This is a genomic window from Pseudomonas aylmerensis (assembly GCF_001702265.1).
Taxonomy (GTDB): domain Bacteria; phylum Pseudomonadota; class Gammaproteobacteria; order Pseudomonadales; family Pseudomonadaceae; genus Aquipseudomonas; species Aquipseudomonas aylmerensis.
The window spans coordinates 1-52597 of sequence record NZ_MAUE01000042.1 but is presented as its reverse complement, the minus strand read 5'-3'; the positions used below and the strand labels follow the sequence as shown (position 1 = coordinate 52597).

Below are 52597 nucleotides of genomic sequence, written 5' to 3'. Positions count from 1 at the left end.
CAAGCCCGCTCGCCACATGAAGCATGCTAGCCACAACAAGCCTGCTCAGCCCATCAAGCCTGCTAGCCACAACAAGCCGGCTCACCACAAAATTGATGGGGGTGACTAAGAAGTAAAAGCAGGGGAGCGTAGTAGCTGTTGGGCTGGGATGAGCGCGCTTATTGCGCAGGCACCTTGTGGCGAGCGGGCTTGCCCCGCGTTGGGCTGCGCAGCAGCCCCAATCAGGTCACCGTAGTTTTTCAGAGATTCCGAGGTGGAGGGTTTTGGGGCTGCTTCGCAGCCCAACGCGGGACAAGCCCGCTCGCCACATGAAGCATGCTAGCCACAACAAGCCCACTCACCCCATCAAGCCTGCTAGCCACAACAAGCCTGCTCACCCCATCAAGCCTGCCAGGCACAACAAGCCGGCTCACCACAAAAAAGCCGCTCGTCGAAGCCAGCCCGGTATTCAAGCCAGGGCTTTTTCGATGGCCTGGATGATCGACGGGTCTTCCGGGGGGGTACGTGGCGAGAAACGCGCCAGGACCCGGCCGTCTTTACCAAGCAGGAATTTCTCGAAATTCCAGGTGATATCCCCAGGAAACTCGGCGCCCTCGCCCGCCAGCAGGCGGTACAGCTGGTGACGCTCAGGGCCATTCACATCGAGCTTGCTGCCCAGCGGGAACGTCACGCCATAGTTGAGGCTGCAGAACTCGCGGATTTCATCCTCGGTGCCCGGTTCCTGGCCTGCAAACTGGTTGCAAGGCAAGCCCAGCACGGTGAACCCCTGGTCCTTGTACTGCTGGTAGAGGTTCTCCAACGCCGCGTATTGCGGGGTCAAGCCACATTTGGAGGCGACGTTGACCACCAGCACGACTTGCCCCTTGAAGGGCGCCAGCGGCAGCTCTTGTCCGTCCAACGCTTTGAGTTTCAGGTCGTGGAAAGCACTCATGACGAACTCCAGATATCCCATGTTCTTCGCATTGCGACGTATCGAGATTACAACCCGCAAGCCTGCAATCATAGACGCCGATTACAAAACTCGCCTGCGGATTACTGAGCGGTCGGCCACGGCAAAATTGGAATCGCCGTGACCGCGTTCTGCGGGCTGCCTTCGATGAGGCGGTCGCTGTAGACCAGGTACACCAGGGTGTTGCGCTTCTTGTCGAGAAAGCGCACGACCTGCATGGTCTTGAACACCAACGAGGTGCGTTCCTTGAAGACCTCGTCGCCGTCCTTGAGTTCGCCCTTGAAGTGGATCGGGCCGACCTGGCGGCAGGCAATCGAAGCTTCGGCGCGGTCCTCGGCCAGGCCCAGGCCGCCCTTGACGCCGCCGGTCTTGGCACGCGACAGGTAGCAGGTCACGCCGTCGACCTTGGGGTCATCAAACGCTTCGACCACGATCCGATCGTTGGGGCCGACAAACTTGAACACCGTCGACACCTGACCGATCTCTTCAGCCGAAGCCAGCAACGGCATGGCCAGCAGCAGGCCGAGCAATCCCTTCATTAAACGCATCGTGTATTCCTTTGGTTAAACCAGGATCAGGTTATCGCGGTGCACCAGTTCCGGTTCCGCCATGTAACCCAAGAGTCCGACAATCGCATCAGACGATTGTCCGATAATTTTCTGCGCTTCCAGGGCGCTGTAGTTGGCCAGGCCACGGGCGATCTCACGACCATCCGGCGCCACGCACACCACCATTTCGCCACGGCGGAAGCTGCCCTGGACCAACTTGACGCCGACTGGCAGCAGGCTCTTGTTGCCTTGGGACAACGCCGATACCGCGCCTTCATCCAGCACCAGGGTGCCACGGGTTTGCAGATGACCGGCCAGCCACTGTTTGCGCGCCGCCAGCATGCCGCGTTCCGGCGACAGCAGCGTACCGATGCGCTCACCGGCCTTGAGGCGATCCAGCACGCGCTCCAGGCGCCCGCCGACGATGATCGTGTGGGCGCCGGAGCGTGCGGCCAAACGGGCTGCGCGCAGCTTGGTCTGCATGCCGCCACGGCCCAATGCACCGCCGACGCTGCCGGCCACGGCGTCCAGCGCCGGGTCATCGGCACGCGCTTCATAAATAAGCTGGGCATCGGGGTTGTTGCGTGGGTCGGCGTCGAACATGCCGTCGCGGTCGGTGAGGATCACCAGCAGGTCGGCTTCCACCAGGTTGGCCACCAGGGCGGCCAGGGTGTCGTTGTCGCCGAAACGGATTTCGTCGGTGACCACGGTGTCGTTTTCGTTGATCACCGGAATGACCTTGAGCTCCACCAGCGCGCGCAGGGTGCTGCGGGCATTGAGATAGCGCTTGCGGTCGGACAGGTCGTCGTGGGTCAGCAGGATCTGCGCCGTGTGGCGGCCGTGCTCGGCAAAGCTGGATTCCCAGGCTTGCACCAGGCCCATCTGGCCGATGGCGGCGGCGGCTTGCAGTTCGTGCATCGCGCTGGGTCGCGCGGTCCAGCCGAGGCGGCTCATCCCGGCGGCAACCGCCCCGGACGACACCAGCACCAACTCCACGCCCGCCTCATGCAAGGCCACCATCTGCTCGACCCAGACGCTCATGGCTGCGCGATCCAGCCCCTTGCCGTCTGCCGTCAGCAGCGCACTTCCGATCTTTACGACCCAGCGCTGCGCACCTGTCACTTTGCTCCGCATCTTCTTCAACCTTAGAGTGAGGGCTGCACGCGACCCAGCGCCGCCCATAACGTTATACCCGGATACCAAAACGCCGCTCCAGGGAGCGGCGTTCAAGTTTATCGCAACGGATCAGTCACGCACGTAAATGATTTCCGGACCGTCTTCATCATCCACGTCTTCTTCGTCCCAATCATCGTCGCCGATGTCATGGACCGACTTCACGCCACTGCGGCGCAGGGCACGCTGGTCATCCAGGGCCTGCAGCTGGGCGCGAGCTTCGTCTTCGATGCGCTGGTCGAGTTCGGCCAGTTCGGCCTTGAACACCGGATCGGCCGCCAGGCGGTCGGCACGGTCTTCGAGGTAGCGCATGATGTCGCGGGTCAGGCGCTCGGTGCCTTCTTTGGCGATGGCCGAGATCACGTAGACCGGACCTTCCCACTCCAGGCGATCGACGATTTCCTTGACGCGCTCCTCGTGTTCTTCTTCGAGGATCTGGTCGCACTTGTTCAGCACCAGCCAGCGATCACGCTCAGCCAGGGACGGGCTGAACTTGGTCAGCTCGCTGACGATCACTTCGGCGGCGTCCGGTGCGCTGGTGTCATCCAGCGGCGCCATGTCGACGAGGTGCAGCAGCAAACGGGTACGCGACAAGTGCTTGAGGAAGCGAATCCCCAGGCCAGCACCATCGGAAGCGCCTTCGATCAGGCCGGGAATGTCGGCGATCACGAAGCTTTTCCAGCGGTCGACGCTGACCACACCCAGGTTCGGCACCAGGGTAGTGAACGGGTAGTCGGCGACTTTCGGCTTGGCGGCCGAGACCGAGCGGATGAAGGTACTCTTGCCGGCATTCGGCAGGCCCAGCAGGCCCACGTCGGCGAGTACTTTCATTTCCAGCTTGAGGTCACGCTGCTCGCCTGGCTTGCCCGGCGTGGTCTGGCGCGGTGCACGGTTGGTACTGGACTTGAATCGGGTGTTACCCAGACCGTGCCAGCCGCCCTGCACTACCATCAACTTCTGGCCGGCCTTGGTCAGGTCGCCAATCACTTCCTGGGTCGCGGAGTCGATAATGGTGGTGCCGACCGGTACGCGCAGTACCAGGTCTTCGCCTTTCTTGCCGGTGCAGTCGGTGCTGCCGCCGTTGGAGCCACGCTCGGCATCGAAGTGCCGGGTGTAACGGTAGTCGACCAGGGTGTTGAGGTTTTCGTCGGCCATCATGTAGATGGAACCGCCGTCACCGCCGTCACCGCCGTTTGGACCACCGTTTTCGATGAATTTTTCGCGACGGAAACTCATGCAACCGTTACCGCCGTCGCCTGCTTTTACTCGGATGGAAACTTCATCAACGAACTTCATAACAAAACGCCTCTCGCCGCACGGACGAGCTTAAAAAACCAAGACATAAGACTCTTGCAAAAATGAGCGCAGCGACCTCAAGCAACGACCACACATCCAGCTGCTCTCGCCCATTACAAACAGCTTTGCAAGAGACTCACCCCACAAACGAAAAAGCCCCGTCGCAAGACAGGGCTTTTCCAGCGGTCTCGCAATTAAGCTGCGATAACGCTTACGTAACGACGACCGAAGGCGCCTTTTACTTCGAACTTGATCACGCCTTCGACTTTAGCGAAGAGGGTGTGATCTTTACCCATACCAACGCCGTAGCCAGCGTGGAATTGGGTGCCGCGCTGACGCACGATGATGTTGCCCGCTTTGATAGCCTGGCCGCCATACATCTTCACGCCAAGGCGTTTGGCTTCTGAGTCGCGACCGTTACGGGTACTACCACCAGCTTTTTTGTGTGCCATGAGTCAATTCTCCTAGTGAGGAATTAGGCTGAAATTAAGCCTGAATACCGGTGATTTTGATCTCGGTGTACCACTGGCGGTGGCCCATACGCTTCATGTGGTGCTTACGACGACGGAACTTGATGATGCGGACTTTATCGTGACGACCTTGGGAGATCACTTCAGCCACAACGGTAGCGCCAGCAACAACTGGAGCGCCGATGTTCACGTCATCGCCATTGGCGACCAACAGAACGCGATCAAAAGTAACGGATTCGCCGGTAGCGACTTCCAGTTTTTCGATCTTCAGGTATTCACCTGGGGCGACCTTGTATTGCTTGCCACCAGTAACAATTACTGCGTACGACATGGTATTTCTCCGATAATCCTGCTCACCCAGCGCTTTATAAGAAGAGGTATTGGCTGGCATGGCTGCATGGGATGGACGTCCCGAATGCAATTGCGTAAGGCAGGTGCTGCCCAGGAAGTTCAGGGTGCGCGATTGTACGCAAGGCTTTGATACGTTGCAAGTGGCCGCCTATCGCGCCTTGACACCCGGGGGTCAGGGTCCTAGCATGCCGCGCAACCCTTCTGGAGCGACTGTCGCTGATGCAACCCCAAGCTTTCTACCGCGCGGTCGCGGACGATTTTAGCGCCGTCGACGGCATCATCAAGCAGCAGCTGACGTCTAAAGTGCCGCTGGTCTCCAAAATTGGCGACTATATTACGTCGGCGGGCGGTAAGCGCCTGCGTCCTTTATTAGTGTTGCTGTGCGGCAAGGCCCTGGGTCGCGAAGGCGATGACGTGCGCCTGCTGGCCGCCACTATCGAGTTCCTGCACACCGCCACCCTGCTGCATGACGACGTGGTCGACATGTCCGGCATGCGCCGTGGCCGTGAGACCGCCAATGCGATGTGGGGCAACGCCCCGAGCGTGCTGGTGGGCGACTTCCTGTACTCGCGCTCGTTCGAAATGATGGTCGAGCTGGGCTCGATGCCGGTGATGAAGATTCTTTCACAGGCCACGCGCATCATCGCCGAAGGCGAAGTGTTGCAGCTGTCCAAGGTCCGCGACGCCAGCACCACCGAAGAAACCTATATGGAAGTGATTCGCGGCAAGACCGCGATGCTCTTCGAAGCCTCGACCCACAGCGCCGCCGCCCTGTGTGGCGCGACGGCCGAACAGGCCGAAGCCCTGCGCACCTTCGGGGATCACCTGGGCGTGGCGTTCCAGCTGGTCGACGACCTGCTCGACTACAAGGGCGATGCCGAGACCCTGGGCAAGAACGTCGGTGACGACCTGGCCGAGGGCAAGCCGACCTTGCCGCTGATCTACACCATGCGCGAAGGCACCCCGGAACAGGCCGCCCTGGTGCGCAAGGCGATCCAGAAAGGCGGGATCGAGGACCTGGAGGCCATCCGCGTCGCCGTGGAAGCCTCCGGTTCCCTCGAGTACACCGCGCAATTGGCGCGTGACTACGTGGCCCGTGCGATCAAATGCCTGGAAGCCCTTCCGGCCAGCGAATACCGGGATGCCCTGGTTGAGCTGAGTGAGTTCGCGGTCGCGCGGACGCACTGATTGCGCCGCACTTGATGTAGGAGCGGGCTTGCCTGCGATAGCGGTAGTGAATTCACTGCAGTCATCGCAGGCAAGCCCGCTCCTACATTAAGACCACATCGCCCCCTCCCCCTACAAATCCCTATATAATGTGCGACTTTTAGCCATCCCTGACTTTCAAGGAGCTTTAGTGAGCACGTTGCCACCCTGCCCGAAGTGCAATTCCGAATACACCTACGAAGACGGCGCCCAGCTGGTCTGCCCGGAATGCGCCCATGAATGGTCCGCCAGTGGCGAGGCCGAAGTGGCGGGCGATGAAACCGTGAAGAAAGACTCTGTGGGCAACGTCCTGCAGGACGGCGACACCATCACCGTGATCAAGGACCTCAAGGTCAAGGGCACGTCCCTGGTGGTCAAGGTCGGCACCAAGGTCAAGAACATCCGCCTGTGCGACGGCGACCACGATATCGATTGCAAGATCGACGGCATTGGCCCGATGAAACTCAAGTCCGAGTTCGTGCGCAAAGTCTGAATCTGCTGCACCCATCCCGCGCCCGCCGCGGGATGGCGTTTCGCCCTCTGCGTTGATCGAACGCAATATCCACACAGAAAAACCCGGAAACCGCCAATAGGCACTTGCTATTCTACGAATAAGAATTATTCTCATTGAAACTCATCAAGGAGAACGACCATGACTTATTTGATAGATGCCTGGCTGGATCGTCCACACCCTTACCTGCGGATCCTGCATCGGGAAACCGGCGAAGTCTGTGCGGTGCTGGAAGAAGAGGCACTCAATGAACTGCAGGACCAGGGCGACCTGGACGTGAATGGCCTGAGTTCGAGTGAACCCGGTGTACTCAAGGAAGTGGTGCGCAATCTGTTTCTGTTCTGCTATGCCCGAGCTTTGCGCCCGGCCACGGAACTCAATGGCAAGTTCCATCCATGAACCAGCCAACACACAGGCCCTGTGTGGCAGCTGGCTTGCCTGCGATGTCTTCCACTCGATAACAGCTCGGATCGAGTCGTCTGCATCGCGGGCAAGCCCGGCTCCCACATAAAGCAGGTCTTACAGAACGTCGAGCAGCTCGACGTCGAACACCAGAACGCTGTGCGGCGGGATGCTGCCAACGCCTTGAGCGCCGTAAGCCAGTTCGCTCGGCACGTACAGGCGCCATTTGCTGCCGGCATTCATCAGTTGCAGGGCTTCGGTCCAGCCGGCGATCACGCCACCCACCGGGAATTCTGCAGGCTGGCCGCGCTCGTAGGAGCTGTCGAACACCGTGCCGTCGATCAACGTGCCGTGGTAGTGAGTACGCACTTGGTCTTCACGGGTCGGCTTGGCGCCGTCACCTTGGGTCAACACTTCAAATTGCAGGCCGGAAGCCAGGGTGGTGATGCCGTCACGCTTGGCGTTTTCCGCCAGGAATGCCAGGCCGGCACCTGCAGCGGCTTCAGCCTTGGCAGCGGCTTCGGCTTGCATGATTTCGCGGATGACTTTGAAGCTCGCAGCCATTTGCTCCTGGTCAACGCGGCTTGGCTTGCCGGCGAACGCGTCGGTCAGGCCAGCCAGGATTGCGTCCAGGCTGACACCCGGTGGCGGGTTGTCGCGCAGTTGGTCGCCCAACTGACGGCCGATACCGTAGCTGACGCGGGTTTCGTCGGTGGACAGATTAACTTCGGACATGAAGAGGCTCCGCTGTAGGGCAGGGCTGAAAACACTGTTTTCCTGCACTGCCCGAAACTAAAAGGGCCAGCAGACTAGCACAGAATGTCAGTCCGGGATGAGCCGCGCGCAGCCCGCCGACCGAGCGCCGCTGGTCGGTTATGCGGCGGCGATGCCTATCGGCTTACGAATAAAGGTTCAGATTCCTTGCCCCCCGCCGATACAGCCCTACACAACTTGGCTGGCTCAAAGAACAACACCGTCCAGCAGACAGACATCAATTTTTGCGGAGCATTCGATGAACAGCTGGTTCGGCAACATTAGCGTCAATCTCAAACTCGGCCTGGGCTTCGGCCTGGTGCTGGTCCTCACGTCAATCCTGGCCCTGACCGGCTGGACCAGCCTGGGCGGCCTGATCGACCGCAGCAACTGGATGAGCGACATCACCCAGCTCAATGCGTCGCTGACCAAACTGCGGATCGTGCGCCTGCAGTACATGCTCGCCAACGGCGACGAAGCCGTGGCCCAGAACGTACAGACCAACCTGGACGCGTTCACGGCTCAGCAGCAGAAACTGCTGGACAGCTTCAAGAGCCCGGAAAACCGCAAGCTGCTCACCGAGCAGAAAAACATCATCACCGCCTACCAGCAGTCGTTGAACAAAATGCGCGAGGCCTACCGTAACGGTAATGCCTCTCGCCAGCTGATGGGCGAAAAGGCCGACATCGCCAATGCACAAATCAACGCGCTGGAAACCAGCGTGAAGCAAGCCCCGGACAGCTCCGAGCACCTGGCCCAGTTCCAGGCCGTCGCCGATGCCAAGATGCAATTCCAGTTGGCCCGCTACGAAGTGCGCGGCTACACCGGCAACGTCAACGCGGAAACCGAAGCCCGCGCCGCCGCACAAATCGAAAAAGCCATCAACGGCCTGAAGGGCCTCAGCGCCGTTTTCGGTGCCGGCCAGCAAAGCGCGTTGAGCGCGCTGGAAACCGCCCTGGGCGACTACCGCAGCGCCGTGCAGAACTACAAGGCTGCCAACGCCAACATCGTCGCCGCCCGCGCCGAAATGACCACCCAAGGCGCCGACATTGTCACCATCAGCGACAAGCTGTACGACATCCAGCTGGATCGCCGTGACGCCGAAAGCGCCCAGGCCCGCAGCCTGCAATTGATCAGCACGTTGCTGGCGCTGCTGGTCGGTGTCATTGCCGCCCTGGTGATCACCCGCCAGATCACCCGACCCTTGCAGGAAACCCTGGCCGTGGTGGAGCGCATCGCTTCCGGCGACCTGAGCCACAACATCCAGGTGACCCGCCGCGATGAACTCGGCGTGTTGCAACAAGGCATCCAGCGCATGGGCACGACCCTGCGCGAGCTGATCAGCGGCATTCGTGATGGCGTCACCCAGATCGCCAGCGCCGCCGAAGAGCTGTCGGCCGTGACCGAGCAGACCAGCGCCGGCGTAAACAGCCAGAAGATCGAGACCGACCAGGTCGCCACCGCGATGCATGAAATGACCGCCACCGTGCAGGAAGTGGCGCGCAATGCCGAGCAAGCCTCCCAGGCGGCTTCCGAAGCCGACGGCCAGGCCCGCGAAGGCGACAAGGTCGTGGCGGAAGCCATCGCCCAGATCGAGCGCCTGGCCACCGAAGTAGCGCGCTCCACCGACGCGATGACGCACCTGCAGCAAGAGAGCAACAAGATTGGCAGCGTAATGGACGTGATCAAGGCCGTAGCCGAACAGACCAACCTGCTCGCCCTCAACGCCGCGATTGAAGCGGCGCGTGCCGGTGAAGCCGGTCGCGGCTTTGCCGTGGTGGCCGATGAAGTGCGTGGCCTGGCCCAGCGCACACAGAAATCCACCGAGGAAATCGAAGGCCTGGTGGCCGGTTTGCAGAACGGCACCCAGCAAGTCGCCAATGTGATGAACAACAGCCGCAGCCTCACCGACAGCAGCGTCGAGCTGACGCGCAAGGCCGGCGTGTCGCTGGAGAACATCACCCGCACGGTGTCGAATATCCAGTCGATGAACCAGCAGATCGCCGCCGCCGCCGAACAGCAGAGCGCCGTTGCGGAAGAGATCAGCCGCAGCATTGTCAACGTGCGTGATGTGTCGGAGCAGACTGCAACGGCGAGCGACGAGACGGCCAAGTCCAGCGTTGAGCTGGCGCGTTTGGGCAGCCAATTGCAGCAGATGGTCAGTCACTTCCGGGTTTAAGCAACAAAAAGCCGCCTCGGTTTAAGCCGAGGCGGCTCCACTTCTCAGACCTTAGAGGTCATCGAAGCTGTCCCGCAGGAATGTCCACACGTGATTAGTGGCGTGATTACATAACCGGCCTAGTATCCGTCTGCGGGTTGATTGCGTCTTTTTAGATAGCAACCCCAGCCACTCACTGGGATTGCAAAAAAAACCGCCTACCCAGGCGGTTTTTTATTGCCTGCGATTGACCGATCAGCCCTCGCCTTCCTCGACAAACACCAGCCGATTGCCAAATGGGTCGCCGATGCTCATCTCCCGCGAGCCCCAAGGCGTTGCTTCAACCCCAGGCTTGGCATACCGATAATCCTTGGCCAGCAATTGCTGCTGGTAAGCGTCCACGCCCTGCGCCTGAATCCGCACCGCCGAGCCGGGCGAAGCATCGCCGTGGTGTTCGGACAGATGCAGCACGCAGTCGCCCAACGACACCTGCAAATACAGCGGGAAATTCGCTTCGAAGCGATGCTGCCAATCCACCTTGAACCCGAGGAAATCGACGTAAAACTCCAACGCCTTGGCCTCGTCGAAGATCCGCAGGATGGGGGTGACTTTTCCTAAGTGCATTGCGCTCGCTCCGTGTATGAGATCGCCCACTATAGAGACGAAAACCCGCCGCGCAAATCCCCGCTGCGCGCCAAAAACCGTCCCGGCCGCTGACCATTGGCCTGCCCGTCGCTGTAGCTCAGCACGCCATTGACCCACACACCGTCAATGCCCTCGGCGGCACGTTGCGGGGCTTTGAAGTCCGCCACATCGCGCACCTGCAGGGGATCGAACAACACCAGGTCAGCCCAATACCCTTCACGGATTTCACCGCGCTCAGCCAGGCCAAAACGCGCCGCCGACAACCCGGTCATTTTGTGCACCGCCGTGTGCAGTGGAAACAACCCCACGTCACGGCTGAAATGCCCCAGCACCCGTGGAAACGCGCCCCATAAACGCGGGTGCGGAAACGGGTCTTCGGGCAAACCGTCCGACCCCACCATCGACAGCGGATGCGCAAGGATGCGTCGTACATCCGCTTCATCCATCCCGTAGTACACCGCCCCTGCCGGTTGCAGGCGACGCGCCGCGTCCATCAGCGAAACGTCCCACTCGGCAGCGATGTCCTGCAAGTCACGCCCGCCCATTTCCGGATGCGGCGTGGACCAGGTGATGGTGATGCGAAACGCATCGGTGACTTGCTTGAGGTCCAGGGTCGAAGAACTCGCCGCATAGGGATAACAATCACAGCCCACCGGGTGGGTTTTCGCCGCCAGCTCCAGCGCCGCCAACAGCTGTGGACTACGCCCCCAGTTACCGGCACCGGCGCATTTGAGGTGGGAAATGATCACCGGCGCCTTGGCATGCCGGCCGATCAGGAAAGCCTCGTCCATCGCCTCCAGCACCGGCTCGAATTCGCTGCGCAGATGGGTGGTGTACACCGCACCGAAGGCCGTCAGTTCTTCACTCAGTTGCAGCACTTCATCGGTCTCGGCATCGAACGCACTGGCGTAGGCCAGGCCTGTGGATAAGCCCAGCGCGCCGGCTTCGAGACTTTCCTGCAACTGCGCCCGCATGTGCGCGATTTCACCGGGCGTGGCGGTGCGGTGCAGATCGTCCATATGGTTGCTGCGCAGCGCCGTGTGGCCGATCAGCGCGGCGACGTTGACGGCCGGGTGAGCGTTTTCGACCGCCAGGCGGTAGTCGATAAAACGCGGATAGGCGAAGGCTTCACGCGTGCCCAACAGGTTCATCGGGTCCGGCGGCGCGGCGCGCAGGCTCACCGGCGACGCACTGATGCCACAGTTGCCGACGATCACCGTGGTCACACCCTGGCTGAGCTTGGGCAGCATCTGCGGCTGGCGGATCACCACCGTGTCATCGTGGGTGTGCACGTCGATGAAACCCGGTGCCAGCACCCGGCCCGCGGCCTCGATTTCATGCTCGGCGCGTGCTGCCGACAAATCGCCGATCGTTGCGATGCGCCCGTCGCGCAGCCCCACATCGGCAACATAGCCTTCGGTGTTGCTGCCATCGATGATCAGCGCCTGGCGAATCAGCGTGTCGTACTTCATATCAGTCTCCAAGCGGCAGGCTGTCAGGGCCGCCGCGATAATCGTCCAGGGCCAGCTTGATCCGGCGCAGGCGTTCCTGGTTGTCGTCCGGCATGGCCAGCGCCAGCTCGGTGGCGAGCAGGTCGATGGCCAGCAGCATTCCGTAGCGCGCCGCCGTGGGTTTGTAGATAAAACTGGTTTCGGCCGGTTGCAGCGGCAGCAGGACATCCGCCAATTCGGCCAGTGGAGAATCGGCCAGGGTGATAGCGACGATGCGCGCGTCATAGTTGCGCGCCAGCTTCACCACCTCCAGCAACTCGGGCGTGAGGCCGGTCAGCGAGCAGACGATCAGTGCCTGTTCGGGCCCCAGCGTCGCGGCCGTGACCCGCATCATCACCGGGTCATGGCTGGCAGCAATCGGGTACCCCAGGCGCACCAGGCGCACCTGCAACTCGTCGCTGCACAGGCTCGATGGGCCGCCCATGCCGAAGGCGTGAATCATCCGCGCCTTGCCGAGCAGGTTGACCGCATCGACAAAACTCGCCTGGTTGAACCCCGACAAATGCTGACGCAACGTCGTTTCGATATCGCCGAGTATCTGCCGATGAAACGCCGACTGCTCGGGCAGCCCCGCCGGGTCCAGGAAGCGACTGCCGACACCACTGGCCTGGGCCAGCTGCAGGCGCAGATCGCGCAAGTCGCGACAGCCGACACTGCGCGCAAACCGCGACAAGGTTGCGGTGCTGACTTCGGCCCGCTGGGACAACTCTTCCAGGCTGGCCGACGCGGCAAATGCCACATCCTCAAGCATCAGCCTGGCGATACGCCCTTCGCCGGCGCTGAAGGAATCCTGGCGGGCGCGGATCTGGTAGAGGATGTCCATGGGGTCTCCGGGTTACAAAATGCAGGACAGACCATACGTGAGACCGAAGGCGACCACCGAAATCAGGGTCTCCAATACGGTCCAGGTCTTGAAGGTCTGGATCACCGTCATATTGAAGTATTCCTTGATCAGCCAGAAGCCGCCGTCGTTGACGTGGGAAAAGATTACCGAACCCGCACCGGTGGCCAGCACCAGCAATTCAGGGTGTGGATAACCCATTCCCAGGGCAACCGGCGCTACCACGCCGGATGCGGTGGTCATGGCCACCGTGGCCGAACCCGTGGCAATGCGCATCAGGGCTGCAAACAGCCACCCCATCACCAGCGGCGACAACTGGAACGCATGGGCCAGGCCAAGGATTTCATTGGTGACGCCTGCATCCACAAGGATCCGGTTCAGGCCACCGCCCGCGCCCACCAGCAAGGTGATGCTCGCGGTCGGCGCCAGGCATTCATTGGTGAACTTGAGGATCGACTCGCGGTTGAAGCCTTGCGCCAGGCCCAGGGTCCAGAAGCTCACCAGGGTCGCCACCAGCAGGGCGATCACCGAGTTGCCGATAAACAACAGGAATTGGTTGAACCCGGTGCCCGGGGTGGAAATGACGTTGGCCCAACCGCCGATCATCATCAGCACCACCGGCAACAGGATGGTACCCATGGTCAGCGCAAAGCTCGGCAAACGCTCGCGAGGCTCGCGCTCGATGAACTGGCGTTCCAGCGGGTTTTCCGCCGACAGATGAATACGCGGCACGATGAATTTGGCATACACGGGACCGGCGATGATCGCCGTCGGGATGCCGATGAGGATCGCGTAGAGCACGGTCTGCCCCACCGATGCGTTATAGGCCAGCACCGCCATCATCGCCGCCGGGTGCGGCGGCACCAGCGCATGCACCACCGACAAGCCGGCGACCATCGGCAGCCCGACCATCAGGATCGACACGCCCACGCGCCGCGCCACGGTAAAGGCGATCGGCACCAGCAGCACAAAACCGACCTCGAAAAACAGCGGCAGCCCCACCAGGAAGGCGATGCACACCATGGCCCAGTGGGCATTGCGCTCGCCGAAGCGGTTGATCAGCGTGCGCGCCACCTGCTCGGCGCCGCCGGATTCGGCCATCATCTTGCCGAGCATGGTGCCCAGCGCCACCACCAGGGCGATGTGCCCCAGCGTCTTGCCGACACCCGCCTCATAAGACCCCATGATGGTGTCCGCCGGCATCCCGGCCATCAGCGCGAGGCCGATGGACACCAGGGTGATGACGATAAACGGGTTGAGTCGGTAACGTGCAATCAGCACGATCAATGCAATGATGGCAATGGCAGCGTATGCCAATAGCCCAAAGCCCGGTAATGCGGCCATGCGGTACTCCTCGGAAAGGGTCACGTCGAATTGGTTGTGAAACTCATAAATCATTACCGAGGAGCATTTTCAAATTTTATGAAAGTAATTTTCGCCCACAGACACGTGCTGTCGCGTTGGGATATGCCCGACACGCACGCATGAAAATTCAAGGTGTGTTCTTACATGAAGATCAGCAACTGCCGGAAACTCAGGGGCGGGCGTTGAGTCATAGAATGCGCATCCACTCATGCCCAGGAAAATCGACCATGATTCGCACCTCCCTCGCCGCCGGCGCGCTGTTTCTGACCTTGTGCGGCGCTGCCTCGGCCGCCGATAACGCGGCGCTGAAAAAATGCATGGACGGCGCCAACACGACCGCCGACATGGTCGGTTGCAACGCCAAGGAAGCCAAGGTGCAGGACGATCGCCTGAACCGCGCCTACAAGACCGCCCTCGCCGCCCAGGAAGGCGCGCGCAAACAGCAGCTGCAGGACGTGCAGCGCCTGTGGATAAAATACCGCGACGCCAATTGTGCCTTCGCCGGCAGTGCCACCGGCGGCACGATCGACCAGGTCAATGGCTCCGGCTGCGTGCTGGACATGACCCAGACCCGCGCCCAGGAACTCGAAGACCTGGTCGGGCCATAATTCCCCTTGTAGAAGCCGGCAGGTTAATCGTGATGGACCTTGGCGCGCTTGAGCAGCTTCTTGCAGCGCTCGGACAAATGCAGCACCCGCAGGTGCTTGCCGGCCTTGATGTAGCGCTCGCGCAGGGTCATCAGCGCGGCAATCGCTGAATAGTCGACAAAGCTCAGGTGACGGCAGTCCAGCGTCACCTCGGCCGGGTCGTTGGCTGGATCGAATTGATTCAGGAATGGCGTAGTCGAGGCGAAGAACAAGGTGCCGTGCAGGCGATAGAGCTTGCTGCCGTCGGCCTCCAGGTGCTCATCGGCATACAACTCCCGCGCCTGTTGCCAGGCAAAATTCAGCGCGGCAATCACGATGCCGCACAGCACGGCGGTGGCCAGGTCGGTGAACACGGTGATCACCGTCACCGCGAGAATCACCAGCACGTCATTGAACGGCACTTTGTTGATGACCCGCAGCGACGCCCAGGCGAAGGTCTGCTGGGACACCACAAACATCACCCCCACCAGCGCCGCCAGCGGGATCCGCTCGATCAGCGGTGACAGAAACAGAACGAACAACAGGATCATCACCCCGGCGAACACCCCGGAAAAACGCCCGCGCCCGCCAGAACTGAGGTTGATCACGGTTTGCCCGATCATCGCGCAACCGCCCATGCCACCGAACAGGCCCGAGACCATATTCGCCGCCCCCAGGGCCACGCTTTCGCGGTCGGGGTAGCCCCGGCTTTCGGTGATTTCGTCGGTGAGGTTCAAGGTCAGCAGGGTTTCCAGCAGGCCGACCATGGCCATCAGGAACGCGTAGGGCGCGATGATGCCGAGGGTTTCCAGGGTCCAGGGGATCTGCGGCAGGGCAAAGGTCGGCAGGCCGCCGGCGATGTGGGCCATGTCGCCGAGGGTGCGGGTCGGCAGGCCGAGCAGGTACACCGCCAGGCCCACGCCGAGAATCGCCACCAGGGCCGGCGGCACGGCGCGCGTTATGCGCGGCAGCAGGTAGACGATGGCCATGGTCACCAGCACCAGGCCGGTCATCACATACAACGGCGTACCGCTGAGCCAGGTGTCACCGCTTTTGAAGTGTTCCAGTTGCGCCAGCGCAATAATGATCGCCAGGCCGTTGACGAACCCCAGCATCACCGGGTGCGGCACCATGCGCACCAGCTTGCCCAGGCGCAACAGGCCGAACGCGACCATGATCAGGCCGCCCAGCAGCACCGTCGCCAGCAGGTACTCCACGCCGTGCTGTACCACGAGCGCGACGATCACCACCGCCATCGAGCCCGCCGCCCCCGACACCATGCCGGGCCGGCCGCCAAACAGCGCCGTGAGAGTGCAGATGATAAAGGCGCCGTAGAGGCCCATCAGCGGGTTGAGGTGGGCGACCAGGGCAAAGGCGATGCATTCGGGCAGCAACGCAAAAGACGTGGTGAGGCCGGCCAGGGCATCGGCGCGCAGACGGGTGAGGTTCATGAGGTACCAGGGCATTGCGGGGATAAGGCCGGGAATGGTACGGAATTGAGCGCGGCAGAACCAGATTTTTCAGGCAGGCACTCCCCGGTGGGGAACGGGCCGGTTGTGACAAACGGAGTCGTTCTGACAGGCACGCGTGTGTGGCGGACGGGCTTGGTGTGATAGGCAATTTCGTGTGGCGGACGCGTTCCATGTGGCGAGCGGGCTTGCCCCGCGTTGGGCTGCGAAGCAGCCCCCCCAAACCATTCAGCGCATATCTGTCGGAATATAGGTGGTGGCTGGGATGGGGCTGCTTCGCAGCCCAACGCGGGGCAAGCCCGCTCGCCACAAAAAGCCCGGCCGCCCAACTACAACTACAGCCATAGCCACAGCTACAGCCACAAGTTGAGCGGCAGAAAACTCAGACCATCTCGTGGCGAATCCACTCCACCACCGACGTACGCTTCGGCGCCCAGCCCAGCAGTTCACGCGCGTGTTTGCCGCGCACGCGGCTGTTGGAGCCCAGGCCATAGTTGGCCATTTCATAGCCCCACTCGGCTTCAGCCTCGGCCAATGGCCAATCCTGCGGCTGGCCCAGGTTCAGGGCGGCGGCAATCGCGGTGGTCATGTCGATAAACGCCGCCTCGCCGCTTTCCACAAAGTAGAAGGTGCCCGGCACGTTCCTGGTCAGCGCCAGCAGATACAGGGCCACCACGTCGTCAATGTGCACGTTGGACCAGATGTTCTGCCCGGTCCCCACGTGGCGCACCACGCCGCTCTTGCGGGCCTGCTTGAGCAAGCGCGGCAATTGCACGCTGTCCCGCTTCACACCCAGGCTGTGCCCGTAGATCAAGGTGTTGCAGATCACCGCCGAGTTCACGCCGTCGTTGGCGGCCGCCAGGATCAGGTTGTCGATGGCCACGCGCGCAGCCTTGTCGACCGTCGGCGCCGGCAGGTTGTCTTCAAAGTAGATGACATCACTGGCCTTGCCGCCGGATGCATCACCAACAATGCTCGAACCGCTGGTGTGCAGGAATGGCTTGTTCGAACCTTTCAACGCCGCCAGCAAGGTTTCCACGGCAGCACGATGGTCGCTGCTCGCAGCGTTGATCACCGCATCGGCGCGCTTGGCCTGCTCGGTCAATACGCCGGCGTCATCCAGGGTGCCGATGACTGGGGTAATGCCCAGGGCGCTCATTTCAGCCGCTTGCTCGGCGCTGCGCACCAGGCCGGTAACGTGATGGCCGGCCTTGACCAGGCCCGTGGCGATGGAGCCGCCGATAAAACCTGCAGCGCCGGTGACGAATACGTTCATGGAGTGTGCTCCTGACTGGGTAAGTGATGGGCCCATTGTTACGGACCCCTCCCTGGCGAATAAGCCCCTGGTGCCCAATTCACTCTTGCGCGCAGGTCACGAATCAACGGGCATAGCGCGCCAATTTGGCCTGGATGAAGTCCAGGAAGCACTGGATGCGCAGCGCCAGTTGCGAGTTGCGGTAGAACACTGCGTGGATCGGCTGGCGATAACCGGTATTGAACGCTTCCAGCACCGGCACCAGGCGCCCGGCGCTGATGTCTTCCAGGGTCATGAAATTCGACAGGCAGCAAATCCCCTGCCCTGCCAACGCCAGGTGACGCAGCGTTTCGCCACTCGACGCAGCAATCCCCGGCTGGATCAGCCAGCGGTCGCCCTCCACATGGCGCAATGGCCAGTGGTTGAGGGTTTCGGTCTGGGTAAACCCCAGCAACGTGTGGTCGGCCAGCTCGGCCACCGTTGCCGGGGCGCCGTGCTGCTTGAGGTATTCAGGGCTGGCGAGGATATGCAGCGGCGACCAGCCGAGGGCGCGCGCATGCAGGGTCGAATCGGCCAGCACGCCGATGCGAATGGCAATGTCGGTGCTCTGTTCCAGCAGGTCGATGATCAAGTCATCGCTGTTCAGCTCCAACTGGATATCCGGGTACAAACGGCGAAACTCGTCGATGTACGGCACGATCCCATGCAGCATGAACGGTACGGCAGCATTGATGCGCAGGCGCCCGGCCGGATTTTTCTGACGCGACGACAAGCGTTCTTCCAGCTCCTCCATCTGCGCCAGGATCACCTTGGCCTGCTCGAAGAAGTATTTACCCTCCTCGGTCAGGTCCATGCGCCGCGTGGTGCGGTTGATCAACGTGGTGTCGAGCTTGGCTTCAAGGCGCGACAGGGTGCGGCTGACCGCAGAGGGCGTCTGCCCGACCTGCTCCGCTGCGGCGGAAATCGAACCGCATTCAATCACGCTGACAAAGATCTGGAGCTCATCGGATCGGGCTTTCACAGGCTGTCCTCTTTATCGATTCCTGCCAGCTTACACCGAGAGGTTGAACACCTGCGCCAGGTGCTGCTCGTAGCGCGCCACGTCGGCCTCGATGGCCGGGCGTTTCATCACGTCCACGCACAGGAAGGTCGGCAGGCCGGTCATGCCGAGGAACTCGTTGGCCTTGTGGAACGCAAAGTACACCGCGTCGACGCCCTTGGCCTCAAAGAAATCGCTCGGGTCGTCGAAGGCTTGCTGCGGCGCGTTCCAGGTCAGCGAGAGCATGTACTGCTTGCCCTGGATCAGGCCGCCGCTGCCGTATTTCTGCGACGAATCGGAACGGGTGCGGCCGTCGCTGGCGTACAGGCTGCCGTGGCCTTCGGTGAAGACTTCGTCGATGTACTTTTTGACGATCCACGGTGCGCCCATCCACCAGCCGGGCATCTGGTAGATGATCACGTCGGCCCAGAGGAATTTGGCCACTTCTTCGGCGACATCGTAGCCTTCGTCAATGTGGGTGACTTTGACGTCGATACCGCCACGGTCCAGCACGGCCACGGCGGCGTCGTGCAGGGTGGCGTTGTAGCGACCATCGGAGTGGGCGAACTTTTTACCGCCGTTGAGCAGGAGGACTTTTTTCATCGCAGGGATCCAAGGGGTTAGAAATGTCTGGCGGCAGACTAGCGACTCGCAACCCTGGGAATAAGCGGTGGTGCAGCAAAATACATTTGACCCCTACGCACGAATAACTACGTACTCGTGAATTATCCGCCAATCAGCAGGTGCCCCCCCAACAGCGCCATACCGATGAAAAATACGCGTTTGAACACCACCGCGCTGATGCGCTGGCGCAGCGTCTGGCCCAGCCACATCCCCAGCAGCGCCGGGAACAACGCCAAGATCGAGGCGTTGATTTCGCCACCGCCGAGGTTGCCGCGCCAGGCCAAACCGGCGGCCAGCGCCAGCGTCGAAACCGTGAACGACAGGCCCAGCGCCTGCACCAACTCATCGCGGTTCAAGCCCAATGCCTGCAGGTACGGCACAGCCGGAATCACAAACACACCGGTGGCCGAGGTGATCACCCCCGTGATCAGCCCACACAGCGGGCCGAGCCAGCGTTCGGTCTCGGGCTTTACCTTGAGCGTGGGCAAAAACAGCCCGCTCAATGCGTACACCAGCAAGGCTCCGCCGAGCGCACGCACCACCCAATGGCCGCCGTCCATGCCCAGCCACACGCTGCCGAGCCCGGTGCCGAGAAAAATCAGCAACAGCAGCGGCCACAGGCGCTTGAACAAGGCGCTCAGGTGCCCGCCGAAGGCCAGTTGCCAGAGATTGGTGACTGTCGAGGGAATGATCAGCAACGCCGCAGCCTGCGCCGGCAGCATAGCCAGGCCGAGCATGCCCATGGCGACGGTGGGCAGGCCGAGGCCGATCACCCCCTTGACGGTGCCGGCCAGCAGGAAGGTGCCGATCACCAGCAGCGTCAGGGCTGGGCCGAGGTTTTGGTAGAAGGTCAGGAAGGTATTCATGGGGCGATTGTGAGGGGTTTCGATGCGGGGGGAAATTCGCCATATACTGAGGCAGCCTCTTGTTTTGCGTGAGGCTGAGGACGCCATCGCTGGCAAGCCAGTCACCCGAGAACAGCCGCCATGCACTTTGATTTGATCGACCTGCGCCTCTACCTGCACATACTCGACACCGGCAACATCACCGCCGGCGCCGCGCGCAGTCATCTGTCCCTGGCGGCGGCCAGTGCGCGCATCCGGGCGATGGAGGCCTCGCTGGGCATCGCCTTTCTTGAGCGCGGCCGTCGTGGCGTCACCCCAACGCCGGCCGGCAAAGCCCTGGCCCGCCACGCGCGCCTGCTGTTGCAACAAGCCGACCACCTGCAACAGGACCTCGCGGAATACGCCAATGGCGTCAAAGGCCAGGTGCGCCTGTTGTGCAACACCACCGCGCTCAGCGAATACCTGCCGGAACTGCTGGCGGATTTCCTGCGCGAACACGCCAACCTGGATATCGACCTGCAGGAGCTGCCGAGCCTGCGCATCACCCAGGCCTTGCGCCAAGGCACGGCCGACCTGGGAATCATCTCTGATGCGGTCGACACCCACGGTTTGCAGACGCTGGCGTTTCGCGACGACCCGCTGGTGCTGATCATGCCCCTCGATCATCCGTTAACCACGGCGAGTTTCATCGACAGCCTGCAATACGACTACGTAGGCCTGGCCGCCAACAGCGCACTCGCGGTGTACCTGGAGGAGCAGGCGCTGCACGCGGGTTTTCGCTTGCAGACGCGCATTCGCGCCGATGGCTTTGATGGGCTGATTCGCATGGTCGCCGGCGGCGCCGGGCTGGGTATCGTGCCCCAGGCCGCGCTGGAACGCTGGCCGCTGGAGCACCGCTTCAAGGCCCTGCCGCTCAAGGAGGACTGGGCCTGTCGCCGATTGCTGTTATGCGCACGCTCGTTCGAACAATTGCCGGGTTACGCCAGGGCCTTGCTCGATGCCTTGGCCCTGCCCTTGCGGAAAAACCCGTAATACACCGCCGACAGGATCAGCAGGAACGGCACGCCAAACACCAGGGTCATCTTGAACGCGTCGGTGAAGTACGTGGTGATCATCACCGCGCCCATCAGCACCAGGCCCAGCAAGGTGCTGTAGGGAAACAGGCGCAGTTCGAACGACAGCTTCGCGCCGCCATGGCGCTGGCGATAGCGCCGGAAGAACAGGTGCGTGAGGAAGATCATGAACCAGGTGAAGATCGCGCCAAACATCGAGATCGCCATCATCAGGGTGAACGAGCTTTCCGGGTACACCACGTTAAGCAAGGTCGCCAGCGCGATGCCCGAGCTGGACAGCAACAGCGCATTCAACGGAATACCGCTCTTGCTCAGGGCGCCCATGGACTTGGGCGCAAAACCTGCGCGAGACAGGCTGAACATCATCCGCGTGGTGATGTAGAGCTGGCTGTTCATTGCCGACAGCGCCGCGATCAGGATCACGAAATTCATCACCCCGGTCGCCCCGGGAATGCCGATGGTCTGCATCACCGTGACGAACGGGCTCTGGGTCTGGCCCGCCTGGTTCCAGGGCACGATGGCGAGCATCAGCGCCAAGGTCAGCAGGTAGAACACCACCAGCCGCACGATGGTCGCGCGAAAGGCCTTTTTCACCGCTTGTTCCGGGTCAGCCGCTTCACCGGCGGCGACGGCGATCATCTCCACGCTGAGGTAGCTGAAGATCGACACGATCACCGCGATCCACATGCCGCTCAGGCCATGCGGGAAAAAGCCGTCGTGGGCCGTGTAGTTCTGTACGCCATATTCCGGGTTGCCAGAGCCGAACACCACGTAGACGGCGAGGAGGATGAAGGCGACGATGGCGCTGATCTTGATGGTCGAGAACCAGTATTCGAAGGTGCCGAAAGTTTTCACGCTGATCGCATTGAGCAGGATCAGCACGCTGGAAAACGACACGATCCATACCCACTCAGGTACGTTGGCGAACCAGTACTTCATGTACATCGCCACCGCCGTGACCTCGGCGCCCACTGCCAGCACAATCGCCGCCCAATAGGCATAACGCACCAGGAATCCGGCCAGCGGGCTGATGTAGAACTCGGCGTAGGCGCCAAACGAGCCGGAGGTGGAATGGGCCACCGTCATCTCAGCCAGGCAGCCCATCAGCAGCAAGGTGATCAGCGCGCCGATGGCGTAGCTGATCAGCACACTCGGCCCGGCATAGCCGATGGCATAGGCGCTGCCCATGAACAGCCCGGTACCGATCGCGCCACCGATGGCGATCATGCTCATCTGGCCGGAAGTGAGCTGGCGCCTGAGGCCCAGTTCGCGGTGGGTAATCTCTGCAAAGCCGTTGTCTGGCGTGGTCACGTGGGGTGCCCCTTTATTATTGTGATGGTTGTTGCCGGTGTTGGACCCTGGGGGAGCTGGCTGGCCTGCGATGATGTCGGTGAATTCGCCATCGCCATCGCAGGCAAGCCCGCTCCCACATGTGAAAGGTGTTGCCGTTAAGTAACGCTGTTGCGGACTTTGAATTGCGGCTGGTCCCACGTGGCGTTGTCGAGGATTTCACCGAGAATTTCCACGGCGTCCCACACCTCGGTAAAGCTGGTGTACAGCGGGGTAAAGCCAAAGCGCATGATGCGCGGCTCGCGGTAATCGCCGATCACGCCACGGGCGATCAACGCCTGGATCACCGCGTAGCCTTCAGGGTGTTCGAAGCTCACATGGCTGCCTCGCCGGGCGTGGTCACGCGGGGTGATCAGCACCAGGTCGTGGGCGGCGCAACGGGCTTCCACCAGGTCGATAAACAGGTCGGTCAGGGCCAGCGACTTGGCGCGCAGGCTGGCCATGTCGGTCTGGGCAAAAATTTCCAGGCCGCATTCGACCATGGCCAACGAAGTGATCGGCTGCGTGCCGCACAGGTAGCGTGCAATGCCGCTGCTGGGCGCGTAGGTCGACTCCATGGCGAACTGCCGAGTGTGCCCGAACCAGCCCGACAATGGCTGGCGCACCACATCCACCAACTCCGGATTCACCCACACAAACGCCTGGGAGCCCGGCCCGCCGTTCAGGTATTTGTAGGTGCAGCCAATCGCGTAATCAGCCCCCGCGGCGTGCAGGTCGATGGGCACCGCGCCCGCCGAATGCGCCAGGTCCCAGATACTCAACGCGCCGCACTCATGGCTCAAGGCGGTGAGTGCCTGCATGTCGTACATGTAGCCGGTCTTGTAGTTGACGTGGGTGAGCATCACCACTGCCACGTCCTGGTCGATGGCTTCGGGCAGCTCGTCGGGGCTGTTGACCAGCCGCAGGGAATAGCCTTGTTGCAGCAGTTCTGCAAGGCCTTCGGCGATATACAGGTCGGTGGGAAAGTTGCTCGCTTCGCTGACAATCACCTTGCGTGCCGGCGTGCGCTGGCGCTGCACGCTCAGCGCCGCGCTGAGCACTTTGAACAGGTTGACCGAGGTGGTATCGGTGATCACCACTTCGCCGTGGCGCGCACCGATCAGCGGTGCCAGGCGATTGCCCAGGCGCTGCGACAGATCCGCCCAGCCCGCGCTGTTCCAACTGCGAATCAAGCCGTTGCCCCACTCTTCGGCGATCACCGCCTGCGCCCGCGCCAACGCGGCCACCGGGCGTGCACCGAGGGAGTTGCCGTCGAGGTAGATCACGCCCGCCGGCAAGGCGAACTGTTGACGCAGCGGCGCCAGGGGATCCTGGGCGTCTAGGGCTTGGCAATGGCTTCGAAGGGTCATGGGCTGTCCTGGTTTTTATAAGGAATATGGACCAAATAATGAACGAAGCTTTAGAGAATTTTCGTGCAAAGTGGTAGGTAACAGGCTAATTAAGCTGTAGGAAATTCGAATTTAACCTCCAAATACGCGGATTTATTCTAACCATGATTCTTGACGCCACCGACCTTCGCCTCCTGCATTTTCTGCAACAGGATGGGCGTATCAGCAACCAGGAACTGGCGGAAAAGGTCGCCCTGTCGCCCTCCGCCTGCCTGCGCCGGTTGCGCCTGCTGGAGAGCGAGGGAATCATCAGCGGCTACCGCGCGGTCCTGAATGCCGAGCAGTTGGGGATTGAACTGGAGGCCATCGTCCACCTGTCATTGCGCCAGGATGTGGAGGATTGGCACGAGACGTTCATCAAGAAGGTGCAAGGCTGGCCGGAGGTCGCCAGTGCCTATGTGATCACCGGCGCCAGCAACTATGTGCTGCGGGTGCAGGCACGCAACCTCAAGCATTTTTCGGACTTCATCGTGAACCACCTGAACCGCACGGCGGGGGTGATGGATATTCGCTCGGAGATCGTGTTGCAGAAGATCAAGGACCGGGATGAGGTGCTGGATCTGGTAGTGCGCAAATAGCACGAACACCCCACATCAACTGTGGGAGCTGGCTTGCCTGCGATGGCGGTGTGTCATTCACCACCGCTATCGCAGGCAAGCCAGCTCCCACATTGTTTACCGCGTTCAGTCTTCGAGGGCGCGCACGCGCTGCATGCGTTTCTGCTCTACCGGTGCGTCAGCCACCTGCAGCTCGAAGTCAAAATCAATCTGCGCAAACCGCCCTTCCACGCCAAATTCCCGGGCCAGTTGCGGATCGTCGCTGAAGCGAATTTCGGCGATCAATTCATCCCGCGTGGCGTAGGCAAAATCATCATGCAGGTACGGATCATCCGACAGGTTGATCTGCGTGGTCAGGTGCCGATGGCCCGGGGCCGAGATAAAGAAGTGGATGTGCGCCGGCCGCTGCCCGTGACGCCCCAGTTGATCAAGCAACTGCTGGGTCGGCCCGGTCGGCGGGCAGCCGTAGCCGGACGGCACGATGCTGCGAAACCGGTAGTTGCCCTGGGCGTCGGTCTCGATGCGCCGACGCAGGTTGAACGCCGATTGCGTCGGGTCAAACCACGAATAGGTGCCGCCGGTATTGGCCTGCCACACATCCACGATCGCCCCCGCCAACGGTTTGCCATCGGTGTCACGCACTTGCCCGCGCATGAACAGCGGCACCGCGGCGTCCGTGCCATCGTCCAGCCGCGCCTCGTACTTGGACAGCGGCGCACCGGCCACATACAGGGGGCCCTCGATGGTGCGCGGAGTGCCGCCGGATTTACCGGCTTGCTCGTCAGCGGCGTCCATCAGCAAGTCCAGGTAATGCTCCAGGCCGAGCCCGGCGGCGAGCAGCCCCGCCTCCTGGTTCTTGCCCAGCTCATTCAGGTAGTTGACCGCCTTCCAGAACTCTTCCGGGGTCACTTCGAGGTCTTCGATGATGTTTACCGTATCGCGCAGGATCCGGTAGATCAGCGCCTTGGTGCGCGGGCTGCCGCCGTCATTGAGGTTGCCGCTGGCTTCCTCGAGGAACTGTTGGGCGTGGGCAGTCTGGGACAGTCGGATGGACATGGTGCAATCCTCATCTTGTAATTATTGGGTGCAGAACAGGCTCAGCGGTCGTCCTCATGGATCGACGAAGGGTGCCGGCACAGGGCATTCACTTCGATGGCCATGTAGGGGTAGAGCGGTAGTTGCATCAGCAGGTCGTGCAGCTCTTGCACGCTGTCGACATCGAACACGCTGTAGTTGGCGTAGTGCCCGGCGATGCGCCACAGGTGGCGCCATTTGCCCTGTTGTTGCAGGCGCTGCGCCAGGGCTTTTTCGTCGGCCTTGAGGCTGGCGGCCTGCTCGGGATTCATGTCGACGGGCAGGTTCACGGTCATTTTTACGTGGAACAGCATGGCAGGCGCCTCTTAGTGTTTGTCACGACGAAAGAACGCCAGGCGCTCTTCATCGATGGCCAGGCCCAGGCCCGGAGCGGTGGAGACATGCAACTGGAAATCGCGGTACACCGGTGGCTCGACCAGGATGTCTTCGGTGAGCAACAAGGGGCCGAACAGTTCGGTGTCCCACGCCAGCGTGTTCAAGGTCAGGAAGGCATGCGCCGAGGCCAGGGTGCCGATGCCGCCTTCGAGCATGGTGCCGCCGTAGAGGCCGATCCCCGCGGCCTCGGCAATCGCCGCCGTGCGCAACACCGCGCGGGGGCCGCCGTTCTTGGCGATCTTCAGCGCGAACACCGACGCCGCGCCTTCGCGGGCCAGGTTGAAGGCATCCTCCACGCACTCGATGGATTCATCCGCCATGATCGGCGTCGGGCTGGACAGGTTGAGCCGGGCCATGCCGCTACGGTTGTTGCGCGAGATCGGCTGTTCGATCAGGTCGATACCGTGGTCGCCGAGCACCTTGCACGCGCGCAGGGCCACGGCTTCGTCCCATGCCTGGTTGACGTCGACGCGCACACTGGCGCGCTCGCCCAACGCTTTCTTGATCGCGATGACATGGGCCAGGTCGCGCCCGACTTCACCGGCACCGATCTTCAACTTGAAGATGCGGTGGCGACGCAGGTCGAGCATCTTTTCGGCCTCGGCAATGTCCTGTTCGGTGTTGCCGCTGGCCAGGGTCCAGGCCACCGGCAAGGCATCGCGCACGCGGCCCCCGAGCAGCTCGCTGACCGGCAGGTCCAGGCGCTTGCCCAGGGCGTCGAGCAAGGCGCTTTCAATACCTGACTTGGCAAAGGTGTTGCCGCGAATACTGCGCTCCAGGCGCAGCATCGCCGCGTTGATATTGCTCGCGTCCTGGCCGATCAGCAGCGGTGCGAAATGGCGGTCGATGTTGACCTTGATGCTGTCGGGGCTCTCGTTGCCGTAGCTCAGGCCGCCAATGGTGGTGGCTTCACCGATGCCCTCGATGCCGTCGGCGCAGCGCACGCGGATGATCACCAGGGTCTGGTTTTGCATGGTGTGCATCGCCAGCTTGTGCGGGCGGATGGTAGGAAGGTCGACGATGACGGTGTCGATCGACTCGATGGCGCAAATCGGCATGGCAATACCCGTTGGGTTCTTTATTGGTTTTGGCCGATTCTGTACCCTATTTTTCGAGGCTTCCAATATAGAATGGGTCTCGCACAATACCCTCAAGGTATGAAAGGAGCCGTCATGGAACTGCGTCATCTGCGCTATTTCCAGGTGTTGGGGGAAACCCTCAACTTCACCCGCGCCGCCGAACGCCTGCACATCGCCCAGCCGCCGTTGAGCCGGCAGATCCAGCAACTGGAGGATGAGTTGGGCGTGGTCCTGCTCGAACGCGGCCGGCCCCTGCGGCTGACCGAAGCCGGGCGGTTTTTCTATGAGCACGCCAATGTGTTGCTCGAACAATTGGGCAAGGTCTGCGACAACACCCGGCGCATTGGCCAGGGTGAAAAGACCTGGCTGGGCATCGGCTTTGCCCCGTCGACGCTGTATGGCGTGCTGCCCGAACTGATCCGGCGCCTGCGCAACCATGACGCGCTGGAGCTGGAGTTGGGCTTGTCGGAGATGACCACCCTGCAGCAGGTCGAAGCGCTCAAGGCCGGGCGCATTGATGTGGGTTTCGGGCGTATCCGCATCGACGACCCGGCCATCGTCCAGCGCGTGCTGGTGGAGGACCGCCTGGTGGCCGTACTGCCCGCCGGCCATCCTCTGCTCGAGGCGCCCGCCACCCTTGCCCAACTGGCCGCCGAGCCAATCGTGCTGTACCCCGGCAACCCGCGCCCCAGCTATGCCGACCATGTGATTGCGTTGTTCGATGCGCACGGCTTGAGCCTCAAGGTGGCGCAGTGGACCAACGAATTGCAGACCGCCATCGGCCTGGTCGGCGCGGGCATGGGCGTGACGCTGGTACCGGCCTCGGTGCAGGTGCTGCACCGCGCGGACATCGGCTACACGCCGATTGTGGAAGCCACCGCGACGTCGCCGATCATCCTCAGCCGGCGGGTGAATGATCAGTCGCCGGGGCTCAGTCATTGCCTGCAACTGGTGGAAGAGTTGATCTAAAAGAACACCACACATCCAATGTGGGAGCGGGCTTGCTCGCGAATGCGCAGTGTCAGTCACCGAATGAGTTGGCTGATGCACCGCATTCGCGAGCAAGCCCGCTCCCACAGTTGATCTCCGTTGTTTTTGAGTAAGGTATTCATCCACGCATGCGCCGGGCGTCGTTGCGTTGCAGGGTCTGGCTAGGGGATTCATCGAACAGCTTGCGGTACTCGGCCGAGAATCGGCCCAGGTGGGTAAACCCCCAGCCCAGGGCGATTTCGGAGATGGTGTGGGTTGAGCCGTGTTCGAGGATTTGCTGGCGCACCGCGCCCAGGCGGTATTTCTTCAGGTAGGCCATGGGCGACAGGGCGAAGTATTTGCGAAAGGCGTCGAACAGCTTGAAACGCGACACCCCGGCCGCCGCTTCCAGATCCTCCAGGTGCACCGCTTCGCGGGCGTTGTCGTGGATGTACTGCCGGGCGCGGATCAAATAGTGCGGCAGCTTCACGCCCAGCATGTCCCGCAGCTCTTCGGAGTAGTTGTTCGGCTGGGCCAGGATCAAGCCCTTGATCAGCGAACTTTCCAGGTCCCGGGTAAACGCCGCCTGGTCATACAGCTCACTGCTGCGCTCCAACTCGGCGATGAAATACCGCGCCATGCGCCACCACGACGCAGAAGCGCCGTCGACTGCATCCATCACCGCTTCGAAGCGTAGCGGCGCCTCAATCGGCCGTTGCAGCAAGCCTTCCAGCGACTCGCTCATGGCCGCGCGGGTGATCACCACCTGCAGCTTGCGGCAGTCGCCCGAGATTTCCAGCACCTGATGTTCGTTTGGCGAGATGATCACGCCCTGGTCACGGTTGGACATGAGCCGTTTGCCGTTCTTGCTCAGCTCCTGCTCGCCCACCAGCGGCAGGGTCAGGCTGTAGCTGCTGAAGTGCTCGGCGTCCTCGATATCAATGGTGACATCGGTGCCGTATTCGATAATCCCCAGCGTCGTGGCGCGGGACTTGAACACATTGGCACTGTGGTGAAAGCGGATGCGCTCCGGCGTCGCGGTTTGCAGCCGGTGCGGCCCGCAGATGCCGGACATCCAGCTGCAGGCGCCTTCAAGGTCGAAACGCTCGATACGTATATCGCGTGTATTGCTACTCATCACGGGGCACCCACGGCAATTGTGGCCGGCGCGCTCTGACGGCGCGTCCTGGTTGATCGACAGCAAGTTTTACGCCACGCCAGCCGTATTGCCACTGGGTGGATAGCAACCGTCGACTAAGTGGATAAGCCGCCGGCTTTTTCGACCCTCACCTTGCAAGACAGTAGCGCATCACGTCACCGCCCTGCACCGCCGTGGGTATTTGCTGCCCAACTTTGCGGCCTGCCTTTGCCCATTAACCGGATAGCCCCTCGCCGCGTCGCAGCCTCTTAATGGCCCACCTGTTTAGCCATTATCAAAAGGTGCCTCCCATGAGTGGTGCAAGAAGCGTCGAGCAATGGAAAAGCTTTATCGAAAGCTGCCTGGATTTTCGCCCGGCCGATGCCGTGTTCCGTATCGCCCGCGACATGTTCACCGAGCCGGAGCTGTTCGACCTGGAGATGGAACTGATCTTCGAGAAGAACTGGATCTACGCCTGCCACGAAAGCGAACTGGCGAATAACCACGACTTTGTGACGATGCGCGCCGGGCGCCAGCCGATGATCATCACCCGCGACGGCGAAGGCCAACTGAATGCGCTGATCAACGCCTGCCAGCATCGCGGTACCACCCTGACCCGGGTTGGCAAGGGCAACCAGTCCACCTTCACCTGCCCGTTCCACGCCTGGTGCTACAAGAGTGACGGCCGGCTGGTGAAGGTCAAGGCGCCGGGGGAATACCCGGAAGGTTTCGACAAGGCCACGCGCGGTTTGAAAAAGGCACGCATCGACAGCTACAAGGGCTTCGTATTCATCAGCTTGGACGTGCACGGCACGGACAGCCTGGAAGCGTTCCTGGGCGATGCCAAAGTGTTCTTCGACATGATGGTCGCGCAGTCCGCCACCGGTGAGTTGGAAGTGCTGCCGGGCAAGTCCGCCTACACCTACGACGGCAACTGGAAGCTGCAAAACGAAAACGGCCTGGACGGCTACCACGTCAGCACCGTGCACTATAACTACGTAGCCACGGTGCAGCATCGCCAGCAGGTCAATACCGAGAACGGCAGCGGGTCCGCCAGCACCCTGGACTACAGCAAGCTCGGCGCCGGCGACGCGAATACCGATGACGGCTGGTTCGCTTTCAACAACGGGCACAGCGTGCTGTTCAGCGACATGCCCAACCCCAGCGTGCGCTCCGGCTACGCCACGATCATGCCGCGCCTGGTCGAAGAGCACGGCCAGCAAAAAGCCGAGTGGATGATGCACCGCCTGCGCAACCTGAACATCTACCCGAGCCTGTTCTTCCTCGACCAGATCAGCTCACAGCTGCGCATCATCCGCCCGGTGGCGTGGAACAAGACCGAGATCATCAGCCAGTGCCTGGGGGTGAAGGGCGAGTCCGACGCCGACCGCGAGAACCGCATCCGCCAGTTCGAGGATTTCTTCAACGTGTCCGGCATGGGCACACCGGACGACCTCGTGGAGTTCCGCGAAGCCCAGCGTGGCTTCCAGGGCCGCCTGGAGCGCTGGAGCGACATCTCGCGTGGCAGCCACCGCTGGGAGACCGGCCCGACGCCGAACAGCGAGGCTATCGGCATCCAGCCGGCCATGACCGGCACCGAATTCACCCACGAAGGCTTGTACGTCAACCAGCACCGCAACTGGCAGCAGTTCCTGCTCGACGGCCTTGATCGACACGCGTTGAAACTGCGGGAGGTGAAATGATGAGCGCGCCATTGCAGTACCAGATCGAGCAGTTTTTCTACCGTAAATCCGAGCTCTGCGATGCCCAGGACTGGGACGCCTATGTAGAGCTGTTCGACCCCCAGAGTGAATTCCATCTGCCGCAATGGGACTCCGAACACGTCTACACCCGCGACCCCAAGCGCGAGATGTCGCTGATCTACTACGCCAACCGTTCGGGCCTGGAGGACCGCGTTTTCCGCCTGCGCACCGGCAAGGCGGCATCCGCCACGCCGATGCCGCGCACCTTGCACCTGATCAATAACGTGCGCATCAACGAGCAGGCGGACGGCACGCTGGAAGTGCGCCTGAACTGGCACACGCTGTTCTATCGCCTGGCCACCTCGGAGCAGTTCTACGGGCACGCCACCTACCGCCTCAAACCCCATGGCGACAGTTGGCTGATCACCCGCAAGCACGCGTTGCTGCTCAACGACACCATCAACTCGGTGCTGGATTTCTATCACCTCTAAACGCGCTTGTTGTGGCGAGCAGGATTGTTGTGCTGAGCAGGATTGTTGTAGCGAGCGGGCTTGTTGTGGCGAGCGGGCTTGTTGTGGCGAGCGGGCTTGCCCCGCGTTGGGGCGCGCAGCGGCCCCAATACAGTCACCGCATCTCTTCAGTCAAACAACGGTGCCTGGACCAGGACCCGCTGCACGCCCCAACGCGGGACAAGCCCGCTCGCCACGACAGGCGCACTCGACACGCTCATGACTCTGCGGAGACCAACACATGAATCACAAAGTGGCCTTCAGCTTCGCCGATGGCAAGACCCTGTTTTTCCCGGTGGGCGCCCACGAGATCCTGTTGGATGCGGCGCTGCGCAACGGCATCAAGATCCCCCTGGATTGCCGCGAAGGCGTATGCGGCACGTGCCAGGGCCGTTGCGAGTCCGGCGAGTACACCCAGGATTATGTGGACGAGGAAGCCCTCTCCGGCCTCGACCTGCAGCAACGCAAGATGCTCAGTTGCCAGACCCGGGTGCAATCCGACGCGACGTTCTACTTCGACTTTGATTCGAGCCTGTGCAATGCGCCCGGCCCGGTACAGCTGCAAGGCACAGTGAGCGCGGTGCAGTTGGTGTCCGCCAGCACAGCGATCCTGCAGGTTCAGCTGGACGCGTCGCTGGATTTTCTGCCCGGCCAGTACGCGCGCCTGTCCGTTCCCGGCACCGACAGCTGGCGCTCGTATTCCTTCGCCAACCGGCCCGGCAATCAGCTGCAGTTCCTGGTCCGCCTGTTGCCCGACGGCGTGATGAGCAATTACCTGCGTGAGCGCTGCCAGGTAGGTGACCGCCTTTTGATGGAAGCGCCGCTGGGCGCTTTTTACCTGCGTCACGTGACCAAGCCGCTGGTGCTGGTCGCTGGCGGCACCGGGTTGTCGGCCTTGCTGGGCATGCTCGATGAACTGGTTGCCAGCGGCTGTGACCAACCGGTACACCTGTATTACGGCGTACGCGGTGCCGAGGATCTGTGCGAGGCCGAACGTATCGACCAATACGCCTCCACCCTCGATTTTCGCTACACCGAAGTGCTGAGCAACCCATCGCCGGCGTGGCCCGGCAAGCGCGGTTACCTCACCGAACATTTCGACCTGGCCGAATTGCGGGACAGATCGGCAGATATGTACGTGTGCGGCCCCCCTCCAATGGTCGAATCCATCCAGCAATGGCTGGCAGATCAGGCACTTGATGGCGTTCAGCTGTATTACGAAAAGTTCACGCAGAGTAATATCTGACCCTCAGCACTTCTGAGGGGCTGGTGCGGCGTGCAATCAACCCTGAGAAAAACAAGTAGAAGGGAATGTTAATGGCGGATGACATGGTTAACCCGGTAGGCCTCAAGCGGGGCTTGAAGAACCGGCATATTCAGCTGATCGCCTTGGGAGGGGCGATTGGCACGGGGCTGTTCCTCGGCTCGGCGGGCGTGCTCAAGTCGGCGGGGCCGTCGATGATCCTCGGCTATGCGATTGCCGGTTTCATCGCGTTCCTGATCATGCGCCAGCTCGGCGAAATGATCGTCGAAGAGCCGGTGGCCGGTTCCTTCAGCCACTTCGCGCACAAATACTGGGGCGGTTACGCAGGCTTCCTGGCGGGCTGGAACTACTGGGTGCTCTACGTACTGGTGGGCATGGCCGAACTCACGGCCGTGGGCAAGTACATCCAGTTCTGGTGGCCGGAGATTCCGACCTGGGTCAGTGCGCTCGTGTTCTTTGTCGCGGTGAACCTGATCAACACCCTCAACGTGAAATTCTTCGGTGAAGCCGAGTTCTGGTTCGCGATCATCAAGGTGGTGGCGATCGTCGGCATGATCGTGCTCGGCTGCTACCTGCTGTTCAGCGGTACCGGCGGCCCGCAGGCCTCGATCACTAACCTGTGGAGCCACGGCGGGTTCTTCCCGAATGGCGGCATGGGGCTGTTGATGTCCATGGCGTTCATCATGTTCTCGTTCGGTGGCCTGGAGTTGGTGGGCATCACTGCCGCCGAGGCCAGCGAGCCGCGCAAGGTGATCCCCAAGGCGATCAACCAGGTGGTGTACCGGATCCTGATTTTCTACGTCGGCGCACTGACTGTGCTGTTGTCGCTGTACCCCTGGGACCAATTGCTGCAAACCCTCGGCGCGTCGGGCGATGCCTACAGCGGCAGCCCGTTTGTGCAGATCTTCTCGCTGATCGGCAACGACACCGCGGCGCACATCCTCAACTTCGTGGTCCTGACCGCGGCGCTGTCGGTGTACAACAGCGGCGTGTACTGCAACAGCCGCATGCTGTTCGGCCTGGCCGAGCAGGGGGATGCACCCAAGGCGCTGATGAAGCTCAACAAACAAGGCGTGCCGTTGCGTGCCCTGGCCATTTCGGCGTTGGTGACGATGCTGTGCGTGGTGGTCAACTACGTGGCGCCCCAGAGTGCGCTGGAGTTGCTGTTTGCGCTGGTGGTTGCCTCGCTGATGATCAACTGGGCGCTGATCAGCATCACCCATATCAAGTTCCGCAAGGCCATGGGCGAGCAAGGTGTGGTGCCGTCGTTCAAGACCTTCTGGTTCCCGTTCAGCAACTACCTGTGCCTGGCGTTCATGCTGATGATCGTCAGCGTGATGCTGGCGATCCCGGGCATTCGTGAGTCGGTGTATGCGATGCCGGTGTGGGTGGGGATTATCTACATCGCGTATCGGATGCGGGTCCGCAGAAGTAACGCGCCAGTCAACGCACAGTGATAGCTGTGGGAGCCGGGCTTGCCCGCGATGGCGGTGGGTCAGCCGATGGCTGTGGTGGCTGACACACCGCATCGCAGGCAAGCCCGTTCCCACTGTTGATTGCATTCCAAATGAAAAAGCCCCGGTTATCCGGGGCTTTTTTCATAGCGTGGAACGCACTCGCCACAGCTCGGGGAACAGCACGGTGTCGAGCATCTTGCGCAGATACCCCACGCCTTCAGTACCACCGGTACCGGGCTGGAAGCCGATAATCCGTTCCACCGTCGTCACATGCCTGAAGCGCCACTGGCGGAACGAATCCTCCAGGTCGATGAACTTCTCGGCCAACTGATACAAATCCCAATAGCGGCTCGGATCGCGGTACACCTCACGCCACGCGGCTTCCACCGATTCATCGTGAACCGTGGCCGCCGTCGGGTCACGTTCGGCGCGTTTGGGGTCAATCGCCAGGCCCGCCTTGGCCATCAGGTTGACCGCCTCGTCATACAGCGACGGCGTGGCAATCGCCACTTTCAACTCGTTCAACAACTCCGGCCGATGCGCGTGAGGACGCAACAGCGCCGCGCTTTTATTGCCGAGGATAAATTCGATCTCGCGGTACTGGAACGACTGGAACCCCGACGACTGACCCAGGAACGGACGGATCGCCTTGTACTCCGACGGCGTCATCGTCGCCAGCACCGCCCAGGCGTGCACCAGTTGATCGAAAATCCGCGACACCCGCGCCAGCATCTTGAACGCCGGCGGCAACTCGCCAAGGCGCACATGTTCGCGGGCGGCCTTGAGTTCGTGGAGCATCAGTTTCATCCACAGCTCAGACGTCTGGTGCTGGATGATGAACAGCATTTCGTTGTGGTCCGGCGACAGCGGGTGCTGGGCGCTGAGGACTTTACCCAGGTCCAGGTAGTCGCCATAGCTCATGGACTCGGAAAAATTCAGCTCGGCGTTATGCCATTCTTCCGGCGGTTGATAATCAGCAGAGAAGGGACATTGGCTCATCGCGTGGGCTCCTTGAGCGGGCGGAGAATGGCGCGGACCGGGCTCGCGTCGAGGTTGGCAAAGCGCAACGGCAGCGCGATCAATTCATAGTCGCCCTCCGGTACGTCATCGAGCACGATGCCTTCAAGAATCGCCATGCCATGACGGGCCACGGCGTTGTGCGAATCCATGGTCTTGGATTGCTGCGGATCGAGGGACGGCGTGTCGATCCCGACCAGCCGCACGCCGAGGCTCGCCAGCAACTCGATGGTTTGCGGGTCGATGGCGGTGAAATTCGAATCCCATTCGGTCAGCGGCGCGTGTGGATAAGTACGCAAGAGCACGCGCTCTGGCAGGTTATCCACACGCCCGTCCAACTGATGCGGTTGCACCAGCGCGCCGCTGTCCAGGCAATGCAGGACCCGGCACGGCCCCATGTAGACATCCAGCGACACCTCGCCAATCGGCGCGCCGTCCGCGCTGTAATGCAGCGGCGCATCGACGTGCGCGCCGGTGTGCGGCGACAAGGTAATGCGCCCGACATTCACCGGGCATTCCGGACCGAACTGCCAGACGCGCTCTTCCTGGAACGGCGTATCGCCCGGCCAGGTCGGGGTCGCCGTACTCAAGGGCGGGCTGATGTCCCACCACGTTTTTATTGGATTCATTTCAAGGCTCTCGGCGGTTACTGGGGTGAATGATACGAGGGCCAGCTGTGAATTTTCTTGCGAATTCCAGCGCCAGGCGGGATTTCTTTCGTACTTACTGCGAGGAATTGCCGTATTTGTGATTGGATATTTCAAATGTAGGCGCCAGCTTGCCGGCGATGGCGTTCCTACGGGGCCCATCGCCGGCAAGCCGGCGCCTACAGGGTTTTGTATTGCGCGGGACTTGCGCTTCTGGGCATCCCGATGTCGAGTTCAGACCACTGGCACGACGCCCAAGGCCTTAGGGTGCATCTTTGCATTCACTGCCTCGGAGTCATCATGTCCAAGCCCATCACCGTACTGCGCGACACCCATCCCCTGCCGGTCCTGGATGCCTGCAAATGGGAAAAACTCGAAGGCGACCCGCACACCGTCAACCTCAACGCCTACACCAGCGAAGACGGCAGCAAGATCATGGGCACCTGGATCTGCACACCAGGCAAGTGGTACGTCGAATACGTGAAGTGGGAATACTGCCATTTCCAGGAGGGCTACTGCGTGATCACCCCAGAAGGCCTGGAACCGATCCATTTGCGGGCTGGGGATATCTTTGTGGTGGAACCGGGGATGAAGGGGACGTGGGAAGTGGTCGAGACGGTGCGTAAGTATTTTGTGTTTGCTTAAATCGCTTCCAAAGCGGGCAACTTTGACATTGTTGTGGCGAGCGGGCTTGCCCCGCGTTGGGCTGCGCAGCAGCCCTGATCCAGACGCCGCGATCTTCCAGGAAGATCGCGGCGTTTTCCTTTAGGGCTGCTGCGCAGCCCAACGCGGGGCAAGCCCGCTCGCCACAGGAGGTCCCCTTACAAGGTTATTTGGGTTTGCGATAGCTGTTGATGATCGCCGAGAAGTCCTTGCCCCCCTCCCCGCGCTGGCTCATCGATTGATACAACTGCTGGGCCACGGCGCCCAGGATGACGGGCTGCTTGGCTTGGCGTGCAGCCTCGGTCGCAAGGCCAAGGTCCTTGAGCATCAGGTCGGCGCCAAAGCCGCCGGTGTAGCCGCGCGATGACGGCGCGGTTTCAATCACGCCCGGCCATGGGTTGTAGGTGTCGGAACTCCAGCAACGTCCGGTGGAGCTGTTGATGATGCCGGCCAGCACTTGGGTGTCGATCCCCAGCGCATCGCCCAGCGCCATGGCTTCGCTGACGCCGACCATGCTGATACCGAGCAGCAGGTTGTTGCAGATCTTGGCGATTTGCCCGGTGCCGACCTCACCGCAGTGCACGATGTTACGACCCATCTGCGCCAGCACCGGTTGCAGGGTGGCGAACAGTTCAGGGGTGCCGCCGACCATGAAGGTCAGGGTGCCGGCACTGGCGCCGCCGGTGCCACCGGAGACTGGGGCGTCAGCCACGACCACACCTTGCTTGGCCGCCGCAGCCGCTACGTCGCGGATCGTCTGCGGGTCGATGGTGCTGCAATCCACCGCCGGCACGCCTTGGCCGATACCGGCGAGTACGCCGTCTTCATTCAGCCACACGCTACGTACGTGTGCGGCCGCCGGCAGCATGGTGATCACCAGCTCGGCGTCTTTCGCCGCATCGCGGGGTGAATCGCTGATAGTGCCGCCCAGCTCGGCCAATTCCTTGAGCACGGCCTGGTTCAGGTCAAACAGGTTCAGCGCGTGGCCGGCCTTGATCAGGTTGCGGGCCATGGGCGCGCCCATGTTGCCCAAGCCGATAAATGCAATCTTCATGGTCGTCTCCCGGAATCAGCGCAGGTTGATGGTGGTGTTGACGCCATCGTTGACCGTGTCGTCGTCGAACCAGCGGCTGGTGACGGTTTTGGTCTGGGTGTAGAACTGCACCACTTGCTTGCCGTACGGGCCGAGGTCGCCGAGCTTGGAGCCACGCGAACCGGTGAAGCTGAAAAACGGCACCGGCACGGGGATCGGGATGTTGATGCCGACCTGGCCCACGTCGATTTCGCTCTGGAATTTACGCGCCGCCGCACCACTCTGGGTAAACAGACCGGTGCCGTTGCCGAACGGGTTGGCGTTGACGAGCGCGATGGCCTCGTCGAGGGTCGCGACTTCGAGCACCACCAGCACCGGGCCGAAGATTTCCTGAGTGTAGATCTGCATGTCCGTGGTCACGCCCGAGAACAGGGTCGGGCCGACAAAGTTGCCTTGCTCAAAGCCCGGCACCTTGATGTCGCGGCCGTCCAGCTCGAGCTTGGCGCCTTCTTTCACACCGCTTTCGATCAGCTCGAGGATGCGCGCCTTGGCGCGTTTGGAAATCACCGGGCCGACATCGGTACCGGCCTCGCTGCCGGCATTGACCTTGAGTTTTTGCGCCAGCGCCTTGAGGTCCGGCAGCCATTGTTTGGAGGCACCGACCAACACCACCACAGAGGTGGCCATGCAACGCTGGCCCGCTGCGCCGAAACCGGCACCGACCAGCGCATTGAGGGTGTGTTCGCGGTTGGCATCGGGCAGCACCACGGCGTGGTTCTTGGCGCCCATCATCGACTGCACGCGCTTGCCGTGTTTGCCGGCCAGGTCATAAACATGCGTGCCGACGGCGGTCGAACCGACGAAGGACACGGCCTTGATGTCTTTATGGGTGCACAGCGCATCCACCACGTCTTTGCCGCCGTGGACCACGTTGAGCACGCCGGCCGGTACGCCGGCTTCCAGCGCCAGCTCCACCAGCAGCACGGTCGACAGCGGGTCCTGCTCGGACGGCTTGAGGACGAAGGTGTTACCGCAGGCGATCGCCATCGGGAACATCCACAGTGGAATCATCGCCGGGAAGTTGAATGGGGTAATGCCGGCACACACGCCGATGGGTTGGCGCAGGGTGTAGGTGTCGACGCCACCGGCGACGTTTTCAGCGAATTCGCCCATTTGCAGGGTGCCGATGGAGCACGCGTGCTCCACCACTTCCAGGCCACGGAAAATATCGCCCTCGGCATCGGCAATGGTCTTGCCCTGCTCGGCGCTGAGGACTGCGGCGATGCGTTTGGAATGTTCGCGGATCAAGGCTTGCAGCTTGAGCATGATGCGCATGCGCGCGCCGATCGGGGTCAACTTCCAGGTCTGGAAGGCGCGATGGGCTGCGTCGATGGCGGCATTCACTTCATCGGCAGTGGCAAACGGCACTTTGGCCAGCACTTGCTGGGTGGCCGGGTTGACGATGTCGTGCCACTCGGTGGTCTTGGACTCGACCCATTCACCGTTGATCAGCAGCTTGACCTGTTGCACGGAAATATCGGCAGATGCGTTCATGTGGTCTCCAATCTTGTAGTTATGCAGAGACAAGGCGCGTGAATCGCCTTGGGAATGAGGCGTTTTTGGAGTATAGATGTGCAAATCTCTAATAAGAACGCACATAAAAGCCGGTCCAATATGCAAAAAAACATCACATCATTGGGCTCCCTGAACTGGGACGACCTGAAGTTTTTCCTCGAAGTGGCCCGCACCCGCAAGGCCAGCGTCGCGGCCAAGCGCCTGGCGGTGGACTACACCACGGTGTCGCGGCGCATCAGCTCACTGGAAGTGTCGCTGGGTACTTTGCTCTTCGAAAAATCTCGGACCAACGGCTTCGTCCTCACCACCGAGGGCCAACGTTTGCTGGGGTACGCCGAGTCCATCGAGAGCACCCTGCACATGGCTTGCGAGCAGGTGTCCGGCTCCGGCGTGGCACTGTCCGGGCATGTGCGCATGGGCTGTACCGAAGGCTTCGGCAGTTTTTTTGTCACCCCGCAGCTCAGCCATTTCGTCGACACTTACCCGGCGATCTCGGTGGACATCCTGCCCCTGCCCCACTTCATCAGCCTGTCCAAGCGCGAAGCCGACATTGTCATCGCCCTGGAACGCCCGGAACACGGGCCCTACGTGTGCTGCAAACTGTGTGACTACAAACTGCAGCTGTATGCGACCCAGGAATACCTCGACCAGCACCCACCGATCCGCAAACCCACGGATTTGGCCGAGCACCCGTTTATCAGCTATGTGGATGACCTGGCGTTCAGCTCCGAGCTGCTCTACCTGGCGAACGTGGTGCCCGGCGCCAGCGCCAGCCTGCGCAGTACCAGCGTGATTGCCCAGTACGTGGCAGCGCAGCAAGGCCGGTCGATGGCGATATTGCCGTGCTTCCTGGCGGCGCAGGACCCTCGGTTGCTGCCGGTGCTGGGGGAGCAGATCACACTGACTCGGCAGTTCTGGATGTATTGCCGGGAAGACTTGCGCAAGTTGAAACGGATCACCTTGCTGTGGGATTACATCCGCGAGGTGACGGAACAGAACCAGGGCTTATTGATGGGGGAGACGCGGGAGATCAAGTTTGCAGATTAAGGGGTGCGCGCGGTGTTGCAGCGAGCGCACTGCAAAATAAATGTGGGGGCTGGCTTGCCTGCGATAGCGGTGTATCAGCCAGCTTAGCCTTGACTGATACACCGCTATCGCAGCCAAGCCAGGTCCCACATTTGAACTGCGGCGGATGCAAGATTTTGGTTAGACACAAATAGTGTGGGAGCTGCGGCGGATGCAAGGTTTTGGTCAGACACAAATAGTGTGGGAGCTGCGGCGAGTGCAAGATTTTGGTCAGACGCAAATAAGTGTGGGAGCTGCAGCGGGTGCAAGATTTTGGTCAGACGCAAATAAGTGTGGGAGCTGCAGCGGGTGCAAGATTTTGGTCAGACGCAAATAAGTGTGGGAGCTGGCTTGCCTGCGAAGGCGGTGGGTCAGCCAGCTTAACCTTGACTGATACACCGCCATCGCAGCCAAGCCCGGCTCCCACACTTTGAATGCAGTGCAGGTGGAAAACCCGCTTAGTCCGCACTCACCACAATCGACACCCGCCGATTCTCCGTACGTCCCGCCGCCGTCGCGTTCGACGCCACTGGCTCGCTGCTGCCCAACCCGCGCAGCTGGATGTTCTCTTCCTTCATGCCCACACCGATCAGCACCGTGGCCACGCTCTTGGCGCGGCGCAAGGACAGTTGCTGGTTGTAGGTTTCCTTGCCCGAAGCGTCGGTATGGCCGTCGACGCGCACGCGCTCGATGCCCACGCCGAGCAGGGCCTTGCCGATACGCTGGACGATCTCGGTACTGGGCTGGTTGAGGGTTTCGACGTCGCTGCCAAACAACACCTTGCCGGACAGACCGAAAGCCCAACCCTCGTCGGTCAGCTCAAAGCCTTGTTGCTTGAGCACGGCGACCTGGGCCGGGGTCAAGCCTTTGGATGGGGCGGTCTGGCAACCGCTGAGAGCCAGCAGTGACACCAGCACGGTGATGAAGATAAAACGCGCGGTCGAAAACAAGGGATCAACTCCTGTGTTGAACATTGACGGCAGGGCTCTCCGACTCCGCCGTTTGCTGGCCGCCCTGGGCCTGCCGTTTGGCCTGGTACATCGCTGCATCGGCGGCATTGAGCAAGGTGCCGGGCGTGGCGCCATGATCGGGGTAGATGGCAATGCCGATACTGAGGGAGGTCAACACCTGGGTATTCCCGGGCACGGCAATCGGCACGTCCATGCTGGCGATAATCTTGTCGGCGATGCGCTGGGCGTCTTCCACTTTATGCAACGGCGCCAGCAGGATGGCGAACTCATCGCCACCCAGGCGCGCGACCAGGTCATCTTCGCGCAGTTGTGCCCGCACGCGTTCAGCGACGGCCACGAGGACGGCATCGCCTGCGGCATGGCCAAAGCTGTCATTGATTTCCTTGAAGCGGTCGCTGTCGAGGTAAAGCACCGCGACCTGCTCCTTGACCTTCGCCGCGCTGCGCAAGGCACGAATCAGCCGACCTTCGAAAAACGCCCGGTTGGGCAAGCCAGTGAGGCTGTCGTGGTTGGCCTGGTGGGCAAGGGTTTCGTTCTCGCTTTGCAGGTGGCTTTGCCAGGCTTCCATTTCACCGAGCAACGCATTGAAGTCGCTGCCCAGGCTGTCGAGTTCGGCGATCCGCGCGGGCGGCACGCGACGGTCGAAGTCGCGCTCGCTGCGGGCGGCATGGGCCACGGCTGCGAGGCGTTGCAGCGGCTCGGTAATGCCGCGCAACAGACGCCGCGCCAAGTGCAAGGCCACCCACGCACTGAGGGCGGTACAGATCAGGATCCCCGCCAGCCCACTCAGCAGGAAGCGCAACAGGCTGCCGCCATGGCCGGTGACATGAATGCTGCCGATGGTGCGCCCCTGGTGCAGGATCGGCTGGCTGATGGGCTGTTCGAGCAGGGTGTGCGCCAGCTCCAGTTCAAGCCGTGAGAGCATGCCGGTTTCCGGACGCGTCCACTGCGCCAGCAGCTTGCCGTTGACATCCAGCACTTCGGCCTGGGCCACCTCTTCGGTGGAGGCGATCAGGCTGAGGGCCTCGGTGGCCGCCGCGCTGTCGTTGAACACCACCGCCGCTTCTACGGTGTAGTTGATCGAGCGTGCGATCAAATGCAGGTTGTGCTCGGCGTACACGCGCAGCGCCAGCACGCCGAGCAGGGTCAGCGACACACTGGCCAGGCTCACCGCCACCAGCGCGAGGATCAGGTGCCCCCGGCCGATGACCGAGCGCAGCGTCGGTCGCACCTTATCGACCTTCATGGCGCAAGCGCTCGACGGCGGGACAATTGCAGCACGCTGGGGTGAATGCGCACGCCGCTGCGCGCCACGGAGTCGAGATTGACCTCGAACGACACCTGATCATCGCCGACCCGCAGGCAGAACAAGCTGCCGACCGTGCACTGGTCGCCGCCTTCGCTGATGCTCAGCACCGGGTGCCCGATCAACGAAGCGAACAGACGACTGCGCTCATCGCCGCTGAGCTTGCCGATGTAAACGGCGTCACAACTATTGACGATATCAGGGTGGTCGGCGAGCAGGCGCTGCACCACCACCGGGCGGCCGGTGGCTTGGGTGGTGCCCTTGACCAAGTCGTCGGTGTATTGGGTCGGCCCGACGATGCACAGGCGCAATTGCGCAGGCTCCACCGGCCAACGCGCGTAACTGAGGATACCCAGCACTACTTGGGTCACCGCCTGGGCCCGGGAGTCGGCGGGGCTGGACGCCTGGGCAAAGGCGCCGGGCGCGAGCAGGCACAGAACCGCCACCAGCAACAGGCGTCCCCAGCTCATACGGCGCTCTGTGGGCGAGACAGCCACGTTCATGCAGCGATTTCTCTCAGGTGTGTACAAAGTGATGCCGCAACGATAGCACAGCAACGGAAAACCCCGTGAAGCGAGGCTTTCGCGGGGGCCGCTATTTTTTCAGAAAAATCAGGCGACTGAATTAGAAATATCGCATGACCTGTCAGTCAGTTTTTTCCGTCTCCTGACCCAGTTCCAGCATCAACCCGCTCAAGCGCTTGACCTTGCGTCGTACCGCTTCTTCAAACACGCCGCCACGGGGTTCGATCAGGCTGAACCAGCGCTTGGCGCGGGTGATCCCGGTATAGATCAGCTCTTTAGTGAGCACCGGGTTCAATGCGTCCGGCAGGATCAGCGCCGTGTGGGTGAATTCCGAGCCTTGGGACTTGTGCACGGTCATGGCGTACACGGTTTCGACATCATTCAGACGGCTTGGCAGTACAAAACGCACACCGCCCTGGCCATCATTGCGCGGGAAGGCCACGCGCAATACCTGCGGCCCCCCGTCGCTTTCGGGCAGTTTGAGAGCGATGCCGATATCGCCGTTCATCAAGCCCAGGCCGTAATCGTTGCGAGTCATCAGCACCGGGCGGCCTTCGTACCATTGCTCGTCACCTTCGATCAGCCGCACCTTGCGCAAGGCCGCGGTGATGCGCAGGTTGAGGCCTTCCACCCCCCACGGTCCCTTGCGCACGGCACAAAGCAACTGGAAGGCGTCGAAGGCTTGCAACAGTTGTTGCGCCCAGTGGGTCCAGGCGGCGTCCTCGCGTGGAGTATCCAGGGACGGGCGCGCGCTGTGCAGCAGGTTGAGGTAATAGCGATAACCTTCGGCGCCATCGCCCTGCCCGTCCAGTACCAGCCGCTCCAGGGCGTGGTCGTGTTCGCCCTTGAGGCTGACGCAGAACAGGTCGCGATGGCTGCGCGCGGCCAGCAACTTGCGCGCTTCTTCGGCATTCTGCTGGTTGACCCAGCGCGCCAATTGTCCGATGCCACTGCCCTCGCCGAAACGCCGCGAGTAACGCAGCATCACCACCTGCTGGGCCAGCGGGTGGCTGCCATCGAGGTCTTCCTGCAGGCCGCTGGCATCGAGGTCTTCGCCGCTGACCGCTTGCAGCCACTGACGCGTCTCGGAGCTGTACCAACCGGCCTCGGCGTCGCGGCACAAATCGCCGAGTACGGCGCCCGCCTCCACCGACGCCAGTTGGTCCTTGTCCCCCAGCAGCACCAGCCGCGCATGGGGCGGCAAGGCGTCGAGCAGGTTGGCCATCATCTCCAGGTCGATCATCGACGCCTCGTCCACCACCAGCACATCCAACGGCAGTGGATTGCCCAGGTGATGACGGAAATGCCGAGTACCCGGGCGGCTGCCCAGCAGGCGGTGAACCGTGGTGACCTGGGTCGGGATTTTTTCCCGCACGCTTTCGGGCACTTTCAGCGACAGTACTTGCTGGCTGATGGACTCGGTAAGCCGTGCGGCGGCTTTACCGGTGGGTGCGGCCAGGCGGATGCGCAACGGTGTGCCGACTTCCACCGCAGGCGCCTGCAACAACGCGAGCAGGCGCACCACGGTGGTGGTCTTGCCGGTACCGGGACCACCGGTGACGATGCTGAATGCCCCGCGAGTCGCCAGGGCGCAGGCGAGTTTTTGCCAGTCGATCACACCCTCGGGCGCGGGCTGGTCGAACAAGCCATTCAAACGCTGGGGCAAATCGGCAGCGACGCTTTCCTGGGTGGCGAGGCGCTGGCGCAGTGCCGTGTCGATACGCCGTTCATAGGTCCAGTAGCGGCGCAAATACAGGCGCTTGCCGGACAGTACTAACGGGCGGCTTTGGGCTGATTCACTGCCATCGACGGCCAACGCGACCAGGCCGCTGGCAGCCAGGGCATGGCACCAATGGGCGCCGTCCAGACCTTCGAGCAACTGCGACGGCAGCAGCATGGCGGTGGTCTGCAGATCGCCTTCGGGCGGCAAGGACAAGGCGAAGTCCGGCGCTTTCAGGGTCTCGAACAGGTCCAGGCAGACATGGCCGTGGCCCAATTGGTGGCTGGTCAGCGCGGCCGCCAGCAGCACCAGGGGGTCGGCCTGCGGGTCGAGTTCATGCAGGAAGCCGACGAAGGCTTTGTCGAGGGCGCGCAACCAGCCACGCGCCACCCAACGTTCCAAGAGTTGCAGCAGGTCGGCGGCGCGGCTGAGGGGCGCCAGTTCCTCCAACGGCAATGGCGACAGGCTCATAACAACACTCCTTGTTCCCAGGCGGGCTCAACCTTGGGCGGGATGGGCTTGCCCTGGAACAACAGATCCAGGCCTTCGATCAATTCACGCGGTGGCCGAGTGAAATACGCGCCCTGGCTGGCGGCCTGCGTACCGCGCAGGAACAGGTAGAGGGCGCCGCCGACATGGCGGTCGTAGTCGTAGTCCGGCAGGCGCGCCTTGAGCTGGCGATGCAGGGCCAGCAGGTAAAGTACGTATTGCAGGTCGTACCGATGCTCGAGGATCGACTGTTCCATGGCGGCTTGGGTGTAGGCCGAATCGTCAGGACCGAGCCAGTTGGATTTGTAGTCAGCCACGTAATAGCGACCATCGTGTTCGAAAGTCAGGTCGATAAACCCCTTGAACATACCGTTGAGCAACACCGGTTCGGCGGCGACGCGAGACACGCCGTTGTGGGTGTACTGGCACACCAGCTTGTCGAGGGCGAGTACATCGACCTTGTGGCTGGCGAACCAGAACTCCATTTCGATCTGGTAGTGCTGCAAGCCACTGAGGCTGACCTGGCCGTTATCCACGGGCAACGGGGTTTGCAGCAAGTGACCGAGCCAGTCGCTGAGGGTGACGATCCAGCCCTCCCAGTTGCGCCGATTGCAACGCGCGCCCACGGCTTTTTCGATCGCCTCGGGCGTTACGTTGAAACCATCTTCGCCGGCCCACTCCAACAGGCCATGGAGGAAGGTGCCTGGGTTCGGGCCACGTGGGAAACGGTGAATATCACCGCCGGATGCCGCCACTTCGCGCGGTGCGTCGGGGTCGAGGCGCTCGTCATCAAACAGCTTCTGGGCTTGTGGGCTTTCCGGCGCTTCGAGGCTGGCGGCGCTCATGCTGTCGCCAATACGCAAGGCGCTGTAGGAAGCGATCCACCAGTTTTCCGCGGCCTTGCGTTTGGGCAGCAACGGCGCAAGCAGCGTGGCTTCGTTACGCGGCGGGTGGAACAGGATGGCTTGAGCTTCGGGCACGTGGGCGTAGTGAATCGCGGGGCAGCCTTCCTGCAGGTCCAGCAACCAGCGCGCCAGGCCGGCAGATTCGCCCAGCAACGAACCCGCGCCGAGCAAATAGCCCAGCGCCGACAAGTGCAGCACCGAACTGCTGCTGTTGCCACGCTTGAGGTCGGCGACACCCAGCCAGCAGGCGTGTTTGGCGCGGGTCAAGGCGACGTAGAACAAACGCAGGTCTTCGGCCAGGCGCTCGTCGTCAGCCAGGGCAATCAACTCGGCGGTCGGCCGCAGGCTCACGTGGGATTTACCCTGCTCGTCGTGGTAGTGAAGCGGCAAGCGGCTGCCGTCCACGGGCTTGGCCGAGCAGATGAAGGGCAGGAAAACCAGGTCGTACTCCAGCCCCTTGGACTTATGGATGGTCACGACCTTGACCAGTTGTTCATCACTTTCCAGGCGCAGGATCTGTTCTTCGCCGGCCTGTCCCGACAAGGCGAGGTGTTCGGCCAGATGGCGAATCAGCGCCTGTTCGCCATCCAGTTCCGCAGCGGCTTGTTGCAACAATTCGCTGAGGTGCAGCAGGTTGGTCAGCACCCGCTCGCCGTCGCTGCGAGCGATCAGGGTTTGCGGCAGTTTGAAATCGTGCAGCAGGCGACGCAGCATCGGCAGCACGCCCTGGGTGCGCCAGATGGCGCGGTAACCACGGAACTGCATGACACGGGATTCCCACGCCAGCTCGTCCTGATTCAGACGCTCCAACTCCGGCAGCGATAGGTTCAAGGTGACACACGCCAAGGCAGCTCGCAGCGGGCGCTCGACGTCCGGCTCGGCACAGGCCTTGAGCCAGGCCAGCAGGTCATGGGCTTCCTGGGCGGCGAACACTGAGTCCTTGTCCGAGAGGTAAACACTGCGCACGCCCCGGGCGGCCAGCTCGGCGCGCACGGCTTGGGCTTCCTTGCCATCGCGCACCAGGATGGCGATGTCTGACGGCAGCACGCCTTTAAAACCCGCCTCCGGATGTAGGAAACCGGCTGTGCCTTGCTGACCGCCATTGAGCAGTTCAACAATCTGCGTGGCGCAGGCCGCGGCCAGTTGCTGGCGGTACACCGCGTTGGAAACCGGCTGATCGGTGGGCAGGTGCCAGAGGTTCATCGCTGGCACTGCTTGGCCGTCGATCTGCAATTGCTCCTTGCGGCCTTGGGACAGCACCGAGTGGAACGGTACCGGGTTCTGGCCGTCCGGCTCGCGGAACAGGAAGGCGCCACGGCCAGTTTCCGCACGTTGAAACACGTGGTTCACCGCCTCGACCATCGCGTGGCTGGAGCGGAAGTTGGTGCCCAGGGTGTGATGGCGGCCGGTGGTGGATTGGCGCGCACGCAAGTAGGTGTAGATGTCGGCACCACGAAAGGCATAGATCGCCTGCTTGGGGTCGCCGATCAGGAACAAGCCGCTGTCGAGGTGGTTTTCTTCGATGCGGTAGATACTGTCGAAGATGCTGTATTGCACCGGATCGGTGTCCTGGAATTCGTCGATCAGCGCCACCGGGAACTGCTCGCGGATCACACTGGCCAGGCGCTCGCCACCGTCGGCCTGGAGGGCGGCGTTGAGACGAATCAGCATGTCGTCGAAGCCCATTTCGGCGCGACGGCGTTTTTCTTCTTCGAAGCGTTTACCCACCCAACCGGCAGCATGCTGCAACACCGCCGCGTCAGGCGTTGGCAGTGCGTCGAGCTCAGCTTTGAGGCCAGCCATGGCGTCGATACCGGGGTGCTGCGGCGGGGCGCCCTTCCAGGCTTCGGCCATGCCGTCGGGCGTCAGGCGGCTGAAGCCAGTGCCGATGTCCAGTTGCTCAAGGGTTTCGTCAGCGGCCCAGGCGCTGATCTTTTCGAACCAGGGTTCGAAGTAACGCGCCTGCATCTTGCGGCCGTCGACGGCTTTGGCGGCCACGGCCTGCAGGCAGATGTCACGCAGCTCGGCGGCCCATTGCTGCCAGGGCGCCTTGAGGTGTAACAGCGCTGCTCGACGCTCCTGAAGGCAGGCGTTGATCAACTCGGCAGGTTCACGGGCTTCATCCGTGGGTCGTTCACTGCCGAACAAGGCGCGTACCCGTGGCATCAAGGCAGCAGGGCCGCCCCAGTTGTTGCGCACCCAATTGAGCGCGTCGTCATGCATCGGGTAACAGAACAACCGCCAGTAATCGCGCAAGACTTCGCCAAGCAGATCACTGTGGTCAGTTTCCAGGGTTTGAGTGAACAGGCTGCCGCTGTCGAACGCGTGCTCGCGCAGCATGCGCTGGCACCAACTGTGGATGGTCGAAACAGCAGCTTCGTCCATCCACTGGGCGGCGATGTCTAGGCGATTGGCGCAGGCGGGCCACTGCTCAGGCGGGTATTGATCACGCAGCTCGGCAATCAGGGCATCAGGTTGCGGTATTTCATCGCGAAAGAAACGTGCCGCTTCTGCCAGGCGGATGCGAATGCGTTCGCGCAACTCCTTGGTGGCAGCGTCGGTGAAGGTCACTACCAGAATTTGTGGGGGCAGCAGTTCGCGGCCAAAACCGCATTCATCACCACCGTGGCCGAGGACCAGGCGCAAGTACAGCGCGGAAATAGTGAAAGTCTTGCCGGTGCCGGCGCTGGCTTCGATCAGTTGGCTGCCTTGCAGCGGGAAGGCCAGGGCCAAGGGTTTGCTGCTCATGCGCCGGCCTCCTCGCGGGTGAGAGATCGCCATGCGGCGTTAATCAGTGGGCGGTACAAGGTTTCACACCAACCTTCGAACTCTTCACTGGCGACCAGCGCGGCGTAATCGGGGAATTGTCGCGTGAGTGCCGGGGTTTCACGGCGTTCGCCATCAGTGGTCATGCCATCCCCTTCATAGGCCTTGCTGGCAGCGGCCTGGGCCTTGACCGGATCGGTCTGGCCAAGCCAGGCGAACGCGGTTTTAACCGCCACGGGCAAAGGCTTGCTCATGCCGTGGTGCCAGGCCAAAAGCAGGTTGGCGAGGATCTCCCGGGCAGTGGTCGGATCCAATGGGGCCAGCAACAAGGTGTCGTCGCTGGCCACCAACCCTGTACTCAACGGCAGGCCGCAGGCGCAGGCAACCACGTGATTGACCCAGGGCCGAATCAGGCGGTGCCATTTGCGCGTCTTGATCGAGCCAATGCTGTTGGGGATGGTGGTCACGCTCAGCAGGCCGCCATCACTGCGTCGATGCAGGCCGCTGATCCAGCCTTCCAGCTGGATACCTTGATGCTCAAAACTGATCGGTTCGGCGGTAGTGTGGGGCTGCGGCCAGAGCGCCAGAAGCTGCTGATAGCGCTGCAGCAGGTCGGGCAATGGCTCAATCAGCTCGTTGCGCAGGCACTCGCCGAAACCGACCATTGGCAGCAGGCCACTGCCTTGCAAGCGCAGGGCTTGGGCATTCAGGGCCTGGTCGAGGTGATCGGGATGGCTCAGCGCCGCACTCAAGAGACTGTCGCTCAGGCTGTAGCGTTGTAATGCATCGAGGACGAAGGGCTCTTCATCCGCCAACGGCACCTCAGCGGCTTCAAAGAACACCTTCAGACGTTGACTGAAGAAATGTTTGACCGGGTTGCGCAGGAAGTCCTGCAGCTGGCCGAGACTCAAGGGTTCTTCTTGCTGGTGCGGCGCCAGTTCGTCCTCTACGGCAATGGCCTCGACTGCGGCGTGCAGCAACTGCCATTCACGCGCATAGCTGAACAATGCATCGCCTTCATGGAAGTAGCGGGCGCTGAAAGGTTGGAGCGGATGCTCCTGGGTCATCGCTTCGAGCAACGGCTCTTGTGTGTGTGCGTTATGCCAGCCGCTGGCGAGATGATCGCGCAATTGGCCGATCAGCACCGAGGCCGGGCGATCACTGTTGTCACGGATGCTGCGGCCGACCCAACTGATGTAGAGCTGGTCCCGGGCAGACAGCAGCGCCTCCAGCAGCAGGTAACGGTCATCTTCACGGCGTGAACGGTCGCCGGGGCGGTAGTCGCTGCCCATCAGGTCGAAATCCAGCGGCGGTTGCGCACGCGGGTAATCGCCGTCGTTCATGCCAAGCAGGCAGACCAACTTGAACGGAATCGCGCGCATGGGCATCAGGGTGCAAAAATTGACAGCTCCGGCGAGGAAGCGTTGGGACAAACGGCCCTCATCCAGACCGGCCAACCAGGCCTCACGCACTACGGTCAGGGGTAACTCGTCATACAGGCCGACCGACTCGCAGGTTTCCAGCCAGGTTTCTCGCAGTTGTTCGAGTTGGCCCAGCAGGAAGTCATCGTGTTCGCTGCTGGGCAGGAAGAACAACTGCATCAAGCGTTGCAGGCGTTCGCCCCATTCGTGTGGGGCGGCCGGTTGCGACAGTGCTTGATGCGCGTCATTAAGCGCATCGAGCAGAGCGACCAAAGGACCGATCAGCGCGGCGTCGAGGCCACCAATCTCATCGTAAGGCTCAATACCGTCGCAGGCGAGACCCGTGCCGACGGCATAGCCCAGCAACATGCGGCGCAGGCCGAATCGCCAACTGTTTTGCTCCAGCTCATTGGGCAGGCCGAGGCCAGCACGTTGCTCGGCATTGAGACCCCAGCGGATACCGGCACCCTCGATCCAGCGATGCAGTGTGGGCAGGTCGCGCTCCTTGATGGCGAAGCGTTCGCGCAGCGCGGGAACGTCCAGCAGGTCAAGGATTTCGCTGACCGGAAAGCGGCTGTCGGGTAGCTTCAGCAGGTGCTCGACGGCGATCAGCAGCGGATCGCGGCCACGTTGGCCCTGGTCAGTGAGGGTAAAGGGAATGAAGCGTGGATCAGTTCGCTCCAACTGGCCGAATACGGCACGGATGTGCGGCGCGTAGCTGTCGACGTCGGGAACCATGACGATGATGTCACGCGGGCGCAGCGCAGGGTCCGCGCTGAAGCGTTGGAGCAGTTGGTCGTGGAGGATTTCGACCTCACGCTGGGCACTGTGGGCGACATGAAAGCGTATTGAAGTATCACGCTGCAGGTCGACAGCCGGCCATAGCTCACGGGTTTCGTTGAGCGGGCGCAGTTCGAGGATGTCGTCCTGGAGCTGGTTGAGCAAGGTGCTGGGTTCGCTCTCGCTGAACAGGTCGATGCGGCCGTCACGGAAGGCCGCGCGGTAGCTATTGGGGTCGTCGTAACTGTCCAGCAGGCTGATGTAGTCACGCCCTTGTTTACCCCAGGCCGCCAGCAGCGGATGGGCGTGCTGGTGAAGGGTCTGTGGATCGATGGTGACGGGCATGCCGGCTTTACGCGCCTGGCGTTTGTATTCGTTACGTAGCAGGTCTTTGTCGGCAACGATGTCGGACCAATGGTGGCGACATGGATTGTGCACGCATAACAACACTTGGCTGAACCGCGCCAGGCCGGCGAGCGCTTCCAGAGCTTGGGCGGGCAACGAGGAAATACCGAAGACAATCACTCGGGAGGGCAAGCCTGATGGGGCTTTCTCAAGGGTATTGATGCGTTCGATAAAGCGCTGGTGTACACCGGCACGGCTTTGGGCCATGCCCTCCTCGCCTACATCCAGCAACAGCGCGCGCCATAACTCAGCTTGCCAGCAGTTGGCTGGGTCCAAGGGTTTGGTTTCACCGCGGCCGGTACGCAACTGATGGCGACCGGCAGCCCAATCTTCCAGCCAGTCGGCACGATAGACCTGGTATTGGTCGAAGAGATCGGCCAGGCGCTCAGCGAGTTGGTAGCGTTTGCGCAGATCGGCGTCGTGAGTGAGGAAACGCTGCAGAGGTTCGAAATGCGGTTGATCGATCAACTCCGGGAGCAGGCGCATCAGGCGCCATGTCAGCGGGGCTTTATCGAGCAGGGATTTTGGCGGGATTTCGTCACGGCCCAGGACCATGCGGTAGAGCTGCCACATGAAACTGCCGGGGAGTTGCACATCGATGGCAGCCGCGATTCCACAGCCGCCCATATCGTCCTCTTCCGGGTCTTCGGCCAAGGCCAACTTGAGCCACTGAGCAATGCCGTTGCTTTGGACCAGGGCGATTTCGTTTTCCAGGGGCGCAAGCGGATATCGACGCATCCAGCTGACAACCAGGCTGCGCAGTTCATCCAGGCGGTTGCCGTGAACCACCATGAATCCAGCGCTGAGGGACGTCGCATCCGGCATAACGGCTTCCTTGGGAAAAGCAAAATCGAGGGAGCGACTTTAGCATTGAAGGCGGTATTGGCGGTCTTGGGATGCAGGATATGGGGAGATTTTGGCTGTCGCGACAGTATCAGGCTCGGGACGCTACGGTTAACGCGCATCGCGTGTATCAAATAGAACAGCGGAGGATTAGCACTACGCGACGGCATCTGCGCATTTTCGACCGCCCAAAACAAAACCCCTGTCTGCGTTAGCAAACAGGGGTTCTGGAATTTAATCTTGACGATGACCTACTCTCACATGGGGAAACCCCACACTACCATCGGCGATGCATCGTTTCACTGCTGAGTTCGGGATGGGATCAGGTGGTTCCAATGCTCTATGGTCGTCAAGAAATTCGGGTACTGAGTCGTGACCATGTGGCCTCGCTTCAGCAAATTGGGTATGTGATAGCTTTCGGTGTTTTGTGAGCGTCGAACTTTCGGTTCATTTCGTCTTCACACACCGCAATC

General features: G+C 61.8%; 46 protein-coding genes, 1 rRNA gene and 1 pseudogene. 15 read left to right on the top strand and 33 right to left on the bottom strand.

Translation table 11 applies throughout. The features are described from left to right. Positions 1 to 448 precede the first annotated feature (448 nt). The 6 genes from BBG20_RS25735 to rplU form a co-directional block, all read right to left on the bottom strand. Positions 449 to 931, bottom strand: a complete 483-nt coding sequence (locus BBG20_RS25735) for a glutathione peroxidase (protein ID WP_065908472.1) — start codon at positions 929 to 931, stop codon at positions 449 to 451. A gap of 101 nt (positions 932 to 1032) precedes the next feature. Continuing rightward, entirely contained in the window at positions 1033 to 1497 is a 465-nt protein-coding gene (locus tag BBG20_RS25730) for a CreA family protein (protein WP_065908470.1), read from the bottom strand. 15 nt (positions 1498 to 1512) lie between these two features. Continuing rightward, positions 1513 to 2631: a glutamate 5-kinase gene (gene proB / locus BBG20_RS25725; RefSeq protein ID WP_005791305.1), complete on the bottom strand. Its 1119-nt coding sequence runs from the start codon at positions 2629 to 2631 to the stop codon at positions 1513 to 1515. A gap of 111 nt (positions 2632 to 2742) precedes the next feature. Beyond that, a complete protein-coding gene (gene cgtA / locus BBG20_RS25720) occupies positions 2743 to 3966 on the bottom strand; it encodes an Obg family GTPase CgtA (protein ID WP_010206489.1) in 1224 nt (407 codons plus the stop codon). Between the two features lie 194 nt (positions 3967 to 4160). Beyond that, the gene (rpmA, locus tag BBG20_RS25715) at positions 4161 to 4418 is read right to left on the bottom strand and encodes a 50S ribosomal protein L27 (protein ID WP_003205738.1); all 258 of its coding nucleotides are present in this window, start codon (positions 4416 to 4418) and stop codon (positions 4161 to 4163) included. Positions 4419 to 4452: 34 nt separating this feature from the next. Next, positions 4453 to 4767 (bottom strand): 50S ribosomal protein L21, encoded by a 315-nt coding sequence (rplU, locus tag BBG20_RS25710; protein ID WP_007950961.1) that lies wholly within the window; start codon positions 4765 to 4767, stop codon positions 4453 to 4455. Between the two features lie 239 nt (positions 4768 to 5006). Here rplU and BBG20_RS25705 point away from each other — a divergent pair, with 239 nt between their 5' ends. The 3 genes from BBG20_RS25705 to BBG20_RS25695 all read left to right on the top strand — a co-directional run bounded on the left by BBG20_RS25705 (position 5007) and on the right by BBG20_RS25695 (position 6903). Then, a complete protein-coding gene (locus tag BBG20_RS25705) occupies positions 5007 to 5975 on the top strand; it encodes a polyprenyl synthetase family protein (RefSeq protein ID WP_065908467.1) in 969 nt (322 codons plus the stop codon). Between the two features lie 169 nt (positions 5976 to 6144). Beyond that, a complete protein-coding gene (locus BBG20_RS25700; protein ID WP_065908466.1) occupies positions 6145 to 6486 on the top strand; it encodes a zinc ribbon domain-containing protein YjdM in 342 nt (113 codons plus the stop codon). Between the two features lie 159 nt (positions 6487 to 6645). Continuing rightward, positions 6646 to 6903 (top strand): PA4570 family protein, encoded by a 258-nt coding sequence (locus tag BBG20_RS25695; RefSeq protein WP_003194088.1) that lies wholly within the window; start codon positions 6646 to 6648, stop codon positions 6901 to 6903. Positions 6904 to 7023: 120 nt separating this feature from the next. Here the strand turns inward: BBG20_RS25695 and BBG20_RS25690 are convergent, their stop codons facing one another. Continuing rightward, positions 7024 to 7641, bottom strand: coding sequence for an FKBP-type peptidyl-prolyl cis-trans isomerase (locus BBG20_RS25690; protein WP_065908463.1), 618 nt, complete (start codon positions 7639 to 7641; stop codon positions 7024 to 7026). A 97-nt stretch (positions 7642 to 7738) separates the two neighbouring features. Here BBG20_RS25690 and BBG20_RS33585 point away from each other — a divergent pair. Next, a pseudogene (locus BBG20_RS33585) lies at positions 7739 to 8983 on the top strand (methyl-accepting chemotaxis protein); the annotation flags it as partial. Beyond that, entirely contained in the window at positions 8975 to 9838 is an 864-nt protein-coding gene (locus tag BBG20_RS33580; RefSeq protein WP_371920688.1) for a methyl-accepting chemotaxis protein, read from the top strand. The pseudogene BBG20_RS33585 and the gene BBG20_RS33580, both read left to right, overlap by 9 nt. Positions 9839 to 10072: 234 nt before the next feature. On the opposite strand, the gene BBG20_RS25680 is transcribed toward BBG20_RS33580, so the two are convergent. Genes BBG20_RS25680 through BBG20_RS25665 form a run of 4 tightly spaced genes read right to left on the bottom strand, consistent with a single transcriptional unit; the run spans position 10073 to position 14158 of the window. Continuing rightward, positions 10073 to 10441 carry a glyoxalase superfamily protein gene (locus BBG20_RS25680; RefSeq protein WP_065908461.1) on the bottom strand — a complete coding sequence of 123 codons (369 nt, stop codon included), beginning with the start codon at positions 10439 to 10441 and terminating at the stop codon, positions 10073 to 10075. A 29-nt stretch (positions 10442 to 10470) separates the two neighbouring features. Continuing rightward, the gene (locus BBG20_RS25675) at positions 10471 to 11934 is read right to left on the bottom strand and encodes an N-acyl-D-amino-acid deacylase family protein (RefSeq protein WP_065908460.1); all 1464 of its coding nucleotides are present in this window, start codon (positions 11932 to 11934) and stop codon (positions 10471 to 10473) included. A 1-nt stretch (position 11935) separates the two neighbouring features. Beyond that, positions 11936 to 12796, bottom strand: coding sequence for a MurR/RpiR family transcriptional regulator (locus BBG20_RS25670; protein WP_065908458.1), 861 nt, complete (start codon positions 12794 to 12796; stop codon positions 11936 to 11938). Positions 12797 to 12808: 12 nt separating this feature from the next. Further along, complete coding sequence (locus BBG20_RS25665) at positions 12809 to 14158, bottom strand: GntT/GntP/DsdX family permease (protein ID WP_226939969.1); 1350 nt, start codon at positions 14156 to 14158, stop codon at positions 12809 to 12811. A 248-nt stretch (positions 14159 to 14406) separates the two neighbouring features. Here BBG20_RS25665 and BBG20_RS25660 point away from each other — a divergent pair, with 248 nt between their 5' ends. Beyond that, positions 14407 to 14787 carry a lysozyme inhibitor LprI family protein gene (locus BBG20_RS25660; RefSeq protein WP_065908454.1) on the top strand — a complete coding sequence of 127 codons (381 nt, stop codon included), beginning with the start codon at positions 14407 to 14409 and terminating at the stop codon, positions 14785 to 14787. Between the two features lie 23 nt (positions 14788 to 14810). Here the strand turns inward: BBG20_RS25660 and BBG20_RS25655 are convergent, their stop codons facing one another. The 5 genes from BBG20_RS25655 to BBG20_RS25635 all read right to left on the bottom strand — a co-directional run bounded on the left by BBG20_RS25655 (position 14811) and on the right by BBG20_RS25635 (position 20058). Continuing rightward, the gene (locus tag BBG20_RS25655; protein ID WP_065908452.1) at positions 14811 to 16256 is read right to left on the bottom strand and encodes a SulP family inorganic anion transporter; all 1446 of its coding nucleotides are present in this window, start codon (positions 16254 to 16256) and stop codon (positions 14811 to 14813) included. 400 nt (positions 16257 to 16656) lie between these two features. Then, positions 16657 to 17550, bottom strand: coding sequence for an NAD-dependent epimerase/dehydratase family protein (locus BBG20_RS25650; protein ID WP_065908450.1), 894 nt, complete (start codon positions 17548 to 17550; stop codon positions 16657 to 16659). A 103-nt stretch (positions 17551 to 17653) separates the two neighbouring features. Further along, a complete protein-coding gene (locus tag BBG20_RS25645; RefSeq protein ID WP_065908448.1) occupies positions 17654 to 18550 on the bottom strand; it encodes a LysR family transcriptional regulator in 897 nt (298 codons plus the stop codon). 30 nt (positions 18551 to 18580) lie between these two features. Further along, complete coding sequence (locus tag BBG20_RS25640; RefSeq protein ID WP_065908447.1) at positions 18581 to 19171, bottom strand: NAD(P)H-dependent oxidoreductase; 591 nt, start codon at positions 19169 to 19171, stop codon at positions 18581 to 18583. 122 nt (positions 19172 to 19293) lie between these two features. Further along, positions 19294 to 20058, bottom strand: coding sequence for a sulfite exporter TauE/SafE family protein (locus BBG20_RS25635; protein WP_065908443.1), 765 nt, complete (start codon positions 20056 to 20058; stop codon positions 19294 to 19296). Positions 20059 to 20178: 120 nt separating this feature from the next. Between BBG20_RS25635 and BBG20_RS25630 the strand changes: the two genes are divergently transcribed. Continuing rightward, positions 20179 to 21069 carry a LysR substrate-binding domain-containing protein gene (locus tag BBG20_RS25630; RefSeq protein ID WP_065908441.1) on the top strand — a complete coding sequence of 297 codons (891 nt, stop codon included), beginning with the start codon at positions 20179 to 20181 and terminating at the stop codon, positions 21067 to 21069. Here the strand turns inward: BBG20_RS25630 and BBG20_RS25625 are convergent. After that, positions 21015 to 22421 (bottom strand): amino acid permease, encoded by a 1407-nt coding sequence (locus tag BBG20_RS25625; protein ID WP_065908439.1) that lies wholly within the window; start codon positions 22419 to 22421, stop codon positions 21015 to 21017. The genes BBG20_RS25630 and BBG20_RS25625 overlap by 55 nt on opposite strands. Before the next feature lie 137 nt (positions 22422 to 22558). After that, positions 22559 to 23809: a kynureninase gene (gene kynU, locus BBG20_RS25620; protein ID WP_065908437.1), complete on the bottom strand. Its 1251-nt coding sequence runs from the start codon at positions 23807 to 23809 to the stop codon at positions 22559 to 22561. 143 nt (positions 23810 to 23952) lie between these two features. Here kynU and BBG20_RS25615 point away from each other — a divergent pair, with 143 nt between their 5' ends. Continuing rightward, positions 23953 to 24426 (top strand): Lrp/AsnC family transcriptional regulator, encoded by a 474-nt coding sequence (locus tag BBG20_RS25615; protein ID WP_003176072.1) that lies wholly within the window; start codon positions 23953 to 23955, stop codon positions 24424 to 24426. A gap of 105 nt (positions 24427 to 24531) precedes the next feature. On the opposite strand, the gene catA is transcribed toward BBG20_RS25615, so the two are convergent. From catA to BBG20_RS25600, 3 genes are read right to left on the bottom strand one after another with little or no spacing between them, the layout of a single operon-like run. Then, entirely contained in the window at positions 24532 to 25461 is a 930-nt protein-coding gene (gene catA, locus BBG20_RS25610) for a catechol 1,2-dioxygenase (protein WP_065908436.1), read from the bottom strand. Between the two features lie 41 nt (positions 25462 to 25502). Next, positions 25503 to 25793 carry a muconolactone Delta-isomerase gene (gene catC, locus BBG20_RS25605; RefSeq protein WP_065908430.1) on the bottom strand — a complete coding sequence of 97 codons (291 nt, stop codon included), beginning with the start codon at positions 25791 to 25793 and terminating at the stop codon, positions 25503 to 25505. 12 nt (positions 25794 to 25805) lie between these two features. Continuing rightward, the gene (locus tag BBG20_RS25600) at positions 25806 to 26933 is read right to left on the bottom strand and encodes a muconate cycloisomerase family protein (RefSeq protein WP_065908429.1); all 1128 of its coding nucleotides are present in this window, start codon (positions 26931 to 26933) and stop codon (positions 25806 to 25808) included. Between the two features lie 114 nt (positions 26934 to 27047). Between BBG20_RS25600 and BBG20_RS25595 the strand changes: the two genes are divergently transcribed. Further along, the gene (locus tag BBG20_RS25595; RefSeq protein ID WP_065908428.1) at positions 27048 to 27923 is read left to right on the top strand and encodes a LysR family transcriptional regulator; all 876 of its coding nucleotides are present in this window, start codon (positions 27048 to 27050) and stop codon (positions 27921 to 27923) included. Positions 27924 to 28062: 139 nt separating this feature from the next. Here BBG20_RS25595 and BBG20_RS25590 read toward each other — a convergent pair whose 3' ends face one another. Next, on the bottom strand, positions 28063 to 29061 hold the full coding sequence (locus BBG20_RS25590; protein ID WP_065908474.1) for an AraC family transcriptional regulator: 999 nt from the start codon (positions 29059 to 29061) through the stop codon (positions 28063 to 28065). Between the two features lie 311 nt (positions 29062 to 29372). Between BBG20_RS25590 and antA the strand changes: the two genes are divergently transcribed. From antA to BBG20_RS25570, 4 genes are all read left to right on the top strand, one after another. Continuing rightward, a complete protein-coding gene (antA, locus tag BBG20_RS25585; RefSeq protein ID WP_065908427.1) occupies positions 29373 to 30764 on the top strand; it encodes an anthranilate 1,2-dioxygenase large subunit in 1392 nt (463 codons plus the stop codon). Continuing rightward, positions 30764 to 31255, top strand: coding sequence for an anthranilate 1,2-dioxygenase small subunit (antB, locus tag BBG20_RS25580; RefSeq protein ID WP_065908425.1), 492 nt, complete (start codon positions 30764 to 30766; stop codon positions 31253 to 31255). The genes antA and antB overlap by 1 nt, the downstream gene beginning before the upstream one ends. Positions 31256 to 31514: 259 nt before the next feature. Continuing rightward, on the top strand, positions 31515 to 32519 hold the full coding sequence (gene antC, locus BBG20_RS25575) for an anthranilate 1,2-dioxygenase electron transfer component AntC (RefSeq protein ID WP_065908423.1): 1005 nt from the start codon (positions 31515 to 31517) through the stop codon (positions 32517 to 32519). 71 nt (positions 32520 to 32590) lie between these two features. Beyond that, the gene (locus tag BBG20_RS25570; protein WP_065908421.1) at positions 32591 to 33994 is read left to right on the top strand and encodes an amino acid permease; all 1404 of its coding nucleotides are present in this window, start codon (positions 32591 to 32593) and stop codon (positions 33992 to 33994) included. A gap of 141 nt (positions 33995 to 34135) precedes the next feature. On the opposite strand, the gene kynA is transcribed toward BBG20_RS25570, so the two are convergent. Continuing rightward, on the bottom strand, positions 34136 to 34993 hold the full coding sequence (gene kynA, locus BBG20_RS25565) for a tryptophan 2,3-dioxygenase (protein ID WP_065908419.1): 858 nt from the start codon (positions 34991 to 34993) through the stop codon (positions 34136 to 34138). Beyond that, complete coding sequence (gene kynB, locus BBG20_RS25560; RefSeq protein ID WP_065908417.1) at positions 34990 to 35640, bottom strand: arylformamidase; 651 nt, start codon at positions 35638 to 35640, stop codon at positions 34990 to 34992. Before kynB ends, kynA begins: the two co-directional genes overlap by 4 nt. Before the next feature lie 318 nt (positions 35641 to 35958). On the opposite strand from kynB, the gene BBG20_RS25555 reads away from it, so the two are divergent. After that, positions 35959 to 36303 carry a cupin domain-containing protein gene (locus BBG20_RS25555; protein ID WP_010566207.1) on the top strand — a complete coding sequence of 115 codons (345 nt, stop codon included), beginning with the start codon at positions 35959 to 35961 and terminating at the stop codon, positions 36301 to 36303. 184 nt (positions 36304 to 36487) lie between these two features. On the opposite strand, the gene mmsB is transcribed toward BBG20_RS25555, so the two are convergent. Together mmsB and BBG20_RS25545 are read right to left on the bottom strand one after the other, a co-directional pair. Then, complete coding sequence (gene mmsB / locus BBG20_RS25550) at positions 36488 to 37375, bottom strand: 3-hydroxyisobutyrate dehydrogenase (protein WP_065908412.1); 888 nt, start codon at positions 37373 to 37375, stop codon at positions 36488 to 36490. A gap of 15 nt (positions 37376 to 37390) precedes the next feature. Further along, entirely contained in the window at positions 37391 to 38908 is a 1518-nt protein-coding gene (locus tag BBG20_RS25545; protein WP_065908408.1) for a CoA-acylating methylmalonate-semialdehyde dehydrogenase, read from the bottom strand. Positions 38909 to 39028: 120 nt separating this feature from the next. Here BBG20_RS25545 and BBG20_RS25540 point away from each other — a divergent pair, with 120 nt between their 5' ends. Beyond that, positions 39029 to 39976: a LysR family transcriptional regulator gene (locus BBG20_RS25540; RefSeq protein WP_065908407.1), complete on the top strand. Its 948-nt coding sequence runs from the start codon at positions 39029 to 39031 to the stop codon at positions 39974 to 39976. 476 nt (positions 39977 to 40452) lie between these two features. Here BBG20_RS25540 and BBG20_RS25535 read toward each other — a convergent pair whose 3' ends face one another. The 7 genes from BBG20_RS25535 to rrf form a co-directional block, all read right to left on the bottom strand. Then, positions 40453 to 40944: an OmpA family protein gene (locus BBG20_RS25535; protein WP_065908404.1), complete on the bottom strand. Its 492-nt coding sequence runs from the start codon at positions 40942 to 40944 to the stop codon at positions 40453 to 40455. Positions 40945 to 40948: 4 nt separating this feature from the next. Continuing rightward, positions 40949 to 42211 (bottom strand): diguanylate cyclase domain-containing protein, encoded by a 1263-nt coding sequence (locus BBG20_RS25530; protein ID WP_065908403.1) that lies wholly within the window; start codon positions 42209 to 42211, stop codon positions 40949 to 40951. Then, positions 42208 to 42774 (bottom strand): YfiR family protein, encoded by a 567-nt coding sequence (locus BBG20_RS25525; RefSeq protein ID WP_065908401.1) that lies wholly within the window; start codon positions 42772 to 42774, stop codon positions 42208 to 42210. Before BBG20_RS25525 ends, BBG20_RS25530 begins: the two co-directional genes overlap by 4 nt. A 142-nt stretch (positions 42775 to 42916) precedes the next feature. After that, complete coding sequence (gene recD, locus BBG20_RS25520) at positions 42917 to 44986, bottom strand: exodeoxyribonuclease V subunit alpha (protein ID WP_065908399.1); 2070 nt, start codon at positions 44984 to 44986, stop codon at positions 42917 to 42919. Continuing rightward, on the bottom strand, positions 44983 to 48657 hold the full coding sequence (recB, locus tag BBG20_RS25515; RefSeq protein ID WP_065908397.1) for an exodeoxyribonuclease V subunit beta: 3675 nt from the start codon (positions 48655 to 48657) through the stop codon (positions 44983 to 44985). The genes recD and recB overlap by 4 nt, the downstream gene beginning before the upstream one ends. Beyond that, complete coding sequence (recC, locus tag BBG20_RS25510) at positions 48654 to 52106, bottom strand: exodeoxyribonuclease V subunit gamma (protein ID WP_065908395.1); 3453 nt, start codon at positions 52104 to 52106, stop codon at positions 48654 to 48656. Before recC ends, recB begins: the two co-directional genes overlap by 4 nt. A 256-nt stretch (positions 52107 to 52362) precedes the next feature. Then, positions 52363 to 52478: ribosomal RNA gene (rrf, locus tag BBG20_RS25505) — 5S ribosomal RNA — on the bottom strand. Positions 52479 to 52597: the final 119 nt, after the last annotated feature.

Bases quoted from the DNA above. Each gene is read 5' to 3' on its own strand.
- mmsB (WP_065908412.1), bottom strand. From the start codon at position 37,375: ATGAAGATTGCATTTATCGGCTTGGGCAACATGGGCGCGCCCATGGCC.
- BBG20_RS25635 (WP_065908443.1), bottom strand. From the start codon at position 20,058: ATGAATACCTTCCTGACCTTCTACCAAAACCTCGGCCCAGCCCTGACG.
- proB (WP_005791305.1), bottom strand. From the start codon at position 2,631: ATGCGGAGCAAAGTGACAGGTGCGCAGCGCTGGGTCGTAAAGATCGGA.
- BBG20_RS25730 (WP_065908470.1), bottom strand. From the start codon at position 1,497: ATGCGTTTAATGAAGGGATTGCTCGGCCTGCTGCTGGCCATGCCGTTG.
- recC (WP_065908395.1), bottom strand. From the start codon at position 52,106: ATGCCGGATGCGACGTCCCTCAGCGCTGGATTCATGGTGGTTCACGGC.
- BBG20_RS25630 (WP_065908441.1), top strand. From the start codon at position 20,179: ATGCACTTTGATTTGATCGACCTGCGCCTCTACCTGCACATACTCGAC.
- BBG20_RS25540 (WP_065908407.1), top strand. From the start codon at position 39,029: ATGCAAAAAAACATCACATCATTGGGCTCCCTGAACTGGGACGACCTG.
- BBG20_RS25705 (WP_065908467.1), top strand. From the start codon at position 5,007: ATGCAACCCCAAGCTTTCTACCGCGCGGTCGCGGACGATTTTAGCGCC.
- antB (WP_065908425.1), top strand. From the start codon at position 30,764: ATGAGCGCGCCATTGCAGTACCAGATCGAGCAGTTTTTCTACCGTAAA.
- BBG20_RS25655 (WP_065908452.1), bottom strand. From the start codon at position 16,256: ATGAACCTCACCCGTCTGCGCGCCGATGCCCTGGCCGGCCTCACCACG.
- BBG20_RS25555 (WP_010566207.1), top strand. From the start codon at position 35,959: ATGTCCAAGCCCATCACCGTACTGCGCGACACCCATCCCCTGCCGGTC.
- catC (WP_065908430.1), bottom strand. From the start codon at position 25,793: ATGCTGTTCCACGTAAAAATGACCGTGAACCTGCCCGTCGACATGAAT.
- BBG20_RS25525 (WP_065908401.1), bottom strand. From the start codon at position 42,774: ATGAACGTGGCTGTCTCGCCCACAGAGCGCCGTATGAGCTGGGGACGC.
- BBG20_RS25640 (WP_065908447.1), bottom strand. From the start codon at position 19,171: ATGAAAAAAGTCCTCCTGCTCAACGGCGGTAAAAAGTTCGCCCACTCC.
- antA (WP_065908427.1), top strand. From the start codon at position 29,373: ATGAGTGGTGCAAGAAGCGTCGAGCAATGGAAAAGCTTTATCGAAAGC.
- BBG20_RS25690 (WP_065908463.1), bottom strand. From the start codon at position 7,641: ATGTCCGAAGTTAATCTGTCCACCGACGAAACCCGCGTCAGCTACGGT.
- BBG20_RS25570 (WP_065908421.1), top strand. From the start codon at position 32,591: ATGGCGGATGACATGGTTAACCCGGTAGGCCTCAAGCGGGGCTTGAAG.
- BBG20_RS25600 (WP_065908429.1), bottom strand. From the start codon at position 26,933: ATGCCGATTTGCGCCATCGAGTCGATCGACACCGTCATCGTCGACCTT.
- BBG20_RS25590 (WP_065908474.1), bottom strand. From the start codon at position 29,061: ATGAGTAGCAATACACGCGATATACGTATCGAGCGTTTCGACCTTGAA.
- BBG20_RS25595 (WP_065908428.1), top strand. From the start codon at position 27,048: ATGGAACTGCGTCATCTGCGCTATTTCCAGGTGTTGGGGGAAACCCTC.
- BBG20_RS25545 (WP_065908408.1), bottom strand. From the start codon at position 38,908: ATGAACGCATCTGCCGATATTTCCGTGCAACAGGTCAAGCTGCTGATC.
- BBG20_RS25680 (WP_065908461.1), bottom strand. From the start codon at position 10,441: ATGCACTTAGGAAAAGTCACCCCCATCCTGCGGATCTTCGACGAGGCC.
- cgtA (WP_010206489.1), bottom strand. From the start codon at position 3,966: ATGAAGTTCGTTGATGAAGTTTCCATCCGAGTAAAAGCAGGCGACGGC.
- BBG20_RS33580 (WP_371920688.1), top strand. From the start codon at position 8,975: ATGGGCACGACCCTGCGCGAGCTGATCAGCGGCATTCGTGATGGCGTC.
- BBG20_RS25695 (WP_003194088.1), top strand. From the start codon at position 6,646: ATGACTTATTTGATAGATGCCTGGCTGGATCGTCCACACCCTTACCTG.
- BBG20_RS25670 (WP_065908458.1), bottom strand. From the start codon at position 12,796: ATGGACATCCTCTACCAGATCCGCGCCCGCCAGGATTCCTTCAGCGCC.
- BBG20_RS25650 (WP_065908450.1), bottom strand. From the start codon at position 17,550: ATGAACGTATTCGTCACCGGCGCTGCAGGTTTTATCGGCGGCTCCATC.
- kynB (WP_065908417.1), bottom strand. From the start codon at position 35,640: ATGAATCCAATAAAAACGTGGTGGGACATCAGCCCGCCCTTGAGTACG.
- BBG20_RS25675 (WP_065908460.1), bottom strand. From the start codon at position 11,934: ATGAAGTACGACACGCTGATTCGCCAGGCGCTGATCATCGATGGCAGC.
- antC (WP_065908423.1), top strand. From the start codon at position 31,515: ATGAATCACAAAGTGGCCTTCAGCTTCGCCGATGGCAAGACCCTGTTT.
- recB (WP_065908397.1), bottom strand. From the start codon at position 48,657: ATGAGCAGCAAACCCTTGGCCCTGGCCTTCCCGCTGCAAGGCAGCCAA.
- BBG20_RS25660 (WP_065908454.1), top strand. From the start codon at position 14,407: ATGATTCGCACCTCCCTCGCCGCCGGCGCGCTGTTTCTGACCTTGTGC.
- BBG20_RS25735 (WP_065908472.1), bottom strand. From the start codon at position 931: ATGAGTGCTTTCCACGACCTGAAACTCAAAGCGTTGGACGGACAAGAG.
- rplU (WP_007950961.1), bottom strand. From the start codon at position 4,767: ATGTCGTACGCAGTAATTGTTACTGGTGGCAAGCAATACAAGGTCGCC.
- rpmA (WP_003205738.1), bottom strand. From the start codon at position 4,418: ATGGCACACAAAAAAGCTGGTGGTAGTACCCGTAACGGTCGCGACTCA.
- recD (WP_065908399.1), bottom strand. From the start codon at position 44,986: ATGAGCCTGTCGCCATTGCCGTTGGAGGAACTGGCGCCCCTCAGCCGC.
- BBG20_RS25665 (WP_226939969.1), bottom strand. From the start codon at position 14,158: ATGGCCGCATTACCGGGCTTTGGGCTATTGGCATACGCTGCCATTGCC.
- BBG20_RS25615 (WP_003176072.1), top strand. From the start codon at position 23,953: ATGATTCTTGACGCCACCGACCTTCGCCTCCTGCATTTTCTGCAACAG.
- kynA (WP_065908419.1), bottom strand. From the start codon at position 34,993: ATGAGCCAATGTCCCTTCTCTGCTGATTATCAACCGCCGGAAGAATGG.
- BBG20_RS25530 (WP_065908403.1), bottom strand. From the start codon at position 42,211: ATGAAGGTCGATAAGGTGCGACCGACGCTGCGCTCGGTCATCGGCCGG.
- kynU (WP_065908437.1), bottom strand. From the start codon at position 23,809: ATGACCCTTCGAAGCCATTGCCAAGCCCTAGACGCCCAGGATCCCCTG.
- catA (WP_065908436.1), bottom strand. From the start codon at position 25,461: ATGTCCATCCGACTGTCCCAGACTGCCCACGCCCAACAGTTCCTCGAG.